We start from the raw sequence: 57,671 nt of genomic DNA on the forward strand, positions 1-57,671 counted from the left end.
ATCGACAGCCCGGGTCTGCTTCATCCGCTGAAAGTGGCGAGCGATGTCTCGATCGTGGACGGCGTGCCGGTCTCGGTGGCGCTGCGCCCGGAAAAAGTGATGCTGTGCGATGATATCCCGGCGGACGGCTGCAACTTTGCCGTGGGTGAAGTGGTGCACATTGCCTATCTTGGCGACCTGTCGATCTATCATGTCCGCCTGCACAGCGGCCAGATGATCAGCGCCCAGCTGCAGAATGCGCACCGTTTCCGCAAAGGTGCCCCGACCTGGGGTGACGAAGTGCGCCTCTGTTGGGAAGCCGACAGCTGCGTGGTTCTGACGGTTTAAGTGGGGGAGAGATGAGCCAATATTCTGAACGTACCACTGAGCCACCGAGCGGCCAGCAAACCGGCTTCAAAGGGCTGCTGACGCGCTTCCAGATGGCGCACGGTCGCAAGCTGGTGATTGCGCTGCCTTATCTCTGGCTGTCGCTGCTGTTCCTGCTGCCGTTCCTGATTGTGCTGAAAATCAGCTTTGCCGATATTGCGCGCGCTATTCCGCCCTATACCGAGCTGCTGAGCTGGGCCGACGGCCAGCTGAATATGGTGCTGAACTTCGGTAACTATATTACGCTGACCGATGATCCGCTGTATGTCGATGCTTATCTGCATTCACTGCAGGTGGCGGCGATCTCGACGCTGATCTGCCTGGCGATAGGTTATCCGCTGGCGTGGGCAATCGCCCATGCAGCCCCGTCGACGCGCAACATTCTGCTGCTGCTGGTGATCCTGCCGTCGTGGACCTCCTTCCTGGTACGCGTTTATGCCTGGATGGGGATCCTCAACGATAACGGCGTGCTGAACCGCTTTCTGATGTGGACCGGCATTACCGACCATCCGATCGCCATTCTTTACACTAACCTGGCGGTCTATATCGGCATTGTTTACTGCTATCTGCCGTTTATGGTGTTACCGATCTTCACGGCGCTGACGCGCATTGACTACTCGCTGGTGGAAGCTTCGCTCGATCTGGGCGCGCGCCCGCTGAAAACGTTCTTTAGCGTGATCGTCCCTCTGACCAAAGGCGGAATTATCGCCGGGTCGATGCTGGTGTTCATTCCGGCGGTCGGGGAGTACGTGATCCCGGAACTGCTCGGTGGCCCGGACAGTATTATGATTGGCCGCGTGCTGTGGCAGGAGTTCTTCAACAACCGCGACTGGCCGGTGGCTTCCGCGCTGGCGGTGATTATCCTGCTGATCCTGATCCTGCCGATTATCTGGTTCCACAAACATCAGAATAAAGAAGTGGGGGATGAGGGATGAGTAATCTGCCGACCATTAAATCCAAGTGGCGCACGGCGATCCTCTCCGTCTGCTTCTTCTTCCTGTATGCGCCGATGCTGCTGCTGGTGATCTACTCGTTTAACTCATCGCAGCTGGCGGCGTGGGAAAGCTTCTCCCTGCACTGGTACAGCGTGCTATTCCACGACGATGCGATGATTAGCGCGGTGACGCTTAGCCTGTCGATTGCCGCGCTGGCGGCCACGGCGGCGGTGATCCTCGGCACTATCGCGGCAGTAGTGATTGTGCGCTTTGGCCGTTTTAAGGGATCGACGGGGTTTGCCTTTATGCTGACCGCACCGCTGGTGATGCCGGACGTGATTACCGGGCTGTCGCTGCTGCTGCTGTTTGTTGCAATGGCCAATGCATTTGGCTGGCCCGCCGACCGCGGCATGCTGACTATCTGGCTGGCGCACGTGACGTTCTGTACCGCCTATGTCGCAGTGGTGATCAACTCGCGCCTGCGCGAGCTGGACCGCTCGATCGAGGAAGCGGCAATGGACCTCGGTGCTACGCCGCTGAAGGTGTTCTTCGTGATTACCGTGCCGATGATTGCCCCGGCAATTGTCACCGGCTGGCTGCTGGCGTTTACCCTGTCGCTGGATGACCTGGTGATATCCAGCTTTGTTACCGGGCCGGGCGCGACCACGCTGCCGATGCAGATCTTCGCCACCGTGCGCCGTGGGATTAACCCGGAGATTAACGCCCTGGCATCGCTGATCCTGATTGTGGTGGGGCTGGTCGGGTTTATCGCCTGGCGCTTTATGGCGCACGAAGAGAAACAGCGTTTGAAGGATATCCAGAAGGCGCGTGGCGGCCATTAAAAGGGACGGGCATGCCCGTCCCCTACGATATCTGTAGCGGCGAGGCATGCCTCGCCCGTGCCTTTTATCCCAGCACCTTCTTCACGCAGGCTTTGAAGATCTTGATGCCGACCGGCAGCGAGTTGAGATCAAAGTGCATATCCGGGTGATGCAGACCCGGCACCAGCCCCGTTCCTAATCCCCAAAAACCAGCCTTTAGCGATGGGCGCTGGACCGGATAGTGGAAGAAATCTTCGCTGCCCGGCGTGGAGCGCGGCTCCATCAGTGCGTCTTCGCCCAGCACTTCAACAATCGCGCCGGAGATAAGCGCGCTCATCTCGTCATCAATTTCTGCGGCGGGCATCGCTTTTAACGTCAGCACTTCAGCCGTTGCGCCAAAGGCGGCCACGCTGTGTTCGATAGCGCGCTGCACCCGGCTCTGCAACTCCACCATATCCTCGTTTTTCGCGGCGCGCAGGTCGAATACCACGCGTGCTTCATCCGGGATCGAGTTGGTGACGCCCGCGTCGCACAGGAAACGCGTGGCTTTGGCGCTCCAGACGCTGTTCGGGGCCATATGAATAGCGTTGACGGCGTTCACCGCGCTGACTGCGGCATCCAGCGCATTGACGCCGAGATGCGGGCGCGCGCCGTGGGCGGTCTGGCCGCGAACGATCGCCTCAACGGTGACGCAGGCGGAGTAGTAAACTGCCGGGATGGCGGTGCCAACCGCGCACTCTTCCGCCGGGCGCACGTGGAAGCCGAGGATCATATCGACATCGTCGATTGCTCCCCCGGCGATCATCGCCAGCGCGCCGGTGCCTAACTCTTCGGCCGGCTGGAAAATCAGCTTCAGGCGGCCTTTCTTCACCGCCTGCTCGGCGATCAGCTCCTGGGCTGCCGTCAGCACCACCGAGGAGTGTCCATCGTGGCCGCAGGTATGGCGGGCGCAGGGCACGCCGTTAATCACATGGCCGAGGGCATCCATATCGGCACGCAGCGCCAGCGTTGGGCCGGGTATGCCGCTGTCCAGCACCGCGACGATCCCCGTGGTGGCATTGAAATTGTCCTGCACGGCGTAACCGGCGGCCTTCAGCTGCTGGCTGATATACGCCGAGGTTTTGAATTCCTCGAAACCCAGCTCCGGGATTTCATGCAGGTAGTTGTAATGCTCCAAAACTTTTAACACGTTATGCACTCCATTCAGCTTTTATTACGCAACGACTCGCATCACCAGCATGGAAATTACCGCATTCATAATGCTGGTCAGCATTAACAGGGGCCAGTACTTTTTCGGCACGTCAGACACGCCCAGCAGGCGGCCCATATACTGTAACTGAGAACCCATCAAAAAGATCGCCGGGGTTAAAATGGTAATATCCGCGCCGCTCAGTACGCCCTTAGCCAGCAGGCTGATCGCCACGCCAGTGCCGGCAGAAGAGGAGAGCCAGGCAGTGAGCAGCACGGTGACCGCTTGCCCCGGCAGGCCAAACAGGCCCATTACCGGGGCGAAAACATCACCAATCAGCGTCATCACCCCGAGCAGATTCAGCACCTCAGCAATGACATACGCCATCACTACGTTAGGCATTAAGTTGTGGATGGCAATATGGAAGCCTTTACGCGCCCCCACCACAAAGATATCAAACGGATTATTAGAGACGTTAACCTGTGGGTTATTCTGCATGCTGGAAGTCTCGCTTATACAGGGTATTCAACATCAGGCGCACAAACGCGCCGCCGACAAATTTCAGTACAAACATCAGCACCAGCGGAACCAGTACCGGCGTTGCCAGCGAAGCAAATAGCGCTGAGCCAATTGAGAAGTAGTTATTAATCAGCCCGGCGCCGGAATATTGCCAGGCGCCCATAATCACCACATCTTTTTTACTCACCTGCTTGTTGTCGTAAAGCTCTTTGGTTAATGCTGCACCCGCGTCGGTACTTTGCAGATCGGTAATCAGCGCCAGCCCGGTACGGCCCGGGATGCCTAACAGCGGGCGCAGCAGCGGCGTCAGCAGTTTGTGGGCGGCGCGGATGGCGCCATAGTGGGTAAAGATCTCCAGCAGGCCGAGTGCCAGCATTACCGTGGGCACCAGCGACAGTGCGAACAGAAAGCCCGCTTTGGCGCTCAGGCCACCGGCGCCAACGAAGGTGTTATGCGCCGGATCTTTCATGGTGCCGAAGCTGCCGCCGAGGGTGGTGAAATCAAAGGCGCCCAGCCAGGCCATGCCCTCCACGTTAAAAAACAGGCCGGAGAAAAACAGGATGGCCAATATTAATGCCAGCCAGGCGCCTGTGCCGACTGACCACTTTTCAGCCGAAAGCGGTAATTTATCTTCAGACATCGATCTTGCGACTCCCTGATAGTTTCAAAAATAAACAAAATAGCTTTCTGGCAATTTTTGTTCCGTATAGTGGAATTAATTGCGCATTCAGGCTAAAAATAGAGGGGCCGTTGCCGATATTTAGCGAACCCCCTGATATCGATTGCAGGGATCGTGCCAGAAATAAGTGGCTTATTTTATTGCGGCAATAGATCGCGGCAGCAAGGGGCAATTTGGCTGCGCGGGCAGAGTTAAAAAAGTTAATTTATTTTCACTGGTGAAATAAAAGACGCTTTTTTTCTCATCCGGCCAGGGATATTCTTAGCGGGGCGGCAGTGAGACACCACCATGGATCAGTTGCACCAGCGTGGGGCAAACGTTCGGAAAAGTTGGAGAGAGCGATGTCAGAGGTGTTGAGAGAGGTCAAAGCGGTGTCGCACACGGCATCCGGCATTCCGGTGCCGGTGTGGATTGCCGGCAGTGCCATTATTGCCACCCGTTGCCTGGGCGTCGTGCTGCTGGCTAACGAACTGGGCGTTGAAGAGGTGATGAACTTTATTCATCGCAGCGCTCAGGCCTGGGATTCAACGCTGATCTTCATCGCCAGCCAGCTGATCTTCTTTATCGAACTGCGCTGTGCCATCGCCCTGATGCGCGGCCATAACTGGGGGCGCTGGGGTTACCTGCTGACGCAGGTGGTGGTGCTGTTGTATATGTTCGCTGCGTCGATGGGCTGGATCTATCCGGAGATTTTCAGCATCAGCGGTGACACTAATCGTCAGATTATTCAGGCGTTACTGGCGCACAAGTTTCCCGATTTTGTGGTACTGCTGCTGCTGTTTGTGCCGCTCAGTAGCCGCCACTTCTACCGTAAGCGTGGCTATCGCTAAACCAACACTGGTATCCGTCATGGATGTAAGCTCATCGGACTTGCCGCCTTGATGCAACCTCACCTATTTTGGGTATATACTTATCGGCTGCATTTCGCTTCCCTGATTAGGCTTTATCATGCATTGCGCGCTTTATGACGCGGGCCGCTGCCGCTCCTGCCAGTGGCTTGAGACCCCGTACCCCCAGCAACTCTCGCAAAAACAGTCGCACCTGCAGCAGCTGCTGGGCGCGTTTCCGGTCGGCCAATGGCTGCCGCCGGTGGTGTCTGCACAGCAGAAATTTCGTAATAAAGCCAAGATGGTGGTCAGCGGCAGCGTTGAGCGCCCTCTGCTGGGGATGCTGCATCGTGACGGCACACCGGTGGATCTGTGCGACTGCCCGCTCTATCCCGACAGCTTCGCGGCCGTCTTTGCCGAGCTGCGCCCGTTTATTGCCCGCGCCGGACTGACGCCCTATAACGTGGCGCGCCGCCGCGGTGAGCTGAAATATATTCTGCTGACGGAAAGTCAGCACAGCGGCGAGCTGATGCTGCGCTTTGTACTGCGCTCCACGACCAAGCTGGCAAAGCTGCGCGCGGCGCTGCCGCAGCTCCAGCAGGCGCTACCGCAGCTGGTGGCGATCTCAGCCAATATCCAGCCGGTGCCGATGGCGATTATGGAAGGGGAGGAGGAGATCCCGCTGACGGACAATCAGCAGCTGGCCGAACGCTTCAACGATGTGCCGCTCTCCATGCTGCCGAAAAGTTTCTTCCAGACCAACCCGCGCGTGGCCGCTGAGCTGTATGCGACGGCGCGCGAATGGGTACGCGATCTCAAGGTTAAAGCGATGTGGGATCTGTTCTGCGGCGTCGGCGGCTTTGGTCTGCACTGCGCCACGCCGGAGATGGCGCTGACGGGTATTGAGATTAGCAAAGAAGCGATAGCCTGCGCGCAGCAGTCCGCCCGGCAGATGGGATTAACTCAGGTGAGCTTTGCCGCGCTGGACTCCACCGCCTTTGCTACCGGCGAGGGCAGCGTGCCGGAACTGGTACTGGTCAACCCGCCGCGCCGGGGGATCGGCGCCGCGCTGTGCGACTATCTGGAGCAGATGGCACCGCCGTGGGTGCTCTATTCAAGCTGTAATGCCGTGACGATGGCGGCCGATATCGGGCGTCTGCCCGCTTATCGTGTGGTCAGGGTGCAGCTGTTTGATATGTTCCCGCACACCGCACATTACGAAGTGCTAACGCTGTTGCAGCGGGTTTAATGCGGTAAAAAGGGTCGACCGAAAAAAGGTCGACCCTGGACGTGACAGGATGGCATCTAAACGAAGGGGCGAGGCATGCTTCGCCCGCCGGTCGTTCACCCGGATGAGTTATTCCGGGAACCACTGCTTATTAAGTTTCGCGATTGTGCCATTCGCCTTCAGCACTTCGATCGCCGCATTGAGCTTTGCCAGCAGCGCATCGTTGTCTTTACGCACCGCGATACCAAGACCGGTGCCGAAATAGCTGCTGTCGGTAATATGCTCGCCGACCGGGGCCAGATTCGGGTTGGTTTTCAGCCATGCACCCACCACTGCGCTATCGCCTAGAATTCCATCGAGACGATTATTTTTCAGGTCGAGAATCGCGTTCTGGTAGCTGTCGTAGGAGACAGAGGTGACATCCGGGTATTTGTCCTGCAAATATTTCTGATGCGTAGTGCCATTCTCAATACCAATGCGCTTACCGTTAAACTGCGCCAGGCTGGTGAACTTGCCTTTAGGGGCGATCACAATGGCGGAGTTGGCATAGTACGGTTGGGTAAAGCTCACCTGCTTGCTGCGCTCCTCGGTAATATCCATACCGGAAATCACCGCATCATAGCGGCGGAACTTCAGTGCGGGCACCAGGCTGTCAAACGGGTTGTTGGTGAAGCTGCACTCGGCTTTCATCTCGGCACACAGCGCTTTTGCCAGGTCGATATCAAATCCCACGATCTGGTTGTCGCTATTGAGAGATTCAAATGGCGGGTAGGTTGCCGAAGAGGCAAAGCGGATCTTTTCTGCAGCCTGGGTTCCAAAGGCTACGCCGGCAAGCAGGGCTGCCAGAACGAGTTTTTTCATCTGTAAATTCCTTGCGATCTCAAAGTCCAACTCAGTATCAGCCCACCAGCAGGCGAGTCATTGAGTGATTAAGCTGCGGTGAAGGCGTTTTATTCGCCGATGCCAGCCGGAAAAAACCGTGCTGGCCGTCGGCATTAGTTTCGGTGCTCAAAACGCAATGCCCGGCGCTCAATCAGCCGCATCAGCAGCGTCAGCAGGCCGTTAACACACAGGTAAACCACGCCGGCAGCGGCAAACACCGTGACGTCATAGGTGCGCCCATACAGCAGCTGGCCGTGCCCCATCACTTCCATCAGCGTGATGGTGTAGGCCAGTGACGTGCTTTTAAATACCAGCACCACCTCATTGGAATAGGAGGAGAGGGCGCGTTTAAAGGCATAAGGCAGCAGAATGCGCAGCGTATCCTGGCGGTTCATCCCCAGCGCCGCGCAGGAGTGCCACTGTCCGGCAGGGATAGCCTTCACCGCGCCGTGAAACAGCAGGGTGGTATAGGCAGCACTGTTGAGCGACAGCGCCAGCAGCGCGCACAGCCACGGCTGGGAAAGCAGGTTCCATAGCCAGCCAATATTCTGGATGGCGGGGAACTGGCCCGGCCCGTAGTAAATCAGGAAGATCTGCACCAGCAGCGGGGTGCCGGTAAACAGCGTGATATAGCCGCGGGTAATCAGGCTGAGCACCGGCACCTTTAGCGCGAGGATCACGGTAAACGCCAGCGCCAGAACCAGCGCGAGGAGCAGTGAAGCCACAGTCAGCGTCAGGCTGGTGTGCAGCCCCTTTAACAGTTCGGGAAAATAGCTCAGCATCAGGAGTCTCCGCGCTCAAAACGGGTGGTGCGCAGTTCAATGCGTTTGAGCACCTGCTGGCTGAACAGGGTGATCAGCAGATAGATCGCCGCCGCAATCAGATACCAGGTGAAGGGCTCTTGGGTGCGGGTGGCAATACTTTTGGTCTGCAGCATGATGTCGTTGACGCTGATCAGCGAGACCAGCGCGGTATCTTTTAGCAGCACCAGCCACTGATTGCCCAGCCCCGGCAGCGCATGACGCCACATCTGCGGCATCACCAGACGGAAGAAGATCGCTGAGGTTTTCATCCCCAGCGCCTGACCGGACTCCCACTGACCAACCGGCACCGCTTGCAGCGCGCCGCGCAGGGTTTGTGATGCGTAGGAGGAGTAGAGCACGGCCAGGGCAATCACCCCGCAGAGGAACGGGCTGACGTCGAAGTTTTCAATGTTGACCTGCACCGGGATCTGGGTAAATCCGAGGTTAATGTTGAATCCGTCAGACAGCGTCAGCAGCAGCTGCGACGCGCCGAAGTAGACAAACAGCACCACGAGGATTTCCGGCAGGCCGCGAAACAGCGTCACCAGCCCGGTGCCGAGCCACGCCAGCGGGCGCCAGCGTGCCGATTCCCAGACGGCAAACACCATCGCCAGCACCAGGCCGGCGACCAGGGAACAGAGGGCCAGGCCGACGGTCATCCCGGCGGCGCTGACAAGAGGATAAAGTTCGTTCATTAATTACTGCTGAAACCACTTGCTGTAGATAGTTTTGTAGGTGCCGTCGGCTTTCACCTTGTCCAGCGCGGCGTTGAACTTGCCCTGCAGTTCGCTGTTACCCTGGCGAACGGCAATGCCGAGGCCGGTGCCAAAGTAGGCTTTATCCGTCACTTTCTCGCCGATTGGGGCCAGCGTGGTGTTCTGCTTCAGCCATTCGTTCACCACCGCGGTGTCACCGAAGACAGCATCAATACGGCCATTTTTCAGGTCAAGAATAGCGTTCTGGTAGCTGTCGTAAGGGACAACGTTGACACCTGGCAGCTTCTCACCGAGATATTTTTGGTGCGTGGTGCCGTTCTGTACGCCAACGCGTTTGCCCTTCAGCGCCGCCACGTCAGCCACTTTGCCTTTCTGGGTGATAAACAGGGCAGAGTTGTCGTAATAAGCTTTAGTGAACAGCACCTGCTTTTCACGCTCAGGAGTAATATCCATACCGGCCATCACCGCGTCGAAGCGGCGGAACTTCAGGCTGGGGATCAGGCTGTCGAAGGCCTGGTTAGTAAAGGTGCAAGTCGCGCCCATTTCGCGGCACAGCGCGTTCGCCAGATCGACGTCGAAGCCCTGAATTTTGTTATCGGAGTCAACAAACTCAAACGGAGGGTAAGACGCTTCAGTGGCAAAACGAATGGTCTGAGCAGCGCTGGCGCTCAGGCTGAAACCGGCTAACAGTGCGGCAATTACAACTTTTTTCATCATTATTTCCTGCAGTTAGTGCGAAAGATAATTGGCAAACGCGTCGGTTTGCGGCTGTGTAAAGCGGCTGGCATCACCCTGTTCGACGATATAACCGTTTTCCATATACACCACGCGGCTGGCCGTTTTACGCGCCACTTCCACTTCGTGGGTCACGATCACTTGAGTGATGTTGGTCTGCGCCAGCTCGCGGATAATGCTGACGACCTGGGCGGTGATCTCCGGATCCAGTGCGGCGGTGGGTTCGTCAAACAGCAGCACGGCTGGCTCCATCATCAGCGCACGGGCGATCGCCACGCGCTGCTGCTGTCCACCGGAAAGGTGCAGCGGGAAACGGTCGGCAAAGTCTTTCAGACGCAGGCGATCGAGCAATTTCGCCGCCCGCTGATGGGCCAGCTCTTTGCTTAAACCGAGCACGCGGCACGGCGCTTCGATCAGGTTCTGGGTGACGGTCAGATGCGGCCAGAGATTATACTGCTGGAACACCATGCCAACGTTCTGGCGCAGTTCGCGGATGGCGCTGTCGGACGGGGGCTTGCTGAAATCAAAGCGGCTACCGGCGATGTCGAGCGTACCGGAACGCGGCATCTCCAGCAGGTTTAAGACACGCAGGAGTGAGCTTTTCCCGGCACCGCTAGGCCCCAGCAGAACCAACGTCTCGCCCTGTGGGCACGTCAGCTGAATGTCAAATAGCGCCTGGTAGGCACCGTAGTAGCAGTTTATACCGTTTAGTTGAATACTCATGCGCAAAAACTGAATAGTAATTAGTGCCGCGAATCTTAACGTTGACAGCATAGTTATGCAATCATCGTGCGTTAAAATTTATTTTTGCGGGCAGGGTGGTTAAAGAGTAGCACAACATCGCGTGATGTTACGGCTTTCACCGCAATGCGCCACTGCGGTTATGCAAATGTGTGCGCGAGATCGTGCCGCCGGTTGGCGGCACGCATAATTTGCCTATTTTAGCAGCAGCTGGCTGAGCGAACCGCCAGCCAGATGCGGGGCTGCCCCAAGGTAGCGCACATCATCGACCGTCCAGCAGGTGCCTTCACGGACCATTAGCACCTCATCCTGCCATTCGCTGCTGCCACGCGATAAGTTGACGCGCAGCGGAATATTGCGCGCATCGGTGTTGGGGATGGTCGAGGCATCCGCCACGCTGGCCGCGGTTGCGCCGTCACGCTGGCTGGAGAACAGATCGCCGCTCAGCAGGCGCGCCTTCTGCGGTTCGCTGCGCTCTTTCAGCAAAGTCTGGTAGAGCTTATCGCTGAGATACGGCCGATATTTCGCCAGCTGTTGCGCATCGGGCACACCCTGACTGGGCTGTTGCAGGCGCATGTCGTAGAATTGCTGCGCCACGCTATCGGGGCCGCCGTCGACGCACGGCCCGATGCGGGTGCCGATATCCTTGTAGGCGGGCTCCACGCTGGTACAGGCGCTGAGTAACAGGGCCAGTGGAGCAATTGCAGCAAGTGCTTGGTATTTCATCCTGATTTCCTTATTGTTCTGCAAGAAAGGGTTTTTACCACTGAGTATAGCCGCTCTGCTTAACTGTACGGGCGCTGAGATCTATCAAGGAGAGAGTTATGCAATTTTCAACGACCCCAACGCTGGAAGGCCAGCCGATCACGGGTTACTGCGGTGTTGTGACGGGCGAGGCGATCCTCGGGGCGAATATCTTCCGCGATTTCTTCGCCGGCATTCGCGATATCGTCGGCGGTCGCTCCGGCGCCTATGAGAAAGAGCTGCGAAAAGCGCGACAGATAGCGTTTAAGGAGCTGGAAGAACAGGCGAAAGCGCTGGGCGCTGATGCCGTGGTCGGCATTGATATTGATTATGAAACCGTGGGCAAAGACAGCAGCATGCTGATGGTCAGCGTAACGGGTACCGCGGTCAAACTGAGCCGTTGATGAGCCCGATGTCGATTATACGCCCGCTGCTGGTGCTGCTGGCAGTGTGGCTCTACACCTCGATTACCCCGCAGGGACTGCATCCGCAGCAGGGTTACACGGTTGATACTCGCCAGGAGGCTTACGGCGCCCGCCCGCGCATTAAAGTGCTGGTGATCCACTATACCGCCGGGGATTTCTCTAACTCCCTCACTACGCTGACCGAGCGAGCCGTCAGCGCTCACTATCTGCTGCCCGCTACGCCGCCAAAATATGACGGTCAGCCGCTGGTGTGGCGCTTAGTGCCGGAGTCGATGCTCGCCTGGCATGCCGGGATCAGCTACTGGCGCGGCGCCACGCGGCTGAATGATACCTCGATAGGCATTGAGCTGGAGAACCCCGGCTGGCAGCGCACCGCCAATGGCATCAGCTGGACGCCGTTCCCCGCCGGGCAGATGGCGGCGCTGCTGCCGCTGGCGCGTGACATCATCAAACGCTACGGTATTCGTGCGCAGGACGTGGTGGCGCACAGTGATATTGCGCCGCTGCGCAAGCAGGATCCCGGCCCGCTGTTTCCCTGGCAGTGGTTTGCTCAGCAGGGCGTGGGGGCGTGGCCAGATGCCGCGCGCGTGACCTATTTCCTTGCCGGAAGGGCGCCGGGGCAGCGGGTAGATAAAGCGAAGCTGCTGGGTCTGCTGGCCAGCTATGGCTACGAGGTGACTAAAGAGATGGCGCCGTACCAGCAGCAGGCGCTGATTGCGGCGTTTCAGATGCACTTCCGTCCGGCGGATTATCGCGGCGTGGCCGATGCGGAAACCGAGGCCATCGCCGCTGCGCTGGTGGAAAAATATGGGACAGAGTAAGCGAGGTTAGTGTGCGGCGAGGAATGCCTGCCACTCGCTGACCAGCGTCTGCAGGGCGGCGCGATCAACGTCGAGGTGCGTCACGAGGCGCGTGACCGCGCCGGCGCTCACCAGGATACCGCGTGCTTTCATCCACGGTCCCAGCTGCGCGACCTGCGCCTGCGGCAGGCGCAGGAACACCATGTTGGTATCCTGACGCGTGACCTCGACGCCAATTTCACGCAGCGCCCCGGCAAGCCAGGCGGCGTTGTCGTGATCCTCTTTTAAGCGCTCAACATGATGCTCCAGCGCGTACAGCCCGGCCGCTGCCAGAATTCCCGCCTGGCGCATGCCGCCGCCGGTCATTTTACGCCAGCGGCGCGCGCGCGCGATAAACTCATGACTCCCGCACAGCATTGCACCCACGGGGCAGCCCAGCCCTTTTGACAGGCAGAGGGTCAGCGTGTCGCAGTAGCGGGCGAGGGCCTCCAGCGGCACATCCAGCGCCACGGCGGCGTTAAAAATACGTGCGCCGTCAACATGCAGCGCCAGTTTATGTTCGCGGGTAAAATCCCATGCCTGCTGCAGATAGGCGAGCGGCAGCACTTTACCGTTGTGAGTGTTTTCCAGACTGAGCAGGCGGGTGATGGCGAAGTGCACATCATCAGGTTTGATAAACTGCGCCACGACATCCAGCGGCAGCGTACCGTCAGCCGCCGCCAGAATCGGCTGTGGCTGGATGCTGCCCAAAACCGCTGCACCGCCCGCTTCGTATTTATAGTTGTGTGCCAGCTGGCCGACAATATACTCTTCGCCACGCTGGCAGTGGCACAGCAGCGCCACGAGATTGGCCTGTGTTGCGCTGGGGAGAAGCAGGGCGGCAGGCTTACCGCTCAGGCGTGCCACTTCAGCTTCCAGCTTATTGACGGTGGGATCATCGCCGTACACATCATCCCCGGTTTCAGCTGCCATCATGGCGGCCAGCATCGCCTGAGTGGGGCGGGTTACGGTATCACTACGTAAGTCGATCACGCTTGCTCTCCTGAAGTAAAAACGGACGCCGCAGCGTCCGTGAAAAGGCTTTAACTCTTTTACCGCAGCCAGTTGGTTTTTGCCAGATCAACCACCTCGTCGCCGCGACCGTTAATGATGGCGCGCAGCATATACAGGCTGAAGCCTTTGGCCTGCTCAAACTCAATCTGCGGCGGCATCGCCAGCTCCTCTTTGGCGGTCACCACATCAATCAGCGCCGGGCCATCGTGCGCCAGCGCCTGCTGGATCGCCTCATCCAGCTGCGAGGCCTGCTCAACGCGGATGCCTTTTACCCCGCAGGCATTGGCGATAGCGGCAAAGTTAGGATTCTCCAGTTCGGTACCGTCGGTGAGATAGCCGCCGGTTTTCATCTCCATCGCCACGAAGCCAAGCACGCTGTTGTTAAACACCACGATTTTGACCGGCAGTTTGAGCTGCGCCAATGAGAGAAAGTCGCCCATCAGCATACTAAAACCGCCATCGCCGCACATGGCAATCACCTGGCGCTGCTTATCAATGGCCTGTGCGCCAATCGCCTGCGGCATCGCGTTGGCCATTGAACCGTGGCTGAAGGAGCCGAGCAGGCGACGCTTACCGTTCATTTTCAGATAGCGCGCCGCCCAGACGGTTGGCGTGCCGACATCGCAGGTGAAAATGGCATCTTCACTGGCGTGCAGGCTGAGCTGCTGCGCCAGATACTGCGGATGGATCGGCTGCTTGTCATTGGCGGTAGCGAGGTCGTCCAGCTCTTTACGCGCTTTGGCATAGTGCTCCAGCGCCTTGTCCAGGAATCTGCGCTCTGACTTCACGCTCAGCTGCGGCAGCAGCGCGCTGAGGGTGGCTTTGATATCGCCGACCAGCGCCATCTCCACGTGGCAGTGGCTGCCGATACTGCCCGGATTGATATCGATCTGAATAATCCTGGCTTTCGGCGGATAGAAGGCGCGATACGGGAACTGGCTGCCCAGCACCAGCAGCGTGTCGGCATTCATCATGGCATGATAGCCGGAGGAGAAGCCGATCAGTCCCGTCATGCCGACATCGTAGGGATTGTCGTACTCGATATGCTCTTTACCGCGCAGGGCGTGAACCACCGGCGCTTTCAGCGTCTCCGCCAGCTTCACCACTTCGGCATGTGCGCCGGCGCAGCCGCTGCCGCACAGCAGTGTGATATCACCCGCCTGATTCAGCGCCTCCGCCAGCTTTGCCAGCTCGGCGGGGACCGGTTGCACCTGCGGCAGCTGCGGCGGATACCACTCGGATGATGCGCCTTCCGGGGCGGCACTCAGGGCGATGTCGCCGGGCAGCACCACCACTGAGACACCACGATTGAGAATCGCTTTGCGCATCGCAATCGCCAGCACCTGCGGCAGCTGCTCCGGGTTTGAGACCAGCTCACAGTAGTGGCTGCATTCGCGGAACAGCTCCTGCGGATGCGTTTCCTGAAAATAGTTGCTGCCAATTTCGGCAGAAGGAATATGGGCGGCAATCGCCAGCACCGGAACATGGTTGCGGTGGCAGTCGTACAGGCCGTTGATCAGATGCAGGTTGCCCGGCCCGCAGGAACCCGCGCACACCGCCAGCTCCCCGCTAAGATGCGCCTCTGCACCCGCGGCGAAGGCGGCCACCTCCTCATGACGGGTCGGCATCCACTGGATAGTGCCCATTTTATTCAGGCTGTCACTCAGGCCGTTTAACGAGTCGCCGGTGACGCCCCAGATACGTTTTACGCCCGCGCTCTCAAGGGTTTTAGCCAGCAGTGCGGCAATAGTTTGCTTCATTAAATTCTCCCAGGTCAGAAATCCATTCGAATTGGCGAACAGTGCAAAGCATAGACGACTCTGCCAGACGGGGAGGATGATGTGATGCGTTAGCTCACTTGACCACCAGCAAGCCTGCTACCATCCATACATCTGAATGCCGTTATCAGTGAGTTATGTGTAAAACTCAATTATTAATGAGTATTTACTTGCTATCTTTTTCTGTTTAATAGTTCTCGTAGGCTAAATCCAGTTAGCAAGTTATAGAGCCAATCCGATGAGAAGCATCTTCAAATAGATGAATGATCTGTCACCGTCTGTTTTGTACCAGGAGCGGTTGTTGTGCTAATCATTAACAAAGTGGTCGGGCTGGCGAATACGTTTAGCCAGTTTCTTTTGTAGTGCCATGACCATCAAGGGAAACCCAGTCGCAGCTAATGCACAGAGTGCAAGTAATCGGTCTAAGTTCTGTGCTGTTATGCTGTAGTCAGGCAGTAATAAAGACGACAAAAAGAATGCAAGAGTTGTTATCAGAGACATTATCGCAGTCTGTAACGAAGAAAAACTGGCGCGTTGTTGATCAGCTGGATACTGGATCGTAACCGAAGATGATGAAACCAGCCGACTATACGAAGCCCCCAGAAATAAAGTAATAACGCGCTGTGCAAGCCCATAGCAGGGATCAGTAAACTGACTACAAAAAGTAGTGTTGAGACTGTAGCCAGCTTCAGAGCGGAAAAGCGCGATGTCAGAACACCTGTTAATTTTGTGGAGAGATAACCTGCAATCCCTCCGCTTAAGAACAACAATGGCAGCTGGTCTTTTTGTGCACCCAAATGATGGGTCATCAATGGGATCAAAATGGGAATGATCAGCATTGGACTAAACTGTACCAGCGCGTTACTAGAGGCGAAAAGCAGGGTTTGAGCATCAATAGATAGCTTGTTCTTATGTCCTGCCAATATATGGGCCGAAATTCTCAATAAGGATATAACCATTTTCCTCGTAGAAATTTACAGCCCGATAGTTAATGTGTCGGGTTTTCAGCCTAAGTTCTGTATATCCCATCTCTTTGGCAGATTTTTCAAAAAAAGTGAGTAAGACACCGCCAACCCCTGACACACTTCGGTCTGAAAACATTCTTTTAAGCTCAGCTATATTTTGCGTTAATGGCCGCATAGCACCCGACAGCTTTGCCATTATCATCAGTAATAGCGGCAAGTTCTGCTGACAGCATTTCGATTAAGCGATGGGATTCTGAAGAAAATGGATCTGATTTCTTTACTGTTATCATGGTTATACCCTGCAGGATAAGTGTGATAAACATAATGCATCCTGCTAAGGAAAGCATCAGCCGAAATGGGGGGATGGGACATTAAGCTAACCGATCTGAACTGATGGATGTGATGAGGTTGGGGAAGAATTTGTCATAAATTATTGACGCCCAAGGTGCCGATGATATAGTAACCACATCATGGGTAGTTAAGTCATGCATGATTAGCATAATCAGTAACCCACTCACTATTTAATTTTCTTCAAACGAGTCAAAAGAGGTTCCCCGTGGCCACTATCTCCCAGAAAAACGCACGCGACTTACTCGGATCCCCTGAGAACTTCAAAGGCGGCGTGTTTGTGACCCGTAACGGTACTGCTGAGTTGTTCATCCAAACTGCGGCAGAAAGGGAAGCAGATCTCGCGGAGCGTGAAGCCGATAAACAAATCAACGCCATGCTCAAGCTCGTCGGTCTGTCGAAGCAGGATTTTGCGCAGAACGAAAGCGTGACCCCTGAAGAGTTACTTGCAGAACGTCGTCAAGTACGTAATTCATAGGGTTTGTGATGAAGGTACTGATTTCTAAAACAGGGCAGATTACCCTCCGGCTGGTTGAGCAGTATAAGGCTGTTTATCATGGATTGTCGGCCGCACAAGAGTTTGCTGATGATCTGTTGATGCGCGCAGCTACCGCAATAGGTGAGAGGCCGGGTATACATCATAAAAACATTGAGGCACTTGAGAAGGGCGTTGAGCTATACGAATGGCTTGATCTCGATAACCAATATCGTGTTCTATACACCATCGAGAGTGACATTGCCCACGTGCATATATTCTGCAGTACGAGGGAAGATTTTAACCGACTGCTCTATCTGGTGATGATGTCTTGACTCAAGGTCAGGGTCTTAGATTGCGCTTAAGGTCGTTCTACTCATCACCGCTGGCTTTTAAAGTTGTCAATAATGAAAGTCTGCTTTGTGCCAGAAGTGGACGTTGGTCACATCATTATCCATCAATCAATTGACACAGTGTCAGAGGATTAACATTAAATATCGGTAAGATATAGACGGTGGGTAACTTTATCGACATTTCTTAGCGGAATAAAGCCAGCACGTTCATAGAAGGTGAATGCTGATTGAGGCGCGTTAGTGTTGATAAAATCAAACCAGCGGCCAGAACCCTCCAGTATTGCCCTGAGCAAAGTAATGCCAACCTTGCTTCTTCTCCATTCGGTTCCTACATAGAGATGACGGAGTCGTCCACCCCGAACTGAAGGCATGTATGGTTCTTGGTTTAATCCACACACGCCAATGAGTAATCCGTCGCCATAAAAACCTAACAGATTCTCACCTGGCTTATCAAAGCGGTTTTGACCGTTCAGCCAGTTTTCTTCGAGTCTGTGTAGCATGTTAAATCCAGCAGCCATGCTCTCCATTTTTAACCCCAAAAAACCTTTGTTCTCCGGGGTAATGTTCGCGATGATATTAGTCATGAGCAGTCCCAATGTATTTACTAGTGCAAGTATCTCGCATAACCCGACCATTCGCTTTCAGAATTTCTTTGCAATATGCGAAGTCAATGTCCGCTTCTCGCTCATTAGGGACAATCATACTTAAATCTCCCACATTGCAGGAGGTTTTAGCATGAACACGTCACTGTGGAACAAAGACCGTATCATCGGACAAAAAAGACCGCTTCAGATATCTCACATCTGGGGGATTCGAATCAGACTTGAACTGGAAGGCAAAGCGCGCGATCTAGCCCTGTTCAACATGGCTTTAGACTGTAAACTTCGGGGCTGTGATTTGGTTAACTGCTTTCCCCTGCATAAGTCTGACAGTCACTCTTCACCGATAATGTCTGGGGTCATTGTTCACTTTGGTGGATGGTGATGTCATATAACGCATCTTGTTCTTCATGAGCATCTGACTATTCTGAGCGGAACGAAATACGTTTCATTGGTTCGGCAAGAGGACATCATCGGTTTGACGCTCTCCTGCGCAGCTCGCTGTCCATTCCGTAACTCATCAGACTATCAAGGAGTAATCATGAGTAAGACAGAGAATAAAGGCCTACGACTTATATTTCCGCTCTGGACGGGGGGAAATCTGCCCGAGTATCATTTTGGCGCAGAGATGCTTGCCTGGCTCGCCCCGGAAACGGTCATGCCAACCGAAAAGGTTGCCGTTACCACTCCCGACACCAAGACAGAGAACGAAAAGGGGATCCGGGGGCGTCATCATCTGATGAGCGATTTGGATAACGCGTCGGCACTTATCCGTAAACATAACCCCGACCGTATCGCAGTACTCGGAGGTGACTGTCTGATTGATCTCGAGCCATTTGCCTGGCTCAGCAAACGCTGGGGTGAAGGACTTGGCATTCTGTGGGTTGATACGCATCCTGATGTAATGACGCCTGCTCAATATGAAAATGCACATGCGTACGTTCTGGGGGCGCTCATGGGCAATGGCGATCCAGAATTAACCGCTCGAGTGTCTCACCCTGTTAGTGCCAGCCGGGTGATGATTGCCGGCATTCACAGCCCATCAGATTACGAGGCTGACTTCATCAAAAATAACGGTATTCAGACCTGCAGTCCGGATGAAATACGCACAGGCAGCAGTAAAATCACTGACTGGATACGTAAGGAGAACATTACACATCTTGCTATTCACTTTGATCTGGACGTGCTGGATGCCAATCAGTTTCGTGCCGTGATGTTTGCGCGCCCGGACGACGAGCCGGGAAAATGGGATGGCACAGCTAAAGGAAGATTGACCCTGAAAGAGGCTGCTGACGTTATCAGACAGGCTGAAAAGGCAGCTGACGTTGTTGGCCTTGGTATTGCTGAACACCTCCCCTGGGATGCCCTGAATCTGAAAAAAATGCTGTCCGACCTGCCTCTCTTCAGAAGATAAAAAAAGGTCTGACGGTAATTAGCGTCAGACCTGGTTTAAACAGCGTAGTCCGGACGCTGCGCTTACCGCGAAATATCCCTAACGCCGCGCGTTTTTGACTACCTGAGACTGCCACATATGCAGAATGAACACGCTGAATGCCATAAGGGTAGCTATGTGCTGGCTACGTCAGGCAGTAAGCCGACAGGCAAAAACTCTGTAGTAACGGATGCGAAGGATCCCAGGGCAAGTGAAATCACTGCCAGCCATACCCCTCCTTTTTTATCCGATGTTTCAACGGAGTTGTGGTGATGCGAACGCATTTTCCTGTTTCCCCTTATTCTTTCTTGTGTCTGAAGCGATGCAGACATCTGTTTTTTTCATCCCGCCATACACTCGTATATACGAGGTTCCTGTGCTGAACAGACAAGCATTACGGAAACGGTATGCAACGGATTATCAGGACCAGCGAATAAACGCCCCGGCAAGTAGCTAAATTCGATGTGCTAAATACCGGAACGGTGCAAAGCACAGGTAAACCCCACCTCTACAATAAGGCCTGTAATGCAGGGAAAAAGGGGGTAATACTGTCATCTCTGTCCATATGTATGGATAATGATTTTTTTCGGACTGAATGGAGATGAAGGGATGAATCAATTACTGGCTATGCGCGCCTATGTGCGGGTTGTGGAAGCATCCTCCTTCATCAGGGCATCCGATCAGCTCGGACTGCCCCGATCGACTGTCAGCAAGTTGATTACTGACCTGGAAAAACATCTCGGCATAAAGCTTATACATCGTACAACCCGCTCCGTTGCCGTGACGCCTGAAGGACTTGAGTATTACCATCAGGCCGTTCGCCTGGTAAGCGGAGTGGATGCTGCTGACAACGCCGTCAGAAGTAAAAAAAATAAGCCGCGTGGAAATCTTCGTATTGATGCGCCGGTTTCCCTCGCGCACAGCCTTCTGATCCCCGCACTACCGGAGTTTCATGAGGAATATCCGGATGTGACTGTATCCCTGGGGGTGAGTGACAAGACGGTGAGCATCGTCGGAGACGGCGTCGACTGTGCCATCCGCGGTGGAAAACTGCAGGATATGTCCATGATAGCGCGTAAGATTTTTGAACTGGACTATGTCACCTGTGCATCACCGTCCTACCTCGAAAAATACGGCACCCCAGCCTCACCTGATGACCTGAAGAAGGGCCATAAAATAGTCGGCTACTTCTTTGCTTCCACAGGTCGGATGGAGCCCCTTATTTTTACGAAAGGGGATAAGTCAGTTGAGATCCATGAGAGCCACTTTTCAGTTAACGAGGGGGATGGTCTTGCACAAATGATGGTGGCCGGGCTTGGCATCGGTCAGCATCTCCGCCGCTTTATGCAGCAGGATATTGATGCCGGACGACTCGTGCCCCTGCTCACGGACTGGGGGCATCCAAAACTTCCTTTTCACGTGATTTATCCGCCGAACCCGCATCAGAGCGCCAGACTTAGGGCCTTTATAAACTGGCTGTCGGCAAAGTTCCGGCTTACATAACGCCTGTCAGCTCATCGTATTGTCCATAAAATTGGATAGTGTTGCCATGGTTACCCTCTTTTTCTTCTCTCAGCGACAGCTATCGAAGTTTTGGCGTTAAGCTTAGATCATTAAGCAGGTACTGCATCAATGCCGGTCTATAAGACTTGCTATATGTCTGCTTATCGCTCATGGCAGACCTGGACCTAATGACTTGCAAAGCACGAAACTAACTAACACTTCTCACCACTCAGATCCTGATTAGAAACAACAGGAAAGCGCCCTATGATACTGCAACTGATTGAGATTAGCGGTTTTCGCGGTTTGAACCAGCTCTCACTACCGCTGGAGCAGGATAACGTGCTGATCGGGGAGAATGCCTGGGGGAAATCGAGCCTGCTGGATGCGCTGACCCTGCTGCTGGCACCCGGGGAACTCTACCAGTTTAGCCCCGCCGACTTTCACTGTTCGCCCTATGGCGCAGCAGCGCGGGCGCAGCAGATTGAGGTGCGCTTTACTTTTGCTGAGTATGAGGCCGGGCAGCATCAGGCGGCGCGCTATCAGCCGCTTAACGGGCTGTGGCAGCCCGCGCAGGGCGAGTTAAAACGGCTCTGTTACCGGGTTTGCGGCGAGCTGCAGCCAGAGAAGGCGGTGGTCACGCGCCATGAATTTGTTGATGCGAACGGCGCGGTGATCCCGGGGGATCAGACGGCGCGGGTGCAGACGCTAACGCGGCTCCATCCGGTTTTGCGCCTGCGCGATGCGCGCTTTAACCGGCGGCTGCATCTGGAAGCGGACGCCTCTGGCGACCCGCCGTCATTTAACCAGCTGGCCAGCCAGATTGAGACGCTGACGCGGGATTTACAGTCGCGGCCACAGAATCTCACCGATGGCGCACTGCGTCAGGGGCTGAGCACCATGCAGCAGCTGTTAGAGCACTACTTCTCGGTTCAGCTGCCGGCGGCCTCTTCCCAGAGCGGACGTGCTGCTCATCAGCAGGCATCGCGGCGTGGCTGGCGCTATCTCGACAACATTAATCAGCTGATTGCGGATGCCGACAGCCGCAGCCGTCGCCTGATCCTGCTGCGGATGTTTGCCCTGCTGGTACAGGCGCGCGGCGCGCATCATCTTGACCCGCAGGCCAGGCCACTGCTGCTGATTGAGGATCCGGAAACGCGCCTGCACCCGATTATGCTGGCGGTGGCCTGGGGACTGTTATCGCTGCTGCCGCTGCAAAAAATGGCCACCACCAACTCTGGCGAACTGCTCTCAATGGTACCAGTCGAGCAGGTGTGCCGCCTGGTGCGCGAGCCGCAGCGGGTCAAAGCCTGGCGTGTGGGGCCGCAGGGCATGAGTGCGGAAGAGAGCCGCCGCATTGCGTTCCACATCCGCTTTAACCGCCCCTCGGCGCTGTTTGCCCGCTGCTGGCTGCTGGTCGAAGGTGAGACGGAGGTGTGGGTAATGAACGAGCTGGCGCGCCAGTGCGGCTATCACTTTGCCGCGGAAGGGGTGAAAGTGATTGAGTTCGCGCAATCCGGGCTGCGCCCGCTGCTGAAATTTGCCCGCCGCATGGGCATCGAGTGGCATGTACTGACCGACGGCGATGAAGCGGGCAGGAAGTATTCTGCTACCGCCCGCAGCCAGCTGGAAGGGGACAGCCAGGCAGAACAGCAGCACCTGACGCAGTTACCCGCACTGGATATGGAGCATTTCCTGTACAGGCAGGGATTCGCAGAGGTATATCATCGGACGGCACGGTTGCCGCCCAATGCGCCAATGAACCTGCGGCGCGTCATCGCCAAAGCGATTCAGCACTCTTCTAAACCGGATTTAGCCATCGCGGTGGCGATGGATGCGGCACAGCGTGGTACGGAGTCCATTCCTCTGCTGTTACGCAACATGTTCGCCCAGGTACAGTGGCTGGCACGCGGCAAAGCGGATTAACGCGGTGGGCTTGAAAACGGCTTAACACAACCCATATCAGTTGAACGTCAGCGAGAAACAGAAAAATGCCAGCATCAGTGGCTGGCATTTTACCGTAGGGTTGTACAGAATGATTGTGAAGGGTCAGGCGCTAATTGCCATGGCCTCTTCCACAGGGACGATGAGGCTCGCATGATTGCCTTTTGGCCCTTCATGCACATCGAACTGGACTTGTTGCCCGGCTTTTAGCGTTCTGTATCCGTCCATCTTAATGGTCGAGTAGTGGGCGAAGATATCTTCGCCACCGCCCACAGGACAGATGAAACCGAAGCCTTTGGCGTTATTGAACCATTTAACAGTACCCGTCTCCATGCTTCTACATCCCTCGCAAGACATTCTAATTGAGTGGAGGTGTTCAGGTTTGTTGACCTGACGGCTGATTAAAAGATATTCAGCCTGTTGCTGTACTGTAGAGAAATGGTATCAAGGGTCAAGCAAACGGACGGTTATCGCAGGGACAAAATCATCAAAATTTGAAGCAGTTAACGCTATTGCAAATTTTGTGATGAAGGTCGCGAAAGACCAGTTCTGTAGACAATTTCCACCGCGCCGCTCAACATTTTCTTCATGTTATTCCTAACCTGAATGATGTTAGTCTGGCGTAATCAGGTAACGTTGATCACACTGGATATGTATGGGAAAGACTAACGACTGGCTTAACTTTGAACAGCTTGCTGATAACAAAGTGCGTGAAGAGCTCAAGCCACCATCGATGTATAAAGTTATTCTGAACAATGACGATTATACGCCTATGGAATTTGTTATTGACGTGCTGCAAAAGTTCTTTTCTTATGATGTTGAACGTGCAACGCAACTGATGCTTACGGTTCACTACCAGGGAAAGGCGATTTGTGGTGTTTTCACTGCCGAAGTGGCAGAGACCAAAGTCGCTCACGTGAACAAATATGCCAGGGAAAATGAGCATCCGTTGCTTTGTACGCTGGAAAAAGCCTGAATAAGGCGATCTATTGGGGGAGGTGCCTATGCTCAATCAAGAACTGGAACTCAGTTTAAATATGGCTTTCGCCAGAGCGCGTGAGCACCGACATGAGTTTATGACCGTCGAGCATTTGTTACTGGCTCTGCTCAGTAACCCGTCGGCCAGAGAGGCACTGGAAGCCTGTACGGTGGATATCGTGGCATTACGCCAGGAGCTTGAAGCCTTCATTGAACAAACCACCCCGGTCCTGCCGGTTAGTGAAGAAGAGCGCGACACACAGCCGACGCTCAGTTTCCAGCGCGTACTGCAGCGTGCAGTATTCCATGTCCAGTCTTCCGGCCGCAGTGAAGTGGCTGGGGCAAACGTCCTCGTGGCTATTTTTAGCGAGCAGGAATCACAGGCAGCTTATCTGCTGCGCAAGCATGAAGTCAGCCGCCTTGATGTGGTGAACTTTATCTCTCACGGCACGCGCAAAGATGAGCCAGGCCCGGCATCTGGCGCGGAAAATCCGGTTAACGAAGAGCAAGCAGGCGGGGAGGATCGTATGGAAAACTTCACCACCAACCTTAACCAGCTTGCCCGTGTTGGCGGTATCGATCCGCTGATCGGCCGCGATAAAGAGCTGGAGCGTGCTGTCCAGGTGCTGTGCCGTCGCCGCAAGAATAACCCGCTGCTGGTGGGGGAATCGGGCGTCGGTAAAACCGCGATTGCTGAGGGGCTGGCCTGGCGTATTGTGCAGGGCGACGTGCCGGAAGTGATGAAAGAGTGCACCATCTACTCGCTGGATATTGGCTCACTGCTGGCTGGTACTAAATATCGGGGTGACTTCGAGAAGCGTTTTAAAGCGCTGTTGAAGCAGCTCGAACAGGATAACAACAGCATTCTGTTTATCGATGAGATCCATACCATCATCGGTGCAGGTGCGGCCTCCGGTGGCCAGGTCGATGCGGCTAATCTGATCAAACCGCTGCTCTCGAGCGGCAAGATCCGCGTGATGGGTTCGACCACCTATCAGGAATTCAGCAATATCTTCGAAAAAGATCGTGCGCTGGCACGCCGCTTCCAGAAGATCGATATTACTGAACCATCAATTGATGAAACGGTGCAGATCCTTACCGGTTTGAAGCCGAAGTACGAAGCGCACCACGACGTGCGTTATACCGCGAAAGCGGTGCGTGCAGCGGTGGAGCTGGCGGTGAAATATATCAACGATCGTCATCTGCCGGACAAGGCGATCGACGTCATTGATGAAGCGGGTGCGCGTGCGCGCCTGATGCCAGTCAGCAAACGCAAGAAAACGGTGAATGTGTCTGACATCGAAACGGTGGTAGCGCGTATTGCGCGTATTCCGGAGAAGAGCGTATCGGCTTCCGATCGCGACTCCCTGAAAACCCTGGGCGATCGCCTGAAAATGCTGGTGTTCGGCCAGGACAATGCCATTGAAGTGCTGACTGAAGCCATCAAGATGAGCCGTGCAGGGCTGGGCCAGGATCGTAAACCGGTCGGTTCCTTCCTGTTTGCTGGCCCTACCGGCGTCGGTAAAACCGAGGTGACCGTTCAGCTGGCGAAAGCGCTGGGCATTGAGCTGCTGCGTTTTGATATGTCCGAATATATGGAGCGCCACACCGTCAGTCGCCTGATTGGTGCGCCTCCGGGCTATGTTGGTTTTGACCAGGGCGGCCTGTTAACCGATGCGGTAATTAAACATCCGCACGCGGTGGTGCTGCTGGACGAAATCGAGAAGGCTCACCCTGACGTATTCAACCTGCTGCTGCAGGTGATGGATAACGGGATGCTGACCGATAACAACGGCCGCAAAGCGGACTTCCGCAATGTGGTGGTGGTGATGACTACCAACGCCGGGGTAAGGGAAACGGAACGTAAATCTATCGGCCTGATCCAGCAGGACAACAGCACCGATGCGATGGAAGAGATCAAAAAGATCTTTACCCCAGAGTTCCGTAACCGTCTGGATAATATTATCTGGTTCAAGCATCTCGACCAGGCCGTTATTCATCAGGTGGTCGACAAGTTTATTGTCGAACTGCAGGCTCAGCTGGATGCCAAAGGCGTCTCGCTGGAAGTCAGTGATGATGCGCGTGACTGGCTGGCAGAGAAAGGTTACGACAAAGCGATGGGTGCGCGTCCGATGGCGCGTACCGTGCAGGAGAGCCTGAAGAAACCGCTGGCTAATGAACTGCTGTTTGGTTCGCTGGTTGACGGCGGCTCGGTGTCGGTGGCGCTGGATAAAGACAACAACCAGCTGACCTATCACTTCCTCAGTGCCGAGAAGCGTAAAGCGGAAGGTACCGTTCACTAACCGCTAACCGTGATGTGAATAACAAAGCCTGATGAATATCATCAGGCTTTTTTTTTACCTATCGACAGGTGGGTTGCAGCCGGAGTAACGACGGCCAGAGTGCGGCCCAGCCGCCGCCGTGCGTCATTCCCGCCACGCTGACAATACGCACGCAGGCGCTGTGGCTGGCTTGCGCGTAACTCTGCGTCACGCTTTCAGGTACTACCCGATCGTCGCTGCCGGAGAAGTGGATCTGCGGTAGCCGCGCCAGGGCAGGCGCGACGTCTTTAGCATTCAGCGAGCCGGGCATTGCGCTGGCCTGATGCAGCCGGTTCACTTCCTCACTGTCCAGGTTGCCCGCCACGGTGCGCAGTGACTGGATATCGTGGCGTCTTGCCGCTACCAGCGCGGCCACCGCACCGCCGCCGGAATACCCGGTCAGCACCACCGGCTGACCGGGCGTCTGGCGCACCAGCTGGCTGACGGCATCATTCATGGCGTCAATCACTGTGGGCGCGTAGCGCAGATCGGTCCACCAGCGGGGGGAACAGCTTGGGTTACGCGTCATCGCAATGAACTGGCAGGGGCGGGCCAGGTAGATCACATTGGCAGCGCGGTCTGCGGCAGCAAGCCTGAGCGCCACAGGGTTAAAAGGTGTCGGGTCATGGGAAGGCTGGCTGGGCGTGACCCAGGCAAAGCCATCGCCCTCAATGTAGAGATGCAGCGGCTGGCGCGGATCGCTTATTCGTCCCCACCAGCTGAGAATAAAGGGCGCGGCGTGAATTTCGCCGCGCTGGAATCCCGCCGACTGCGCAATGGCCTCGGCAGTTTCAGGACGATTGGCTGAGGTACAGCCGCCGCAAAGCAGGCTGCACCCCAGTAATCCTGCGCTTAAAAACGACAGTCGCATCGGCAGATTAGAACAGCTTGCGCACTTGCAGGCTGACGGTTTGCCCCTTAAAGTGCGGAGCGGCCTGCAGGTCATAGCGCGCTTCCAGGCTCAGATCATCAGCATGGGCCAGCGTGGCACCAATACTGGCTTCGGCACTGTCTTTAGCAGGGCTGGCACCCGAAGTGGTGAAGCGCGTCTCGCCAATACTGTCTGCACTGAAGCCGGAGGAGGTTTTCATCGGGCTGCGGTCATACTGATGCGTCCACATCAGCTGTACAAACGGCGACAGCTCTCCGGCACCGGTCGACCAGCTGTGCGCCAGCTTGCTGCCGAGGCTGCTTTCGAACGACTGGCTGTGCGCGCTGTCAACGGATAATGCACTGCCGCCATCGCTGCTCTCCTGATAGCTGCCCTGATGCAGATAGCTGTAGCTCAGGCTGGCCAGCGGGGTGAGCACGGTGGCATCGCCCAGCGCCAGCGGGTAGCCAAATTCACCTTTCACTGCGGCCTGCTGACCGTGGAAATGGCTGCTGGCGCTGTCGCTAAAGCCGCTGAAGTCAACGGCGCGCTGGCTTTCGTAAGACTGGCGGGTCAGGCTGGTGCTGAGGTTGACAAACCACGGTTCGCCGGTGTAGCTGGCGTAAGCGATACCGCCCCAGGCGTCGACATCGCTGCTGTTGCCCTTCAGGTTATCAGCACCTTTTACCGAGGTACGGCTGTAGCTCAGCGCCACGCCCGCGCGCCAGTTGCCGGGCAGCTGGCGGTCAAGACCCAGCACCAGGCCGCCGTAGTGGGCGCGGTAGCCGCTGACGTTATCAGTCATTCCCTGGCGAGCACTGCCGTAGAACGGTTTGCCCCACGCCGCCCAGTCGAGGCTGTCATCACCGGTGGCGATACCGCGAGCGCTGCCGCTTTGCGCAGTGCGCAGACCGTCCAGATGGCTGCCTACAACGCCCAGTGCATCCATTGATGCGGAGGAGGTTGCGGCGGAAGCCATGCTGTTCTGTGCCGGAGCCAGCTGTTCGCCAATACGGTTAGCCTCAGCCTGCGTGGTAAGGGTTTTAGAGGCGTTAAACAGGTCGAGCAGGCCAGCAGAAAAGCCGCTGTAGCTGGAGAGACCGCTGATCGATGCTATCGCATTACCGGTGGTGGGCAGCGGTTTGGCCGCTACCGGAGCGGTTGGCGTGGTCGGCGTCACCGGGATGACCGGAATGACTGGCGTTACCGGAATGACCGGGGTGACTGGCTCTGTCGGCGTGGTCGGGGGTGAAACCGGCACCGTTGGCGTGGTCGGGGTGACTGGCGTCACTGGTGTTGGTGGAGTTACTGGTGGTGTTACAGGTGGTGTTACAGGTGGTGCGGGTTCATCGAGATAGAGGGCCAGATCGCTGGTGCTACCGTTATCGATCACTTTCGCCGTAACCACACCGTTATAGTTATCCACCACGTAGTGCAGGGCGCTGGTATTGTAGGTCGCGCTGCCTGCACTGATTGCCAGATAGCGTTGGCCGCTGGCAAAGCCATAGCTGCTGCCGGTGCTGCTTAAACGGATGGTCGAGCCGGAATCAATCAGCGCGTTGCCGCTGACGGTCAGGCGGCCATAGCCGATATCAAGCGCGCTGCCCTGGGCATACGTGGTGTCAGAAACCCCGAGATTGAGGATAGCATCTTGGGTCTGATGGTAATTGCCGCGAATGGTGAGTGGCTGAGTGACCAGCACATCAGCACGGTTGGTGAGGGTATGGCTGCCACCCAGGTCCACATTATCATTCAGCAGCAGCATTCCCCCGCCAAAGCTGACATCGGCGCCGGTGGCGACAATCTGGCCTGTCGGGTTAGCCATTACTGGACCGATGATAAAATTGTTTGCGCCTGTCAGCTGGCCCCGTCGGTCACTGCCGCCGTTAATCACCAATTCATTGCTGGAAGTGTGGATAATATTGCCAGCAATGGTACCGCTGTTATTTATGGTGCCGATGGCACCATTAAAACTGTTGGTTATTGCATTGTTAGTGGATACGTTCAAACCTGGGTTAAAGGGACCGATAAAACCGTCGTTGTTCAGCGTGGTAATCTGCCCCTGGTTGAAAATCGCCGTTTGGGTACCGGAGATAATCCCGCTTGCGGTGTTGTTTAACGCGCTCAGGGTGCCGAAATTGGCGATGCCAATACCGCTATATCGCGAACCTGAAGAGCTGTTGGTGTTGATATAACCGCTGTTGATCAGTGAGCCAATATTATTGTCGTTTTCAAGCGCTATGCCGGTATCGGAGGTGATGAAACCGGAGTTTTTCAATGTTGCGAGATCGCCGCCGTTGTACAAGCCGATAGCTGTTTGATTGTAAATGGATCCCTGATTATCAATCAGCGTAGTGGTACTGGAGTTGCGCACGGCGAACTGCTGAGTATCAGCACTCACCATGCCGTTAGGGGTGATGGTTAAGGTGTCTGTGGAAACCACGTAAGGGGCAGCATACGAGGAGTCGTTAATCTCATTGCTGGGTACGGGCGTCGCGTGGGCCAGGGCTGAACTTTGCGCTGCTGTCAGGACAATGACCAGCGGTTTAAGCGGGAAAGCGTGAAGCGTTTTTTTCATTATTATTGCCACCATCAGAGTTATCAGAGCTGATTCATTCAGCTATTTTTAAGAATATTCTGATTTATCGGCACGGCCTGAAGGCACTTTAGCGGGGCTGGAAAATATATTTGGCGCATAAAAAAACCGGACTGAGAGCAGTCCGGTTTGGATTATCAGTGCGGCAAGCGTTAACGCGGCAGCACGGCAGAATGGGGCAAATTAGCGACTACGGAAGACAATGCGGCCTTTGCTCAGGTCGTACGGGGTCAGCTCTACAGTGACTTTGTCGCCCGTCAGGATGCGGATATAGTTTTTGCGCATTTTACCGGAGATATGAGCGGTAACCACGTGACCGTTTTCCAATTCAACGCGGAACATGGTGTTAGGTAACGTATCGAGTACGGTACCCTGCATTTCAATATTGTCTTCTTTGGCCATCGAATCCTCTAGGTGGACTACCTTAGTTTTGAACCGGCAAGATAATGCCGAATTTCACGTATTAAGTAAAGAATTGTGGATGAATTCACCCACATCAACCCCTCTAAAGCGCACACCTGCGCAGACGGGTTACGTTTAAATCTGGAGTAAATGGCGTCAGCGTGGGGGAACAGCGGGCTAAGAATCTGTTTAAATATGCTTTTGTCGCACGATTAAAACAGTTCTGACAAGGTGCGTTGAGATTCCCAGCCTGGTATTCCGCATCACCATCTTGTACCGGTGAAAGGCGGACGACATACCAAACGCGCATATTATATCACTGTTCTCATCGGCATGCCTGAAAAACATCGGGGAATTGCATTAAAAAAGCCGCTGCGGTTGCCAGCAGCCGGTGATAAGTGGCTGATGTGCGAGGGAATAGACGTATTGCAGATAGCGGGCGCGCGCGATCTCTTCTGCGCCGAGTGAGGCGGTGTGAGGGTTAAGCACTTGGCAGTCTATCAGCTTTCCGCCCTGGCGATGGAACCACTCGCTAAATACCAGCAGTGCCGTTTTGGAGGCATTCTCCCGCCGGCTGAACATCGACTCACCGCAAAAAATTTGCCCGAGCGCCAGCCCATACATGCCGCCCACCAGTTCATCGCCGAACCACACTTCAACCGACTGCGCATGCCCGAGTTCGAAAAGCTTGAGCCAGGCGCGCTTCACCTCAAAGGTGATCCAGGTACCTTCCTGGCGATCGCTGGCGCAGCCCTCGATCACTTGCTGAAAGTCCTGATTGATTGTCACCCGGTAGGGTGACCTGCTGTGAAAGCGTTTCATGCTGCGGCTGAGGTGAAAGGCTTCGGGTAACAGCACGGCGCGCGGATCGGGTGACCACCACAGGATAGGATCGCCAGGGGAAAACCACGGGAAGATCCCCTTATGGTAGGCATTTAGCAGACGAGCCGGGCTAAGGTCGCCGCCCATCGCCAGCAGGCCATTAGGTTCCCGCAGCGCCATTTCTGGCGGCGGGAAGTTTAACGATTCGCGTGAAAGCTGTATCAGGCGCATCCGCAGATTCTCAACAGGGCAGAGCTAATGACTATAGCGCAAAGCGCTGCAGAAAAGTCCAGTAGCGACCCTGTTTTGCGACTAATTCGGCATGATTTCCCTGTTCGATGATTTCGCCGCTGTCCATAACGCAAATCCGGTCAAAATGTGCCAGGCCGCGCAGGCGGTGGGTGACCATGATGAGGGTTTTGTTTTGTGCCACCTGGCGCAGCAGCGCGAGGATCTGCTGTTCGGTCTCCGCATCCAGCCCTTCGGTCGGCTCATCCAGCAGCATCAGATCGCCGCCGTGCAGCAGCGCACGCGCCAGTCCCAGGCGGCGCAGTTCGCCACCCGACAGCTGACGGCCGCCTTCACCAAGCCAGGCGTTGAGACCCTGATTGTTTTCCAGCAGTTTCTCCAGCCCGACCTGCTGCAGCGCGGCGCTCAGCTGTTCATCGCTCGCGTCGGGCGCGGCCAGCAGCAGGTTATCGCGCAGCGTGCTGCTGAACAGATGCACGCGCTGGGTGACGACGCTGGTGCGCGCGCGCAGGTCGGCTTCGCTGTACTGGTCAAGCGGCTGGCCATTGAGCTGAATAGTGCCGTGTTGAGGATCCCAGGCGCGCGTCAGCAGCTGCAGCAGCGTCGACTTGCCGCATCCAGTGCGACCCAGCAGCGCTATGTGTTCGCCTGGTGTGATATCCAGAGAGAGATCTCTGATCGCCAGCGGCGCGTTGTCAGCGTAGCCGAAGCTGATGTTGCTCAACGTGAGCGCAGCCTGTCCCGAGGCCTGCGTCGTAGCCTGGCGGAAGGTGACCGCCGGGCGCTGTTCGATAATCTGCGTTACGCGCTGCGCGGAGGCAATCACATGGCCAAGATGCTGGAAAGCGGTGCCCACCGGACCGAGTGCTTCGAACGCGGAGAGTGCACAGAAGACAAACAGCGCAATATACGCACCCGGATACGGGTCGCCACCAATGCCTGCGGCACTCAGCCACAGCATCAGCGTGACGGCAATTCCGCCCATCAGCATCACCAGCCCCTGTGACAGCCCTGTCAGGCTGGCCTGGCGCTGCTGTGCGCTGAGCCAGGCCTGTTCCGTGGCATCCATCGCGTCACGAAAGCGCTGTGCCGCACCGTACAGGCTCAGCTCTGCCTGGCCCTGGAGCCAGCGCGTCAGGCCGCTACGATACTCGCCGCGCAGGCGGGTAAGATCGGCGCCGACGGGCAGCCCGGCACGGTAAAACAGCGGTGGCAGTGCGACCAGTGTCAGCAGCATCAGGCCGCCGAGCGTCAGGGCCAGATAAGTATCAAGGAAGCTCAGGCCAAAAGTGACCACGACAATCACCACCAGCGCCCCGACCAGCGGTGAAATCACCCGCAGGTAGAGGTGATCGAGCGTGTCGACATCCGCCACCAGTCGGTTAAGCAGCTCTCCCTGGCGGAAGCGGGCAATGCCGGCAGGGGAGAGCGGCAACAGCTTACTGAAGGTAAACACCCGCAGATGCTGCAGCACGCGGAAGGTGCCGTCATGGCTCACCAGGCGCTCAAGATAACGCGCGACGGTGCGGCTGATGGCGGCACCGCGTACTCCGGCGGCGGGCAGCATATAGTTAAAGCTGTAAATCCCTGCGACACCGGCCAGTGAGGTAGCGGCGAGGAACCAGCCGGACAGCGTAATCAGGCCGATGCTGGCCAGCAGCGTCACCACCGCCAGCAGCATGCCGAACAGCAGGCGCAGAATGTGGCGACGATACAGTTTTAAAAACGGCAGCAGGGTTTTCATTCAAGCGATCCTCCGCGCTGAGCCAGCAGGTCAGCAAATGCGCCGGGCTGATTCGCCAGCGTCTGCCAACGGCCCTGTTGGACAATTTTACCGTCGCGCATCAGCCAGATTTCATCCCACTGTGACAGGCGGTCGAGCTGATGGGTGATTAACAGCGTGCTTTGCGCATGCGAAGCCGCCAGCAGCGCGTGATTGACGTGCTGCTCGCTGTGCGCATCAAGGCTGGCATCAGGTTCATCCAGCAGCAGCAGCTGGCAGGGCTTCATCAACGCGCGGGCAACGGCAACGCGCTGCGCCTGGCCAACCGACAGGCTGGCAGCCTGATCGCCGGTTTCACTGTCCAGCCCGGCAGGCAGGCGCGGCAGAAACTCATTGACCCCGGCAAGTTCCAGCACCTGCTGCAAACGGGCTTCATCGTGGTTGCCGCTTAGCAGAATATTCTGCCGCAGCGTGCTGGCGGGAAGATGCGGGTTTTGCCCCACCCACGCCAGCTGCTGCTGCCAGTGGGGCAGGGCAATATCGCGTAATTCGACGCCGTTAACCTGTAACGATCCCTGATAGGGCAGATAGCCGAGCAGCACGTTCATCAGCGAGGTTTTCCCGGCGCCGCTTTGCCCGACCAGCGCCACGCGCTGCCCTGGCTGCAGGGTGAAGCTAAGTGGCCCGGCGAGCTGACTGCCGTCAGCGGTGACGATCGTCAGATCGGTCGCGACCAGGCTTAAGCCATGGTGTAATTCAGGCGTGAGTTCACCACGCTGGAGCGCCGCGCCTTCACTCTCTTCAATAAAGGTTTGTAGTGCATCGGCAGCACCCACAGCCTGGGCCTTGGCATGATAGAACGCCCCCAGATCGCGCAGCGGCTGGTAAAACTCAGGCGCCAGGATCAGCACCAGGAAACCGGCAAACATCGTCACCGCACCGCTGTAGTGGCCGAAGTCGAACACGCCAAGATAGGAGAAACCGAAATAGACAGCGATCAGAGCAATTGAGATAGAGGCAAAGAACTCCAGCACCGCCGAGGAGAGGAAGGCCATGCGCAGCACTTCCATGGTGCGCTGGCGGAATTGCTCGGAAGCCTCGGCAATGTTTGCCGTTTCAGCCTCGGCACGGTGAAACAGGCGCAGCGTTTCCAGCCCGCGCAGGCGGTCAAGAAACTGCCCGCTCAGGCGCGCCAGTGCCTGGAAGTTGCGGCGGTTGGCATCTGCGGCGCCCATACCGACCATCGCCATAAACAGCGGGATCAGCGGCGCGGTGGCGAGCAGGATCAGCGAAGCCGCCCAGTTAACCGGGAATAGTAGGATAAGCACCAGCAGCGGGATAATCCCCGCCAGCATCATCTGCGGCAGATAGCGCGCGTAGTAATCCTGCATCTCTTCGATCTGCTCCAGCAGCAGGGTAGCCCAGCTGCCGGCAGGTTTGCCCTGAACCCAGGCGGGGCCGAGATCGGAGAGGCGGTTAAGCACCTGCTGGCGCAGCGCCTGGCGGATCGCCTGACCCGTTTTGAACCCCACCTTTTCCCGCAGCCACGCCAGCCAGGCGCGCGCCGCAAAGCAGGCCAGCAGCAGAATAAAATGCAGCAGTTGCGTATCGCGCGGTTGATGATCAACCAGCAGCGCCTGCAGCAGCGAGGCGAGGAACCAGGCCTGCGCGAGGATCAGGAGCGCACTTAACGTGCCCAGCATGTAGGAGAGACGCAGCCAGCGATGGCCGTGCACACTCTGACTTTTCAACCAGCGGGTGAGTTGTTGTTGCCGTGTTTTATTCATCTGTTGCCGTGTTGCCCTGACGTAAACAGTAGTGAGGCAAAGCCCCAGGAAGATCGGTGTCAAGCGCGGCAATGTTACAATGGGGAGGGTGAAAAGGCGACAATTGCTCGTCGCCTTGGGCAAGATTAGCTCAGAGTTTTAACAACTTACTGATTATTTTTAACCAAACCGTCAAGATAACGCTCGGCATCCAGCGCGGCCATACAGCCGGTACCGGCGGAAGTAATCGCCTGACGATAGATATGGTCCATGACATCTCCGGCGGCAAACACGCCCGGGATGCTGGTCTGAGTTGCGTTGCCATGGATGCCGGACTGCACCTTGATGTAGCCGTTTTCCAACTCCAGCTGACCGTTAAAGATTGCAGTGTTCGGGCTGTGGCCGATCGCGACAAACAGTCCGGCAACGTCCAGTGTCTTAGTCTGGTCATCTTTGGTCGAACGCAAGCGCAGGGAGCTGACGCCCATCTGGTCGCCCAGCACTTCGTCCAGAGTATGATCGGTATGCAGCACGATATTGCCGTTTCTCACCTTCTCATTCAGGCGGTCGATGAGGATTTTTTCTGCACGGAAGCTGTCGCGACGGTGAATCAGGTGCACCTCAGCCGCGATATTCGCCAGATAGAGCGCTTCTTCCACTGCGGTATTACCGCCGCCAATCACCGCGACTTTCTGATTGCGATAGAAGAAACCGTCACAGGTTGCGCAGGCGGAGACGCCGCGGCCTTTAAATGCCTCTTCTGACGGCAGGCCGAGGTAGCGAGCCGAGGCACCGGTAGCGATGATCAGGGCATCCGCCGTGTACTCACCTTCGTCGCCGGTCAGGCGGAAAGGGCGGTTCTGCAGGTCGACGCTGTGGATATGGTCGAAGATGATCTCGGTATTGAATTTCACCGCGTGCTCATGCATACGCTCCATCAGCAGGGGGCCGGTCAGTTCGTTAGCATCACCCGGCCAGTTTTCCACGTCGGTGGTGGTGGTCAGCTGGCCGCCTTTTTCCAGCCCGGTGATCAGCACCGGGTTGAGGTTGGCGCGTGCAGCATACACCGCTGCGGTGTAGCCCGCCGGGCCGGAACCCAGAATCAGTAATTTACTGTGTTTCGCCGTACTCATGAGACCCTCATTATTTAACTGGCAAACAGATGCAGCGATTGTAGGGAATTTGCCGGGGCAAAAAAAGCGTTCTGCAATTTTGTTAACAATTAATGAAAAAGGTTTAACCAATCGTGGGCCAGGCAAACGACTGCGCTGTCTGCAAAACAGACTATATGGCCCGGACTATGCCATTTTAAGTCAAAAATAGTCATTGAAAAACAGAGAGACAGCCACTGCTATGGCATGTTGTACTGATTTTATTTGTTTTGCTTTGACAATCGGCTGAGCTTTTGCGAAAACATTATGAGAAGCAGAGGGAATTCGGCCCGCTCTTCCAGGATTTCATCCCGGATTTTCTATTTATGGCCGGATAAACTCAGCCTGTTATGTGCAATGACTCATGGTGTGGACAGACAACATGCGTCAGGTAGATAAAGCGATTAGTCCCGCAACAGGCTCACTGTCTTCACTTAGATCAACCCTGTTACATTAATGGCGTTCAGGGTATGGCAGGTAGGGAAGGATTTTAAGAGAGACAATAATAATGGTAGACAATAAAAAACGACCTGGTAAAGACCTCGACAGAATCGACCGCAATATCCTGAATGAGCTGCAGAAGGACGGTCGTATTTCTAACGTCGAGCTTTCCAAACGCGTAGGGTTATCCCCAACGCCATGTCTGGAGCGCGTGCGCCGCCTGGAGCGTCAGGGCTTCATTCTCGGTTATACCGCACAGTTAAACCCGCACTACCTGGATGCTTCTCTGCTGGTATTCGTTGAGATTACTCTGAATCGTGGTGCGCCGGATGTGTTTGAGCAATTTAACGCCGCCGTGCAAAAACTTGAGGAAACTCAAGAGTGTCACCTGGTTTCCGGTGATTTCGACTACCTGTTGAAAACCCGCGTGCCAGACATGTCTGCATATCGTAAACTGCTCGGCGAAACCTTGCTGCGTCTGCCGGGCGTGAACGATACCCGTACCTATGTGGTCATGGAAGAAGTGAAACAAAGTAACCGGTTAGTGATTAAAACGCGGTAACACAGGGCAGGTGCAAAACCTGGTAGTTTTCGGTACACTCCTGTGAATTCATACAGGTTCAGCGTCGGGCATGCCCGGCGCTGTTGCCTTCATAGTTTACAGGCACCTGGAGAGTACTCTTGAGCCAGGAATACACAGAAGATAAAGAAGTTTCGTTACAACCGCTGAGCAGTGGGCGTCGCCTGCTGGAAGCGTTACTGATTATTGTTGCTCTTTTCGCCGTTTATCTGATGGTGGCGTTGATGAGCTTCAACCCTTCCGATCCCAGCTGGTCGCAAACCGCCTGGCATGAACCCATCCACAATTTAGGTGGGGGGGTAGGGGCCTGGCTTGCTGACACGCTGTTCTTTATTTTCGGCGTGATGGCGTACGCCCTTCCTCCGGTGATTTTAGGCCTGTGCTGGATCACCTTCCGTCAGCGTCATTCTCAGGATTACATCGACTACTTCGCGGTAGCACTACGTCTGATCGGCGTGCTGGCGCTGGTAGTGACCTCCTGTGGCCTGGCCGCGCTGAATGCCGATGATATTTGGTACTTTGCCTCTGGCGGCGTGATCGGCAGCCTGCTGAGTAACGCGATGGCCGCCTATTTCAGCGGTCCCGGCGGCACGTTGACGCTGCTGTGCATCTGGGCGGCGGGCCTGACGCTCTACACGGGCTGGTCCTGGCTGACGATTGCCGAGAAAATTGGCGGTGTAGTGATGGGGGTCTTAACCTTCGCCAGCAACCGCTCGCGCGCCGATGAAAAATGGCATGAAGAGGATGACGAAGCCTATCAGGAAGACGATCGTCCTGCGCGAGAGTCCACCGCGCCAATAATGAAACGCAGCGCGCAGGCGGACGATGCAGACGATGTGCTGCTGGCAAAACCGCAGCCAATTTATGCTGATGTTGAGGATGGCGAGCAGCACGATCCGCTGTTGGCGAAACCCGCTGTTGCTGCTGCCGGTGCTGCGGCGGCCAGCGAAGTGGCTGCGGCGCAGCCTGCCGCTCCACAAATCTCAGCGGCGCAGGTTGAAGCTCCTGCCGCAGCGCCAGCGGCACCCGTTCAGGTTTCAACCCCGGTTGAACCCGCTCAGCCGCCGTTATACCGCTTTGAAGTGCCTGCCGCAGCTGAGACCCCGGCACCTTCTGTTCCGGTTCAGCCGATGGAAGATGACGACGGTCCGCAGATGGGCAACTGGCGCGATACGGCAACCTCCTCGCCGTTTGATTTCTCGACGCAGCATGCCTCTCACCCCGCTTCCGTCGCTGCGGCGGCAACCGGTGTGGCCATTGGCGCCGTGGCGCAGTCTGCCACCTCCAATACGCCGTTTATGCCGGGCTTCACCGCCACCAGCGGTGATGAACTTAATCCGCAGGTGAAGCAGGGCATTGGTCCTGAACTGCCGCGCCCGAACCCGGTGAAACTGCCAACCCGTCGCGAGCTGGCTTCCTACGGCATTAAGCTGCCTTCGCAGCGCATGGCGGAAGAGAAAGCTAAACAGCAGGAGCAGAGTCAGGCTCAGCCTCAGGCCTCTTATCACGCTGAAGTCGATGACGAGCAGGATGCAGCGGAACAGGCACAGCTGCGCGAAGCGTTCTTCGCTCAGCAGCAGCAGCGCTACGGCGAAGAGTTTGCCGCTGAAGATGAGGAAGCTCTGGAGCAGGCTGCACTGGCTCGCCAGTTTGCCGACCAGCAACAGCAGCGTTATGCGGCCGAGCCGCAGAACAGCGCGCCAACCTTTAACCTTGATACTGCCGGTGCGTTTGATTTCTCACCAATGGACGATCTGGTTGATGACGGCCCAGCTGAGCCGCTGTTCACGATCGCTGCCGCGCCGGAAGTGGAGCCTGTAGCCCCGCAGCCAGCACAATGGCAGCAGCCGGAAAGCGCGCCGCAGCAACCTGCCGCCTGGCAACAGCCTGCTCAGGCCCCGGCCGCTCAACAGCCGGTTGCCCCTTCATGGCAGGCCAGTGCGCCTGCAGCGCCGCAGCCGGTTGCCGCTGAAGCACCTAAGCCGCAGGAGCCGGATATGGACAGCCTGATCCACCCGTTCCTGATGCGCCATGAACAGCCGACGTATAAACCGACGACGCCACTGCCTACGCTCGATCTGCTCTCGTCGCCTCCGGCGGAAACCGAGCCGGTCGATCAGTTTGCCCTGGAACAGACCTCGCGCCTGATTGAGGCACGTCTGGCTGACTACCGCGTTAAAGCGGAGGTTGTGGGTTCTTCACCTGGCCCGGTGATCACCCGTTTCGAGCTGGATCTGGCACCGGGTGTCAAAGCGGCGCGTATTTCCAACCTGTCGCGCGACCTGGCCCGTTCCCTCTCAGCCGTTGCGGTGCGTGTGGTGGAAGTGATCCCTGGCCGCCCCTATGTTGGCCTTGAGTTGCCAAACCTGCATCGCCAGACGGTTTACCTGCGTGAAGTGCTGGACTGCCCGGCGTTCCGTGATAATCCGTCGCCGCTATCTATCGTACTGGGTAAAGATATTTCCGGCGATCCGGTGGTGGCCGATCTTGGCAAAATGCCGCACCTGCTGGTTGCCGGTACGACCGGTTCCGGTAAGTCGGTCGGCGTAAACGCCATGATCCTCAGCATCCTGTATAAAGCCACGCCGAAAGAGGTGCGCTTTATCATGATCGACCCGAAAATGCTTGAGCTGTCGGTTTATGAAGGTATTCCGCATCTGTTAACTGACGTCGTTACCGACATGAAGGATGCAGCCAATGCACTGCGCTGGTGTGTGGTGGAGATGGAGCGCCGCTACAAGCTGATGTCGGCACTTGGCGTGCGTAATATTGCGGGCTACAACGAAAAAGTGGATATGGCTGATGCCATGGGCCGCCCAATTCCCGACCCGTTCTGGAAACCGACCGACAGCATGGATATGACGCCGCCAGTGCTGGAGAAAGAACCGTACATCGTGGTGATGGTCGACGAATTTGCCGACCTGATCATGACCGTCGGGAAAAAGGTGGAAGAGCTGATCGCTCGCCTGGCGCAGAAAGCGCGTGCAGCGGGTATTCACCTGGTGCTGGCAACGCAGCGTCCGTCAGTCGATGTCATTACCGGCCTGATTAAAGCTAACATCCCGACGCGTATCGCCTTTACCGTCTCCAGCAAAATTGACTCACGTACCATCCTCGATCAGGGCGGTGCCGAATCTCTGCTGGGAATGGGGGACATGCTTTATCTGGCGCCAAACTCATCGATTCCGGTGCGTGTTCACGGCGCGTTTGTGCGCGACCAGGAAGTCCACGCCGTAGTGGCTGACTGGAAGGCGCGCGAACGTCCTCAGTATAAAGAGGGCATTCTCAGCGGTGGTGAGGATAGCGAGGCCGGCGGCGGCGGTATCGACGGTGATGAAGAGCTGGACCAGCTGTTTGACCAGGCGGTGCAGTTCGTCGTTGATAAGCGTCGCGCGTCGATCTCCGGCGTCCAGCGTCAGTTCCGCATCGGCTACAACCGTGCGGCGCGCATTATCGAACAGATGGAAGCGCAGGGAATTGTCTCCTCTCCGGGCCATAATGGTAACCGCGAGGTGCTGGCACCACCGCCGCACGAAATGTAACAATCACTCCGGGCCGGCCACGTTGGCTGGCCCGTTGTTTTTTTGCCAGCAGTCCCCATATCTGCTCAGTGCCGCCGGGGAATTCAGTTTATTCTTCTGTCGTTCCTGCCAGCGCCTGGCTAAAGTTATCCACGTCACGCTTAACCCGCAACGGGATACAAAAGTTTTAATAAGGATGCCGTAATGAAAAAATTAATGATTTCCTGCTGTTTGCTGGCGGCCTTTACTTCTGCAAGCGTACTGGCAGATGCTGCCAGTGATTTGCAGCAGCGCCTGGATAAAGTGAAAAGCTTCCATGCGACCTTTAATCAAAAAGTGACCGACGGCAGCGGCCAGTCCGTGCAGGATGGTGAAGGTGAGATGTGGGTACAGCGCCCGAACCTGTTTAACTGGCACATGACCGCGCCGGATGAAAGCATCCTGATCTCTGATGGTAAAACCCTGTGGTTTTATAACCCGTTTGTTGAGCAGGTCAGCGCCAGCTGGCTGAAAGACGCCACCAGCAATACGCCGTTTATGCTGATTGCCCGCAACCAGTCGAGTGACTGGAAGCAGTACAACGTGGCGCAAAAAGGTAATGACTTCTCGCTGACGCCGAAAGCGGCGGATGGCAACCTGAAGCAGTTCACCATTAACGTTTCGCCGAACGGTACGATCAACCAGTTCAGCGCGATTGAGCAGGATGGCCAGCGCAGCAGCTACGCGTTGAAAAGCCAGCAAAACGGCTCCGTCAGCGCTGATAAGTTTAAGTTTACGCCGCCGCAGGGTGTGACCGTGGACGACCAGCGTCAGTGAGGTTTGCGTGAGTAATATGTCCCTCGATTTTTCCCGTAATGAATTTCAGCCTCTGGCCGCCCGTATGCGGCCACGCACGCTGGCCGAATATATCGGTCAGCAGCATCTGCTGGCGGCAGGCAAACCGCTGCCGCGCGCGATTGAGGCAGGTCATCTGCATTCGATGATCTTATGGGGACCACCAGGGACAGGGAAAACCACGCTGGCAGAAATTATCGGCCACTATGGCCAGGCCGACGTGGAGCGCATCTCAGCCGTGACCTCAGGGGTGAAAGAGATCCGTGAGGCAATCGAACGCGCCAGACAGAATCGCAATGCCGGGCGCCGCACCATTCTGTTTGTCGATGAGGTGCACCGCTTCAATAAAAGTCAGCAGGATGCTTTTCTGCCGCATATTGAAGACGGCACCATTACCTTTATCGGTGCCACCACTGAAAACCCCTCCTTTGAACTGAACTCCGCGCTGTTATCTCGTGCCCGCGTCTATCTGCTGAAATCTTTGACCGTTGAGGATATCTCAGCGGTGCTTGAGCAGGCGATGCAGGACAGCGAACGCGGTTACGGCAAAGAGAACATCGTGCTGCCGGAAAATACCCGCAACATGATTGCCGAGTTGGTTAACGGCGATGCGCGCCGGGCGCTTAACACGCTGGAGATGATGGCGGATATGGCGGAGGTCAACGCACAAGGCCAGCGCGAATTGACGCCGCAGTTGCTCAATGAAGTGTCAGGCGAGCGCAGTGCGCGTTTTGATAACAAAGGTGACCGCTTTTACGATCTGATCTCCGCGCTGCATAAGTCCGTGCGCGGTTCCGCCCCCGACGCGGCGCTTTACTGGTATGCGCGCATTATTACCGCCGGGGGTGACCCGCTGTATGTGGCGCGCCGCCTGCTGGCGATTGCATCCGAGGATGTTGGCAATGCCGACCCACGCGGAATGCAGGTGGCGATTGCTGCCTGGGACTGCTTTACCCGCGTTGGCCCGGCGGAAGGCGAGCGCGCCATTGCTCAGGCGATTGTTTACCTCGCCTGCGCACCCAAAAGCAATGCCGTTTACAGCGCGTTCAAGTCAGCGATGCGCGATGCGCGTGAAAGCCCGGATTACGACGTGCCGGAACATCTGCGTAATGCGCCAACGAAGCTGATGAAGGAGATGGGGCTGGGGGCAGAATATCGCTATGCCCACAATGAACCGAACGCCTATGCCGCCGGTGAAGAGTACTTCCCGGCGCAGATGGCGCAGACCCGTTATTATCAGCCAACCACACGCGGGCTGGAAGGCAAAATCGGCGAAAAGCTCGCCTGGCTTGCTGAACAGGATCAAAATAGCCCGACAAAACGCTACCGCTGACAGTGACGTTGCGGTAAGGTTAGCAATGAATTCAACGTATTCTGCATAAGAGTACGTCCCTTCCTTTGACACTCAAACAATAAGCACAGGACAAGCATGCTCGATCCCAATCTGCTGCGTAATGAGCCAGACGCAGTCGCTGAAAAACTGGCACGCCGGGGCTATAAGCTGGACGTTGATACGCTGCGCGCGCACGAAGAGCGTCGCAAAGTACTGCAGGTAGAAACTGAAAATCTGCAGGCTGAACGTAACTCGCGATCCAAATCCATCGGGCAGGCCAAAGCACGTGGGGAAGATATCGAGCCGTTGCGCCAGGAAGTGAGCGCACTGGGTGAACGTCTGGATGCCGCGAAAGCCGAGCTGGAAACACTACTGACCAGCATTAACGACTTCGCGATGGCTATCCCTAATATTCCTGCGGATGTGGTGCCACTGGGTAAAGACGACAGTGAAAACCAGGAAATCAGCCGCTGGGGTGAACCGCGTAAGTTCGATTTTGCCGTGCGCGATCACGTCGAACTCGGCGAAATGGCTGCCGGACTGGACTTCGCTGCTGCGGTTAAGCTGACCGGTTCACGCTTTATCGTGATGCGCGGTCAGATTGCCCTGATGCACCGTGCGCTGAGCCAGTTTATGCTCGACCTGCACACCGAGCAGCACGGCTACCAGGAAACCTATGTTCCTTACCTGGTCAACCATGCCAGCCTGTACGGTACCGGCCAGCTGCCAAAATTTGGCGAGGACCTGTTCCATACTCGTCCGCTGGAAGAAGAGGCATCAAGCAGCAACTATGCGCTGATCCCGACTTCGGAAGTGCCACTCACCAATCTGGTGCGCGACGAGATCCTTGAAGAAGAGTCACTGCCGATCAAAATGACCGCGCACACGCCGTGCTTCCGCTCTGAAGCGGGGGCTTATGGCCGCGATACGCGTGGTCTGATCCGCATGCACCAGTTCGATAAAGTGGAGATGGTGCACATCACCCGTCCGGAAGATTCGATGGACGCGCTGGAAGAGCTGGTCGGCCACGCTGAGAAAGTGCTGCAGCTGCTGAATCTGCCCTATCGTAAAGTGCTGTTGTGTACCGGCGACATGGGCTTCGGTTCGCACAAAACTTACGATTTGGAAGTCTGGCTGCCTGCACAGGATACTTACCGTGAAATCTCTTCCTGCTCAAATATGGGTGATTTCCAGGCGCGCCGCATGAAAGCACGCTGCCGTGCGCGTGGCGAAAAAGCCACCCGCCTGGTGCATACCCTGAATGGCTCCGGCCTGGCAGTAGGGCGTACACTGGTGGCGGTGCTGGAAAACTACCAGCAGGCTGATGGCCGTATTGAAGTGCCGGAAGTGCTGCGCCCGTACATGAAAGGACTTGAGTTTATCGGCTAATCACCTCGCCGATTGCAATGTTCAAAACCCGCCGCTGGCGGGTTTTTTTATGCCGGCGATCGAGCAAAATAAATGATGGAGAGTTTGGTTCGCCCTAAGCCAATTTAAAGAGAATTCAATGAGATAATTAGTGGCGAAAAGTTGTAACTCAGATCTCCCACTCGTTGTAGATAAGAAAATTAAATCGCTGTACTACAAATCGTGCTGTGGCTGATTTATTCCGCTTTTACAATTGCTTGCATGGTGGCATTATGCGCGCAAAATCCTCTCTCGCTGCGGTTCTTCACTACTATGTCCACCTGGTCACGCCCTGTTATCGTGCTGCTTTGCGGCTTGCTGCTGATGACGGTCTCAATTGCTGTGCTCAATACGCTGGTGCCACTGTGGCTGACCCATGATGCGTTGCCAACGTGGCAAGTGGGCATGGTCAGCTCCTCTTATTATTGCGGCAACCTGCTGGGCACGCTGATTGCCGGTTGGACGATCAAAAATTACGGTTTCAACCGCAGCTATTATTTTGCTTCCCTGCTGTTCGCCCTGGCAACCGTGGCTTTGGGGCTGGGCACTGGATTCTGGTCCTGGGCGCTCTGGCGCTTTATTGCCGGGGTCGGCTGTGCGTTGATCTGGGTGGTGGTTGAGAGTGCGCTGTTATGCAACGGTACGTTGCGCAACCGTGGCCGCCTGCTGGCTGCTTATATGATTATGTACTATATCGGCACCGTCTTCGGTCAGCTGCTGGTGAGTAAGGTCTCTACCGAACTGCTGCACGTGCTGCCGTGGGTAACCGGCGTGGTGCTGGCCGCTATCCTGCCGTTGGTATTCTGCCGTGTGACGGCAAACCAGATGGAAGAAGAGGCCACGCCAGGCCGACTCTGGCCGATGTTGCGCCGCCGCAGCGCGCGCCTGGGGATCAACGGCTGCATTATCTCCGGTATCGTTCTGGGCTCGCTGTATGGCCTGATGCCGCTCTACCTTTCCCATCAGGGAATGAGCGACTCGACGATTGGTTACTGGATGGCGCTGCTGGTCAGTGCGGGGATCATTGGCCAGTGGCCGATTGGCCGCCTGGCTGACCGCTTTGGCCGCCTGCTGGTGCTGCGCGTTCAGGTGTTTGTGGTGATCCTCGGTGCGCTGGCGATGCTCGGTAATGCGGCGATGGCTCCCGCCCTGTTTATCCTTGGCTGCGCCGGTTTTACGCTGTATCCGGTGGCGATGTCCTGGGCTTGTGAAAAGGTTGGGCACCACGAACTGGTGGCAATGAACCAGGCGCTGCTGCTGAGCTATACGGTGGGTAGCCTTGCCGGTCCGACGATGACGTCAATGCTGATGCAGAGCTACTCTGACCGCGTGCTGTTTGTGATGATTGCGGCGGTAGCGCTGGTTTATCTGGTGATGCTGCTGCGTAAAGCCGATCATCATGCGACGCCGGTGGCGCACGCATAAAAAAAGGTCGACCGGAACAAAGGGTCGACCTCTACAGAGTTCGTTCGAAATTTTTTGCAGGGGCGGGTCTTCTTTTGCGGCCCACCCTTTAATACATCACGTAGTGGCCGTAACCTTCCAGAATACCCTTCACCCGATCCATGGTTTCGGCTTTCGGTGGGTGAACGCCATCCAGCTTGTACTCCTCCCCCATCGCTATCCATTTATGCTTGCCGAGTTCGTGGTAGGGCAGCAGCTCAATCTTCTCAACGTTACCCATATCGCGGGTAAATTCACCCAGTCGATGCGCAGAATCATCATCATCTGAATAGCCAGGCACCACCACATAGCGGATCCAGGTGCGAATTTTACGCTTTGCCAGGTAGCGGGCAAAATCCAGCGTGCGGTGGTTAGACACGCCGACCAGCACCTGATGCACGTCGTCATTCATCTGCTTGAGGTCAAGCATCACCAGATCGGTCACGTCCAGCAGTTCATCAATCACCGGGTCGTAGCGGCGCACAAAACCGTTAGTGTCGAGGCAGGTATGAATACCTTCGGCATGGCAGGCGCGGAACCAGTCGCGCACGAACTCAGCCTGTAATATCGCCTCGCCGCCGGAAGCGGTCACGCCGCCGCCGGAAGCATTCATAAAGTGACGATAGGAAACCACATCCTTCATCAACTCTTCGACGGTAATCTCTTTGCCACCGTGCGTGTCCCAGGTGTCGCGGTTGTGACAGTACAGGCAGCGCATCAGGCAGCCCTGGAAGAAGGTGATAAATCGGATGCCGGGGCCGTCGACGGTCCCGCAGGATTCAAATGAGTGAATACGGCCGGTAACTGACATTGCGATGAGTTCTCCACGGTGACACAGTCTTTAGCTGTGTTTTAAGTCTGTTTTGGCAGTGGTCCGTGTGGGCGACTGACAAAACGGGCTGAGTGGTGATCTGGCCCCTTTGCAGGGGCCAGCGGTGCTTGTTACATGCTCTGGGTGAAGGTACGGGTGATCACATCCTGCTGCTGTTCTTTAGTCAGCGAGTTGAAACGTACCGCATAGCCCGACACGCGAATGGTTAACTGCGGATATTTTTCCGGGTCTTCCATCGCTTCCAGCAGCATTTCACGGTTCATCACGTTGACGTTGAGGTGCTGACCCCCTTCAATGCTGGCTTCATGATGGAAGTAGCCATCCATCAGACCGGCAAGGTTGGTTTTGCGCACGTCGTCGTTTTTACCCAGCGCGTTTGGCACGATAGAGAAGGTATAAGAGATACCGTCTTTGGCGTAGGCAAACGGCAGTTTCGCTACCGAAGTCAGTGAGGCTACAGCACCTTTCTGATCACGACCGTGCATTGGGTTGGCGCCTGGACCAAATGGCGCGCCTGCGCGACGGCCGTCCGGAGTATTCCCGGTTTTCTTACCATACACCACGTTAGAAGTAATGGTGAGGACCGACTGAGTTGGCACCGCATTGCGGTAGGTCTGCAGTTTCTGAATTTTCTTCATGAAACGTTCAACCAGGTCACAGGCAATATCATCAACGCGCGAGTCGTTGTTACCGAACTGTGGATACTCACCCTCGATTTTGAAGTCCACGGCCAGGCCATCTTCATCACGAATGGTTGAAACTTTGGCGTACTTAATCGCTGACAGGGAATCAGCCGCTACCGACAGACCGGCGATGCCGCAGGCCATGGTGCGGTAAACATCACGGTCATGCAGCGCCATCAGCGACGCTTCGTAGCTGTATTTGTCATGCATGTAGTGGATGACGTTCAGGGCAGTGACATACTGTTTTGCCAGCCAGTCCATAAAGTGATCCATGCGGTTCATCACTTTATCGTAGTCCAGCACTTCATCCATCATTGGCGCTTCTTTCGGGCCAACCTGCATTTTCATTTTTTCATCCACGCCGCCGTTAATCGCGTACAGCATGGTTTTTGCCAGGTTGGCACGGGCGCCGAAGAACTGCATCTGTTTACCGACGATCATCGGGCTGACGCAGCAGGCAATCGCATAGTCATCGTTATTGAAGTCCGGGCGCATCAGGTCATCGTTCTCATACTGCAGTGAAGAGGTATCGATGGAGACTTTCGCGGCGAATTTCTTAAAGTTCAGCGGCAGCTTTTCTGACCACAGGATGGTCATATTAGGTTCCGGTGAAGGGCCCATGGTGTAGAGCGTATTCAGGAAACGGAAGGTGTTTTTTGTCACCATAGTACGGCCGTCAACGCCCATACCTGCCAGTGATTCAGTTGCCCAGATTGGGTCGCCGGAGAACAACTCATCGTATTCCGGGGTGCGCAGGAAGCGAACCATACGCAGTTTCATCACCAGGTGGTCGATCAGCTCCTGGGCTTCCTCCTCGTTGATGACGCCTGCTTTCAGGTCGCGTTCAAAATAGATATCGAGGAAGGTAGAGACGCGGCCGAATGACATGGCTGCGCCATTCTGCGATTTCACTGCGGCCAGATAGCCGAAGTAGGTCCACTGGACGGCTTCTTTGGCGCTGGTTGCCGGGCCAGAGATATCGCAGCCGTATTTTGCCGCCATCTCTTTAATCTGCTGCAGCGCATGGTGCTGGTCAGCAATCTCTTCACGCAGGCGGATAGTGGCTTCGAGGTTTACGCCATTTTCCAGGTCGCTTTGCAGTGAAGTGAACTGGGCAAACTTGTCTTTCATCAGGGCATCGATGCCGTACAGCGCTACGCGGCGATAGTCACCAATGATACGGCCACGGCCATAGGCGTCAGGCAGGCCGGTCAGTACTCCAGATTTGCGGCAGCGCAGGATATCCGGCGTGTAAACGTCGAATACGCCCTGGTTGTGCGTCTTACGATATTCCGAGAAGATTTTTTTCACTGACGGATCAAGTTCGCGACCGTAAACTTTACACGAACCTTCCACCATTTTGATGCCGCCGAAGGGGATCAGGGCACGTTTCAGTGGAGCTTCAGTTTGTAACCCAACAATTTTTTCCAGGCTTTTGTTGATGTAACCCGCGTCATGGGAAGTGACGGTTGAGACCAGATCGGTATCAAAATCGACCGGGGCGTGGGTGCGGTTTTCCAGCTTGATGCCTTCCATCACCTGGTCCCACAGTGCGGTGGTGGCCTTAGTGGCACCGGCCAGGAACGTTTCATCGCCTTCATACGGAGTGTAGTTTTTCTGAATGAAGTCACGGACGTTGACGCTGGTCTGCCATTCACCTGGTGCAAAGCTTTCCCAGGCTGATGCCATTTTTTGATTAAGCTCGGTCATTTGATACCTACCTTATAACGTGAAGTTCGTTGTACGTTCCCGCCGGGTAGTGTCACGCCGACGGTTGCAAGATTCTTGAGCTGGGATAATCAGTGATGGTCGCCATCACGCAGATAAATTACCCAGTAGGTCAACCCGACCAGCAAACCACCGCCGATGATATTGCCCAGCGTGACCGGAATCAGGTTGTCGGTAATAAAGTGGCTAACGGTGAGATGCGAAAACTGTTCTGCTGTCGCGCCGGTGGCCTGCCAGAATTCAGGTGAAGCAAAATCTCTAATCACAATCGCCATCGGGATAAGGAACATGTTGGCGATGCTGTGCTCAAAGCCGCTGGCAACGAACATCGCTACCGGCAATACCATGGCAAACATCTTGTCCAGCAGGCTGCGGCCGGAGTAGCTCATCCATACCGCCATGCACACCATCAGGTTGGCGAGAATGCCGAGGCAGACGGCCTCAACAAAGGTATGGTGCATCTTGTGATCGGCGGTCTGCAGCACATTCAGCCCCCACGCGCCGTTCGCTGCCATGTACTGTCCGGCAAACCAAATCAGCGCAACAAAGAAGATAGCGCCAAGAAAGTTTCCGAAATAGACGATGATCCAGTTACGTGCCAGTTCCAGCCAGCTAATGCGTCCGCTGGCTTTCGCCACCACCGTTAAGACGGTCGAGGTGAACAGGTCAGCACCGCATACCACCACCAGCATCAGTCCGAGTGAGAAACAGATGCCGCCAACCAGCTTCGCCAAACCCCAGGGAACCGTGCCTGTCCCGGTGGTGGCCGTGATATAGAAAGCAAATGCGATAGAGATGAATACACCGGCAGTAATTGCCAGAAAAAAAGTCGTGAAGGGGTGTTTCGTTGCTTTATAGACGCCAGCGTCTTCGGCAACTTTCGCCATTTCGGACGGTAATAATAGATCAAAGGGGTTGCCAGCTTTCACACTAACGTTCTCCCAAAAGTAGTCAGCGAGGAAAGTCTAACAAAGGAGTATAGGAGAGAAGTTGATGTGGATCATATTGCGCGAGCAATTGCGCCTGTAAAGCCATGATGTTAAAAGGGTTAATTGGTTTATCTTGTTGTTTTGTATCGAATAAAACTTTTTTAATTATTAAAAATATATTTGAGTCTTAATGGGAAGCTGGCCCGACGTGGGTAAAATACTGGTAGTAAATTTAGCTATATTGTGACAATAAAAAAGGTAACAGCCTGAGCTGTTACCTTTTATTAACCTGGCGCTGAACTCGCGCCAGAAAAATAAAACGGCGGAAGAAATTTATTTTGAATTTTTACGCCGTTTTAAATGGACTTATTTCCAGTAACGGCGTTTGGCAGCCTGTAGCTTTTCATAGGCCCCTAACAGCGCCTGGTGTGCCGGGAAGGCTTTCAGCTCGCTATCAACACTCTGCAGGCCGTAGAACGGAGCTTCACCGCTAAGCGCAGCAGAAGCGGCGTCAACCGCATCCTGACCGTACATGCGAACAAATGCCGTATGGTACTGCAGCGGATCGCGCTCATCTTCCTGGCTCAGCAGCAGTAGCGTCTGCAGGCAGCGATAGTAGTTAGCGCGCTCCGGGCTGAAAATGGACTGGTTGAATTCCATGGTCCACTCTGTCCAGATCAGCGCCTGCTCCAGATCGCCACCGGCCAGCGCCAGCATAGCCTTCAGTTCGCCAATGCGCAGCGTGTACCAGCCGTTGTCTTTACCGGTAGCCAGGCCCAGCAGTTCACGCACGCGGGTAAAGTCGTCGTGGCCGTCTTCATCCAGCTGCTCCAGCAGTGCAAGGTAGTCCGCTTTCTCCCAGCTGCTTTCCGGCAGGGCGAGCAGCGTATCACGCAGATAGGCGCCCATGCTGTTATTGGCCAGAAGGAGATCTTCCGCCGGATAAATATCTGACATGCCAGGCACGATAATGCGGCAGGCGTAAACATCCAGATGCTCGTAATCGGCGATGTATACTTCCTGATCTTCGGCCTTGAAGATCGCCATCAGCGTCGCGAACTCTTCCTCAGTTGTGCCTTTGAAGCTCCAGTCCGCGAACGGGTAGTCAGCATCATCTTTGAACATATCCCAGGAGATCAGGCCGCTGGAGTCAATAAAGTGAGTTTCCAGGTTGGCGTGTTCCGCTACTTCTTCATCATCGAAGGTAGGTGGGGTGAAGACATCCAAATCCTTCAGCCCGCGGCCCTGCAGTAGCTCGGTCACGGTACGCTCGAGCGCCACGCCGAAGTCCGGGTGCGCGCCGAATGAGGCGAAGCAGGTGCCATTAGCCGGGTTGAACAGCACCACGCAGATCACCGGGTAATTGCCGCCCAGTGAGGCATCGTAAGAGAAGATAGGGAAGCCTTCTGCTTCCAACGTGGCAATCGCTTCCACCACGCCCGGATAGCGGTCCAGAACATCCTGCGGGATCAGCGGCAGGCTGATGGATTCCGCAATAATACGATTTTTAATATGTCGCTCAAACACCTCAGACAGACCCTGAACGCGGGCTTCATTAGCGGTGTTACCGGCCGACATCCCGTTCGACACATACAGGTTGCCGATGATGTTCATCGGAATATAAACGGTCTGCTGGTCAGACTGACGGGTGAACGGCAGGCTGCAGATCCCGCGCGCGGCATTGCCTGACTGCAGATCGATCAGGTCGCTGGCGCTGACTTCATTTTCCGGGTCGTAGAATTTACGCAGACGGGCATCCAGAATGCCCTCAGGCAGCTGGTCATCATCCGGCAGCGGGAACCATTTCTCGTTAGGATAATGAACAAAATCGCCGTTGGCGATCTGCTCGCCTAACCAGAAGTCAGCGAAGAAATAGTTGGTCGACAGGCGTTCAAAATACTCGCCCAAAGCCGAGGCGAGCGCCGCTTTCTCACTGGCACCTTTACCATTGGTAAAACACAGCGGGCAGTCGCGGTCGCGAATATGAACTGACCAGACATTTGGCACCGGATTCAGCCAGGATGCTTCTTCAATGTTGAAGCCCAGATCCTGTAGTTTTTGCTGAAAGCGTGCGATGGAGACTTCCAACGCGGCGTCTTTGCCTGGGATATAAGTTTGAGTCATTTTGCCCACTCGTTTTGAATTGTGCGGAGATTGTGCGGAAAGCGCGCAATGATACGGGTTTTCCTCGGCAATCGCTATCTGACAACGTTAATTTCATTGTCGGAAGAGTGCCATTTTACAGTGAAAAGTTAACCGGTCTGTTTATGAAACAGGAAAATGCCTCACAAAATATCGTTTCCGCTTTCATACGCCCTACAAGCTGTTGCGGCGCGCCTCGGGAAACTGGTCGGCTGACCGGATAAATTATTGCAGCAATGGGGTGGCAATGATAAAACCGATAGAGGAATCAAAACCGATCGATCTGAAAGTGGTGAGGGGAAATGAGTCAGGTTTTCAATTTTAGCTCTGGTCCGGCTATGTTGCCGGTAGAAGTGCTCCGTCGCGCTGAGCAGGAACTCTGCAACTGGCAGGGCTTAGGGACCTCCGTGATGGAGATCAGCCACCGCAGTAAGGAATTTATTCAGGTTGCTGAAGAGGCAGAAAAAGATTTTCGCGATCTGCTGAAAATCCCCTCCAACTACAAAGTATTATTCTGCCACGGCGGTGCGCGTGCGCAGTTTGCTGCTGTGCCAATGAATCTGCTGGGACAGCATTCGACAGCCGATTATATCGACGGCGGCTATTGGGCTGCCAGTGCGGTGAAAGAGGCGCAGAAATACTGCACCCCTAATGTCATCGATGCCAAAACTACCGTGGCCGGTTTGCGTGGCATTAAGCCTATGAGCGAGTGGGCGCTGTCCGATAACTCGGCCTATGTGCACTTCTGCCCGAACGAAACTATCGATGGTATCGCCATCCATGAAACGCCAGATTTTGGCGATAAAGTGGTTGTAGCCGATCTCTCTTCGACCATCCTCTCTACGCCGCTGGATGTCAGCCGCTACGGTGTGATCTACGCCGGTGCGCAGAAAAATATCGGCCCGGCGGGCTTAACCCTGGTGGTGGTGCGTGAAGATCTGCTGGGTCAGGCGCGTAAAGAGCTGCCTTCGATCCTCGATTACAAAGTGCTGGCGGAAAATGAGTCGATGTTTAACACTCCGCCAACTTTCGCCTGGTATCTCTCTGGCCTGGTATTTAAATGGCTGAAAGAGCAGGGCGGTGTGCACGAGCTGGACAAGCGTAATCAGGCCAAAGCCGATCTGCTGTACGGCACTATCGACAGCAGCGATTTTTACCGCAACGATGTGGCCGTAGCGAACCGTTCGCGCATGAACGTGCCATTCCAGCTGGCAGACTCTGCCTTGGACAAGCTGTTTATTGACGAATCGTTTGCAGCCGGCCTGCATGCACTGAAAGGGCACCGCGTTGTCGGTGGAATGCGCGCGTCGATTTACAATGCGATGCCGCTGGAAGGCGTGAAAGCGCTGACTGACTTTATGGTCGACTTCGAGCGTCGCCACGGCTAAGGTGCCCCTGCATTCGCAGTGAGTTTTAAATCTGAAACCTCGCAGCCCTGCGGGGTTTCATTGCAATTATTTTGGAGAATACGTTTCACATGCAGGATTCCCTGACGTTACAACCTATCGCCCTGGTCGACGGCACCGTTAACCTTCCCGGTTCTAAAAGCGTGTCTAACCGCGCGCTGTTACTGGCTGCGCTGGCAAACGGTACTACCCGCTTGACCAATCTGCTCGACAGTGATGATGTGCGCCATATGCTGACCGCGCTGCAGGCCCTGGGCGTGCAGTTCACACTGTCTGCCGATCGCACCGTGTGCCGGGTAGTGGGTCAGGGTGGTGCGCTGAAAGCTGAGGGCGCCCTGGAACTTTTCCTCGGCAATGCCGGAACGGCGATGCGTCCGCTGGCTGCCGCGCTGTGCCTGGGCAGTAACGATATCGTCCTGACCGGTGAGCCGCGCATGAAAGAGCGCCCGATTGGTCACCTGGTAGATGCACTGCGCCAGGGTGGCGCAGACATTGAATATCTTGAGCAGGAAAATTATCCGCCGCTGCGCCTGAAAGGCGGATTCAGCGGGGGGGAGGTAGCCGTCGATGGCAGCGTTTCCAGCCAGTTCCTGACCGCGTTGCTGATGACAGCTCCGCTGGCGACAAACGACACCCGCATTGCGATTAAGGGTGAGCTGGTTTCTAAACCTTACATCGATATCACTCTGAATCTGATGAAGACCTTTGGCGTTGAAGTAGAGAACGATAACTACCGTTCATTCACCGTGCGGGGTCAGCAGCAGTATCAGGCACCGGGAGATTACCTGGTCGAAGGCGATGCTTCCTCTGCCTCTTATTTCCTTGCTGCGGCAGCGATTAAAGGTGGAACGGTGAAAGTGACCGGTATTGGTCGCAACAGCATGCAGGGAGATATTCGCTTTGCTGACGTGCTGGAAAAAATGGGTGCCCGCATTGAGTGGGGCGATGACTTTATTGCCTGTACCCGTGGCGATCTCAACGCTATCGATCTCGATATGAATCATATTCCTGACGCGGCGATGACCATTGCAACGGCGGCACTGTTCGCTAAAGGCACCACCGTGATGCGCAATATTTACAACTGGCGCGTCAAAGAGACCGATCGCCTGGCGGCGATGGCCACTGAACTGCGCAAAGTTGGCGCAGAAGTGGAAGAGGGCAATGACTACATTCGCATTACCCCTCCCGCCCAGATTCAGTTTGCTGAAATCGGCACCTATAACGATCACCGTATGGCAATGTGCTTCTCGCTGGTGGCGCTTTCGGCCACCCCGGTCACCATTCTCGATCCAAAATGCACCGCCAAAACCTTCCCTGACTACTTTGAGCAGCTAGCCCGCATTAGCCAGCTGGCATAAGGGCTCTGCTGACGCGGTTGCAGCTTCAGCTTTGCAGGGTATAATGCGCGTCGATATTTACCGGGGTACAGTTTGCCCCGGTATCCCACCGACAGGAGAACGACATGACGGCAATAGCCCCAGTGATCACCATTGATGGCCCTAGCGGTGCCGGGAAAGGAACGTTGTGTAAAGCAATGGCCGAGGCATTGCAGTGGCACCTGTTGGATTCCGGCGCAATTTATCGCGTGCTGGCCCTGGCTGCATTACACCATCAGGTCGATATCACCTCAGAAGAAGCGCTGGTGCCTATCGCTGCCCATCTCGACGTGCGTTTTGTCTCTAACGGCGGCGAAATGGAAGTGATCCTCGAAGGGGAAGATGTCTCCTCCGAGATCCGGACTCAGGATGTCAGCAATACCGCCTCGAAAGTCGCTGCCTTCCCGCGCGTGCGTGAAGCGCTGTTGCGGCGCCAGCGCGGTTTCCGCGAGCTGCCGGGCCTGATTGCCGACGGGCGTGATATGGGTACCGTCGTTTTTCCTGATGCTCCGGTGAAAATCTTCCTGGATGCCAGCTCCGAAGAACGTGCTAACCGCCGTATGCTGCAGTTGCAGGAGAAAGGCTTTAGTGTTAACTTTGAGCGCCTTTTATCTGAGATAAAAGAGCGTGACGAGCGTGACCGTAATCGTGCTATTGCACCTTTGGTGCCGGCCGATGACGCCTTAGTGCTTGATTCGACTACAATGTCGATTGAGCAGGTGATTGAGATTGCGCTAAAATATGCGCGCGAAAAACTCGCTCTGGCCTAAAGTCAGCTACGCTTAATGACCTCTGTCTGAGCCCTTGCTCGCAGAATGATTTATCTAACCCTGTGATATGGACGTCATGGGGCATGTGAAACAACCCCACCCGTCAGGATGTCAGGTGGACGTTAAATTGAAGAATCCTGAAGATTATCAATATGACTGAATCTTTTGCTGAACTATTTGAAGAATCCTTAAAAACAATCGAAACCCGTCCGGGTTCCATCGTTCGTGGCGTTGTTGTCTCTATCGACAAAGACGTCGTTCTGGTTGATGCGGGTCTGAAATCTGAGTCTGCAATTCCTGCAGAGCAGTTCAAGAACGCAGCCGGCGAACTGGAAATTCAGGTTGGCGACGAAGTAGACGTTGCTCTGGATGCAGTAGAAGACGGCTTCGGTGAAACCCTGCTGTCTCGTGAAAAAGCTAAACGTCACGAAGCATGGATCACGCTGGAAAAAGCCTACGAAGAAGCTGAGACTGTTACCGGTGTTATCAACGGTAAAGTTAAAGGCGGCTTCACTGTAGAGCTGAACGGTATTCGTGCGTTCCTGCCAGGTTCACTGGTAGATGTACGTCCAGTGCGCGATACGCTGCACCTGGAAGGCAAAGAGCTTGAGTTCAAAGTCATCAAGCTGGATCAGAAGCGTAACAACGTTGTTGTTTCACGTCGTGCGGTAATCGAATCCGAAAACAGCGCAGAGCGCGATCAGCTGCTGGAAAACCTGCAGGAAGGCATGGAAGTTAAAGGTATCGTTAAGAACCTGACTGACTACGGTGCATTCGTTGATCTGGGCGGCGTTGACGGCCTGCTGCACATCACTGATATGGCATGGAAACGCGTTAAGCATCCAAGCGAAATCGTGAATGTTGGCGACGAAATCACTGTTAAAGTGCTGAAGTTCGACCGCGAGCGTACCCGTGTTTCTCTGGGTCTGAAGCAGCTGGGCGAAGATCCATGGGTTGCTATCGCGAAACGTTACCCAGAAGGCACCAAGCTGACTGGTCGTGTAACTAACCTGACCGACTACGGCTGCTTCGTTGAAATCGAAGAAGGCGTTGAAGGCCTGGTACACGTTTCTGAAATGGACTGGACCAACAAGAACATTCACCCATCTAAAGTTGTTAACGTTGGTGATGTTGTTGAAGTTATGGTTCTGGACATCGACGAAGAACGTCGTCGTATCTCCCTGGGTCTGAAGCAGTGCAAAAACAACCCATGGCAGCAGTTTGCAGAAACCCACAACAAGGGCGACCGTGTTGAAGGTAAAATCAAGTCAATCACTGACTTCGGTATCTTCATCGGCCTGGACGGCGGCATCGACGGCCTGGTTCACCTGTCTGACATCTCCTGGAACGCTACCGGAGAAGAAGCAGTACGTGAATATAAGAAAGGCGACGAAATCGCAGCTGTGGTTCTGCAGGTTGACGCAGAGCGCGAGCGTATCTCCCTGGGCGTTAAGCAGCTGGCAGAAGATCCGTTCAACAACTACATCTCTCTGAACAAGAAAGGTGCAATTGTTAACGGTAAAGTGACTGCAGTTGACGCTAAAGGTGCTACAGTTGAATTAGCTGACGGCGTTGAAGGTTACCTGCGTGCTTCTGAAGCATCGCTGGACCGCGTAGAAGACGCAACTCTGGTTCTGAATGTTGGCGACGATGTTGAAGCTAAATTCACCGGTGTTGATCGTAAGAACCGCGTTGTTAGCCTGTCTGTTCGTGCGAAAGACCAGGCTGATGAGAAAGAAGCTATCAATACGGTTAACACTAACAAACCGGAAGAAGGCAACTTCTCTAACGCTATGGCTGAAGCATTCAAAGCAGCTAAAGGCGAGTAATTGCTTTAAGGGCAGCGCAAGCTGCCCTGTAGCGTCGTTAACTGTCAGAACTTTCCCCTAAAGGGATTAACCGGAGGTTTTATGACCAAGTCAGAACTGATTGAAAGACTTGCTGGCCAGCACTCTCATATTCCGGCGAAAGTCGTTGAGGATGCGGTAAAAGAGATGCTGGAGCACATGGCAACGACGTTGTCACAGGGCGAACGCATCGAAATCCGGGGATTTGGCAGCTTTTCTTTGCACTATCGTGCACCTCGCACTGGCCGTAACCCGAAAACGGGTGACAAAGTGGAGTTGGAAGGTAAATACGTTCCACACTTCAAGCCAGGTAAAGAGCTGCGCGACCGTGCCAATATCTACGGCGACTAAAAGCAGTTATGCATAAAAAACGACACTTCGGTGTCGTTTTTTTTTGCCTGAAATTCAGCGCAAGTGGAAGCCGATACGCAAAATCGCTGGCAAACGCGGCAACTTAAAACGATTGTTTGCGAGACGCCCCCAGCATCGGACAGCCTCTGGCTGACCGCCAATCTTTGCTGCGAGAAACTGGGTAAAGGAAACTCAGGGAGCCGCAATGTTGTTAACCGTAAACCAGCTGGCGTGGGGTGTTATCGCCGCGACGCTACCGCTGAATTTTTTATCGCAGCTGCCTGGTCGATGGGCCAGCGCCGCGCTGCTTTG

The 57,671-nt window shown here is 55.5% G+C and carries 50 protein-coding genes and 3 pseudogenes (2 of these 53 cut by a window edge); 27 read left to right on the forward strand and 26 right to left on the reverse strand.

The genetic code is table 11. The features are described from left to right. The 3 genes in view from potG to potI are tightly spaced (at most 11 nt apart) and all read left to right on the forward strand, a layout consistent with a single transcriptional unit that may run on beyond the window. A protein-coding gene (potG, locus tag ID864_RS00260; protein ID WP_048916574.1) for a putrescine ABC transporter ATP-binding subunit PotG crosses the window boundary here: on the forward strand, positions 1-327 show its end. Its footprint begins 813 nt before the window's first position; only the last 327 of its 1,140 coding nucleotides appear in the window; the start codon falls outside the window, past its left edge; the stop codon is at positions 325-327. Between the two features lie 11 nt (positions 328-338). Beyond that, positions 339-1,301 carry a putrescine ABC transporter permease PotH gene (potH, locus tag ID864_RS00265; RefSeq protein WP_191149239.1) on the forward strand — a complete coding sequence of 321 codons (963 nt, stop codon included), beginning with the start codon at positions 339-341 and terminating at the stop codon, positions 1,299-1,301. Continuing rightward, entirely contained in the window at positions 1,298-2,143 is an 846-nt protein-coding gene (potI, locus tag ID864_RS00270) for a putrescine ABC transporter permease PotI (protein ID WP_048916572.1), read from the forward strand. Before potH ends, potI begins: the two co-directional genes overlap by 4 nt. A 64-nt stretch (positions 2,144-2,207) precedes the next feature. Here the strand turns inward: potI and ID864_RS00275 are convergent, their stop codons facing one another. From ID864_RS00275 to ID864_RS00285, 3 genes are read right to left on the reverse strand one after another with little or no spacing between them, the layout of a single operon-like run. Further along, the gene (locus ID864_RS00275; RefSeq protein WP_048916571.1) at positions 2,208-3,311 is read right to left on the reverse strand and encodes an amidohydrolase; all 1,104 of its coding nucleotides are present in this window, start codon (positions 3,309-3,311) and stop codon (positions 2,208-2,210) included. Positions 3,312-3,335: 24 nt separating this feature from the next. Continuing rightward, positions 3,336-3,809: a YjiG family protein gene (locus ID864_RS00280; RefSeq protein WP_099754074.1), complete on the reverse strand. Its 474-nt coding sequence runs from the start codon at positions 3,807-3,809 to the stop codon at positions 3,336-3,338. After that, the gene (locus ID864_RS00285; protein ID WP_048916569.1) at positions 3,799-4,470 is read right to left on the reverse strand and encodes a nucleoside recognition domain-containing protein; all 672 of its coding nucleotides are present in this window, start codon (positions 4,468-4,470) and stop codon (positions 3,799-3,801) included. Before ID864_RS00285 ends, ID864_RS00280 begins: the two co-directional genes overlap by 11 nt. A gap of 380 nt (positions 4,471-4,850) precedes the next feature. Between ID864_RS00285 and ID864_RS00290 the strand changes: the two genes are divergently transcribed. Together ID864_RS00290 and rlmC are read left to right on the forward strand one after the other, a co-directional pair. Further along, positions 4,851-5,339, forward strand: a complete 489-nt coding sequence (locus ID864_RS00290) for a YbjO family protein (RefSeq protein ID WP_048916568.1) — start codon at positions 4,851-4,853, stop codon at positions 5,337-5,339. 118 nt (positions 5,340-5,457) lie between these two features. Continuing rightward, complete coding sequence (gene rlmC / locus ID864_RS00295; protein ID WP_191149240.1) at positions 5,458-6,585, forward strand: 23S rRNA (uracil(747)-C(5))-methyltransferase RlmC; 1,128 nt, start codon at positions 5,458-5,460, stop codon at positions 6,583-6,585. Between the two features lie 108 nt (positions 6,586-6,693). Here rlmC and ID864_RS00300 read toward each other — a convergent pair whose 3' ends face one another. From ID864_RS00300 to ID864_RS00325, 6 genes are all read right to left on the reverse strand, one after another. Continuing rightward, complete coding sequence (locus ID864_RS00300; protein WP_099754072.1) at positions 6,694-7,425, reverse strand: arginine ABC transporter substrate-binding protein; 732 nt, start codon at positions 7,423-7,425, stop codon at positions 6,694-6,696. A gap of 134 nt (positions 7,426-7,559) precedes the next feature. Further along, positions 7,560-8,228, reverse strand: coding sequence for an arginine ABC transporter permease ArtM (gene artM / locus ID864_RS00305; RefSeq protein ID WP_048916565.1), 669 nt, complete (start codon positions 8,226-8,228; stop codon positions 7,560-7,562). Continuing rightward, positions 8,228-8,944 (reverse strand): arginine ABC transporter permease ArtQ, encoded by a 717-nt coding sequence (artQ, locus tag ID864_RS00310; RefSeq protein ID WP_062818333.1) that lies wholly within the window; start codon positions 8,942-8,944, stop codon positions 8,228-8,230. Before artQ ends, artM begins: the two co-directional genes overlap by 1 nt. A 3-nt stretch (positions 8,945-8,947) precedes the next feature. Then, positions 8,948-9,679 carry an arginine ABC transporter substrate-binding protein gene (gene artJ / locus ID864_RS00315; protein WP_048916563.1) on the reverse strand — a complete coding sequence of 244 codons (732 nt, stop codon included), beginning with the start codon at positions 9,677-9,679 and terminating at the stop codon, positions 8,948-8,950. Between the two features lie 15 nt (positions 9,680-9,694). Further along, on the reverse strand, positions 9,695-10,423 hold the full coding sequence (gene artP, locus ID864_RS00320; protein ID WP_099754071.1) for an arginine ABC transporter ATP-binding protein ArtP: 729 nt from the start codon (positions 10,421-10,423) through the stop codon (positions 9,695-9,697). Between the two features lie 213 nt (positions 10,424-10,636). Continuing rightward, positions 10,637-11,167, reverse strand: a complete 531-nt coding sequence (locus ID864_RS00325) for a lipoprotein (RefSeq protein WP_048916561.1) — start codon at positions 11,165-11,167, stop codon at positions 10,637-10,639. 98 nt (positions 11,168-11,265) lie between these two features. On the opposite strand from ID864_RS00325, the gene ID864_RS00330 reads away from it, so the two are divergent. Both ID864_RS00330 and ID864_RS00335 read left to right on the forward strand, forming a co-directional pair. Continuing rightward, positions 11,266-11,589: a heavy metal-binding domain-containing protein gene (locus ID864_RS00330; protein ID WP_048916560.1), complete on the forward strand. Its 324-nt coding sequence runs from the start codon at positions 11,266-11,268 to the stop codon at positions 11,587-11,589. Continuing rightward, the gene (locus tag ID864_RS00335) at positions 11,589-12,431 is read left to right on the forward strand and encodes an N-acetylmuramoyl-L-alanine amidase (protein ID WP_048916559.1); all 843 of its coding nucleotides are present in this window, start codon (positions 11,589-11,591) and stop codon (positions 12,429-12,431) included. Before ID864_RS00330 ends, ID864_RS00335 begins: the two co-directional genes overlap by 1 nt. Before the next feature lie 6 nt (positions 12,432-12,437). Here ID864_RS00335 and ltaE read toward each other — a convergent pair whose 3' ends face one another. From ltaE to ID864_RS00355, 4 genes and pseudogenes are all read right to left on the reverse strand, one after another. Further along, entirely contained in the window at positions 12,438-13,442 is a 1,005-nt protein-coding gene (gene ltaE / locus ID864_RS00340) for a low-specificity L-threonine aldolase (RefSeq protein WP_191149241.1), read from the reverse strand. A 59-nt stretch (positions 13,443-13,501) separates the two neighbouring features. Continuing rightward, positions 13,502-15,223, reverse strand: coding sequence for a ubiquinone-dependent pyruvate dehydrogenase (poxB, locus tag ID864_RS00345; protein WP_048916557.1), 1,722 nt, complete (start codon positions 15,221-15,223; stop codon positions 13,502-13,504). 324 nt (positions 15,224-15,547) lie between these two features. After that, positions 15,548-16,143, reverse strand: a pseudogene (locus ID864_RS00350) (MFS transporter); the annotation flags it as partial. Positions 16,144-16,150: 7 nt separating this feature from the next. Next, positions 16,151-16,529 (reverse strand): annotated as a pseudogene (locus ID864_RS00355) (GNAT family N-acetyltransferase). A gap of 233 nt (positions 16,530-16,762) precedes the next feature. On the opposite strand from ID864_RS00355, the gene ID864_RS00360 reads away from it, so the two are divergent. Beyond that, positions 16,763-17,032 carry a hypothetical protein gene (locus ID864_RS00360; RefSeq protein ID WP_191149242.1) on the forward strand — a complete coding sequence of 90 codons (270 nt, stop codon included), beginning with the start codon at positions 16,763-16,765 and terminating at the stop codon, positions 17,030-17,032. Between the two features lie 8 nt (positions 17,033-17,040). After that, entirely contained in the window at positions 17,041-17,364 is a 324-nt protein-coding gene (locus ID864_RS00365) for a hypothetical protein (RefSeq protein WP_191149243.1), read from the forward strand. A gap of 155 nt (positions 17,365-17,519) precedes the next feature. Here the strand turns inward: ID864_RS00365 and ID864_RS00370 are convergent, their stop codons facing one another. Then, positions 17,520-17,966 (reverse strand): GNAT family N-acetyltransferase, encoded by a 447-nt coding sequence (locus ID864_RS00370; RefSeq protein ID WP_191149244.1) that lies wholly within the window; start codon positions 17,964-17,966, stop codon positions 17,520-17,522. 151 nt (positions 17,967-18,117) lie between these two features. Here ID864_RS00370 and ID864_RS23865 point away from each other — a divergent pair. The 4 genes and pseudogenes from ID864_RS23865 to ID864_RS00385 form a co-directional block, all read left to right on the forward strand. Continuing rightward, positions 18,118-18,285, forward strand: a pseudogene (locus ID864_RS23865) (integrase); the annotation flags it as partial. A gap of 237 nt (positions 18,286-18,522) precedes the next feature. Beyond that, positions 18,523-19,395: an arginase family protein gene (locus ID864_RS00375; protein ID WP_191149245.1), complete on the forward strand. Its 873-nt coding sequence runs from the start codon at positions 18,523-18,525 to the stop codon at positions 19,393-19,395. A gap of 627 nt (positions 19,396-20,022) precedes the next feature. Beyond that, the gene (locus tag ID864_RS00380) at positions 20,023-20,916 is read left to right on the forward strand and encodes a LysR family transcriptional regulator (RefSeq protein WP_191149246.1); all 894 of its coding nucleotides are present in this window, start codon (positions 20,023-20,025) and stop codon (positions 20,914-20,916) included. Positions 20,917-21,180: 264 nt separating this feature from the next. Beyond that, a complete protein-coding gene (locus ID864_RS00385; protein ID WP_191149247.1) occupies positions 21,181-22,839 on the forward strand; it encodes an ATP-dependent nuclease in 1,659 nt (552 codons plus the stop codon). A gap of 123 nt (positions 22,840-22,962) precedes the next feature. Here the strand turns inward: ID864_RS00385 and cspD are convergent, their stop codons facing one another. After that, complete coding sequence (gene cspD, locus ID864_RS00390) at positions 22,963-23,190, reverse strand: cold shock-like protein CspD (RefSeq protein ID WP_048916555.1); 228 nt, start codon at positions 23,188-23,190, stop codon at positions 22,963-22,965. 322 nt (positions 23,191-23,512) lie between these two features. Here cspD and clpS point away from each other — a divergent pair, with 322 nt between their 5' ends. Further along, positions 23,513-23,833, forward strand: coding sequence for an ATP-dependent Clp protease adapter ClpS (gene clpS / locus ID864_RS00395; RefSeq protein ID WP_048916554.1), 321 nt, complete (start codon positions 23,513-23,515; stop codon positions 23,831-23,833). A 28-nt stretch (positions 23,834-23,861) separates the two neighbouring features. Beyond that, positions 23,862-26,138 (forward strand): ATP-dependent Clp protease ATP-binding subunit ClpA, encoded by a 2,277-nt coding sequence (clpA, locus tag ID864_RS00400; RefSeq protein ID WP_048916553.1) that lies wholly within the window; start codon positions 23,862-23,864, stop codon positions 26,136-26,138. Between the two features lie 58 nt (positions 26,139-26,196). On the opposite strand, the gene ID864_RS00405 is transcribed toward clpA, so the two are convergent. The 7 genes from ID864_RS00405 to trxB all read right to left on the reverse strand — a co-directional run bounded on the left by ID864_RS00405 (position 26,197) and on the right by trxB (position 35,718). After that, a complete protein-coding gene (locus ID864_RS00405) occupies positions 26,197-27,027 on the reverse strand; it encodes a lipase family protein (protein ID WP_048916552.1) in 831 nt (276 codons plus the stop codon). Positions 27,028-27,034: 7 nt separating this feature from the next. After that, positions 27,035-29,605, reverse strand: a complete 2,571-nt coding sequence (locus ID864_RS00410) for an autotransporter family protein (protein WP_191149248.1) — start codon at positions 29,603-29,605, stop codon at positions 27,035-27,037. Between the two features lie 201 nt (positions 29,606-29,806). Next, entirely contained in the window at positions 29,807-30,025 is a 219-nt protein-coding gene (infA, locus tag ID864_RS00415; protein ID WP_002211347.1) for a translation initiation factor IF-1, read from the reverse strand. A 360-nt stretch (positions 30,026-30,385) separates the two neighbouring features. Then, a complete protein-coding gene (gene aat / locus ID864_RS00420) occupies positions 30,386-31,078 on the reverse strand; it encodes a leucyl/phenylalanyl-tRNA--protein transferase (RefSeq protein WP_048916550.1) in 693 nt (230 codons plus the stop codon). A 31-nt stretch (positions 31,079-31,109) separates the two neighbouring features. Beyond that, positions 31,110-32,840, reverse strand: coding sequence for a heme ABC transporter ATP-binding protein/permease CydC (cydC, locus tag ID864_RS00425; protein WP_048916549.1), 1,731 nt, complete (start codon positions 32,838-32,840; stop codon positions 31,110-31,112). Next, positions 32,837-34,606, reverse strand: a complete 1,770-nt coding sequence (gene cydD, locus ID864_RS00430; protein WP_048916548.1) for a heme ABC transporter permease/ATP-binding protein CydD — start codon at positions 34,604-34,606, stop codon at positions 32,837-32,839. Before cydD ends, cydC begins: the two co-directional genes overlap by 4 nt. Before the next feature lie 146 nt (positions 34,607-34,752). Beyond that, a complete protein-coding gene (gene trxB, locus ID864_RS00435) occupies positions 34,753-35,718 on the reverse strand; it encodes a thioredoxin-disulfide reductase (RefSeq protein WP_048916547.1) in 966 nt (321 codons plus the stop codon). 526 nt (positions 35,719-36,244) lie between these two features. Between trxB and lrp the strand changes: the two genes are divergently transcribed. The 6 genes from lrp (at position 36,245) to ID864_RS00465 (ending at position 45,277) form a co-directional block, all read left to right on the forward strand. After that, entirely contained in the window at positions 36,245-36,739 is a 495-nt protein-coding gene (lrp, locus tag ID864_RS00440) for a leucine-responsive transcriptional regulator Lrp (protein WP_006118610.1), read from the forward strand. Between the two features lie 119 nt (positions 36,740-36,858). Further along, positions 36,859-40,299: a DNA translocase FtsK 4TM domain-containing protein gene (locus ID864_RS00445; protein ID WP_191149249.1), complete on the forward strand. Its 3,441-nt coding sequence runs from the start codon at positions 36,859-36,861 to the stop codon at positions 40,297-40,299. Between the two features lie 183 nt (positions 40,300-40,482). Further along, positions 40,483-41,094, forward strand: a complete 612-nt coding sequence (gene lolA, locus ID864_RS00450) for an outer membrane lipoprotein chaperone LolA (RefSeq protein ID WP_048916545.1) — start codon at positions 40,483-40,485, stop codon at positions 41,092-41,094. Between the two features lie 7 nt (positions 41,095-41,101). Beyond that, on the forward strand, positions 41,102-42,445 hold the full coding sequence (locus ID864_RS00455; protein WP_048916544.1) for a replication-associated recombination protein A: 1,344 nt from the start codon (positions 41,102-41,104) through the stop codon (positions 42,443-42,445). A gap of 96 nt (positions 42,446-42,541) precedes the next feature. Next, positions 42,542-43,834: a serine--tRNA ligase gene (gene serS / locus ID864_RS00460; RefSeq protein WP_099754065.1), complete on the forward strand. Its 1,293-nt coding sequence runs from the start codon at positions 42,542-42,544 to the stop codon at positions 43,832-43,834. 291 nt (positions 43,835-44,125) lie between these two features. Then, positions 44,126-45,277, forward strand: coding sequence for an MFS transporter (locus tag ID864_RS00465; protein ID WP_048916542.1), 1,152 nt, complete (start codon positions 44,126-44,128; stop codon positions 45,275-45,277). An 88-nt stretch (positions 45,278-45,365) separates the two neighbouring features. On the opposite strand, the gene pflA is transcribed toward ID864_RS00465, so the two are convergent. The 4 genes from pflA to ycaO all read right to left on the reverse strand — a co-directional run bounded on the left by pflA (position 45,366) and on the right by ycaO (position 51,591). Continuing rightward, positions 45,366-46,106, reverse strand: coding sequence for a pyruvate formate lyase 1-activating protein (pflA, locus tag ID864_RS00470; protein ID WP_048916541.1), 741 nt, complete (start codon positions 46,104-46,106; stop codon positions 45,366-45,368). A 131-nt stretch (positions 46,107-46,237) separates the two neighbouring features. Next, positions 46,238-48,520, reverse strand: coding sequence for a formate C-acetyltransferase (gene pflB, locus ID864_RS00475; RefSeq protein ID WP_048916540.1), 2,283 nt, complete (start codon positions 48,518-48,520; stop codon positions 46,238-46,240). 89 nt (positions 48,521-48,609) lie between these two features. After that, a complete protein-coding gene (focA, locus tag ID864_RS00480) occupies positions 48,610-49,467 on the reverse strand; it encodes a formate transporter FocA (RefSeq protein WP_048916539.1) in 858 nt (285 codons plus the stop codon). A 366-nt stretch (positions 49,468-49,833) separates the two neighbouring features. Continuing rightward, positions 49,834-51,591, reverse strand: coding sequence for a 30S ribosomal protein S12 methylthiotransferase accessory factor YcaO (gene ycaO / locus ID864_RS00485; protein ID WP_191149250.1), 1,758 nt, complete (start codon positions 51,589-51,591; stop codon positions 49,834-49,836). A gap of 320 nt (positions 51,592-51,911) precedes the next feature. Between ycaO and serC the strand changes: the two genes are divergently transcribed. The 6 genes from serC to ID864_RS00515 all read left to right on the forward strand — a co-directional run. Beyond that, positions 51,912-52,997 carry a 3-phosphoserine/phosphohydroxythreonine transaminase gene (gene serC / locus ID864_RS00490; RefSeq protein WP_048916537.1) on the forward strand — a complete coding sequence of 362 codons (1,086 nt, stop codon included), beginning with the start codon at positions 51,912-51,914 and terminating at the stop codon, positions 52,995-52,997. A gap of 89 nt (positions 52,998-53,086) precedes the next feature. Further along, complete coding sequence (aroA, locus tag ID864_RS00495) at positions 53,087-54,373, forward strand: 3-phosphoshikimate 1-carboxyvinyltransferase (RefSeq protein ID WP_048916536.1); 1,287 nt, start codon at positions 53,087-53,089, stop codon at positions 54,371-54,373. A 104-nt stretch (positions 54,374-54,477) separates the two neighbouring features. Further along, positions 54,478-55,161, forward strand: coding sequence for a (d)CMP kinase (gene cmk, locus ID864_RS00500; RefSeq protein WP_048916535.1), 684 nt, complete (start codon positions 54,478-54,480; stop codon positions 55,159-55,161). Between the two features lie 152 nt (positions 55,162-55,313). Beyond that, a complete protein-coding gene (rpsA, locus tag ID864_RS00505; protein WP_048916534.1) occupies positions 55,314-56,990 on the forward strand; it encodes a 30S ribosomal protein S1 in 1,677 nt (558 codons plus the stop codon). 81 nt (positions 56,991-57,071) lie between these two features. Continuing rightward, positions 57,072-57,359 (forward strand): integration host factor subunit beta, encoded by a 288-nt coding sequence (gene ihfB, locus ID864_RS00510; protein ID WP_048916533.1) that lies wholly within the window; start codon positions 57,072-57,074, stop codon positions 57,357-57,359. A gap of 205 nt (positions 57,360-57,564) precedes the next feature. Beyond that, a protein-coding gene (locus tag ID864_RS00515) for a ComEC family protein (RefSeq protein ID WP_191149251.1) crosses the window boundary here: on the forward strand, positions 57,565-57,671 show its 5' portion. The gene runs 2,158 nt beyond the window's last position; only the first 107 of its 2,265 coding nucleotides appear in the window; the start codon lies at positions 57,565-57,567; the stop codon falls past the right edge of the window.

Source organism: Erwinia aphidicola, from assembly GCF_014773485.1.
GTDB classification, from domain to species: Bacteria; Pseudomonadota; Gammaproteobacteria; order Enterobacterales; family Enterobacteriaceae; genus Erwinia; species Erwinia aphidicola.

What these genes read in the sequence shown, in the direction of transcription:
- potH (WP_191149239.1), top strand. Translation starts at nt 339, where the DNA reads ATGAGCCAATATTCTGAACGTACCACTGAGCCACCGAGCGGCCAGCAA.
- potI (WP_048916572.1), top strand. Translation starts at nt 1,298, where the DNA reads ATGAGTAATCTGCCGACCATTAAATCCAAGTGGCGCACGGCGATCCTC.
- ID864_RS00280 (WP_099754074.1), bottom strand. Translation starts at nt 3,809, where the DNA reads ATGCAGAATAACCCACAGGTTAACGTCTCTAATAATCCGTTTGATATC.
- ID864_RS00285 (WP_048916569.1), bottom strand. Translation starts at nt 4,470, where the DNA reads ATGTCTGAAGATAAATTACCGCTTTCGGCTGAAAAGTGGTCAGTCGGC.
- ID864_RS00290 (WP_048916568.1), top strand. Translation starts at nt 4,851, where the DNA reads ATGTCAGAGGTGTTGAGAGAGGTCAAAGCGGTGTCGCACACGGCATCC.
- rlmC (WP_191149240.1), top strand. Translation starts at nt 5,458, where the DNA reads ATGCATTGCGCGCTTTATGACGCGGGCCGCTGCCGCTCCTGCCAGTGG.
- ID864_RS00300 (WP_099754072.1), bottom strand. Translation starts at nt 7,425, where the DNA reads ATGAAAAAACTCGTTCTGGCAGCCCTGCTTGCCGGCGTAGCCTTTGGA.
- artM (WP_048916565.1), bottom strand. Translation starts at nt 8,228, where the DNA reads ATGCTGAGCTATTTTCCCGAACTGTTAAAGGGGCTGCACACCAGCCTG.
- artQ (WP_062818333.1), bottom strand. Translation starts at nt 8,944, where the DNA reads ATGAACGAACTTTATCCTCTTGTCAGCGCCGCCGGGATGACCGTCGGC.
- artJ (WP_048916563.1), bottom strand. Translation starts at nt 9,679, where the DNA reads ATGAAAAAAGTTGTAATTGCCGCACTGTTAGCCGGTTTCAGCCTGAGC.
- artP (WP_099754071.1), bottom strand. Translation starts at nt 10,423, where the DNA reads ATGAGTATTCAACTAAACGGTATAAACTGCTACTACGGTGCCTACCAG.
- ID864_RS00325 (WP_048916561.1), bottom strand. Translation starts at nt 11,167, where the DNA reads ATGAAATACCAAGCACTTGCTGCAATTGCTCCACTGGCCCTGTTACTC.
- ID864_RS00330 (WP_048916560.1), top strand. Translation starts at nt 11,266, where the DNA reads ATGCAATTTTCAACGACCCCAACGCTGGAAGGCCAGCCGATCACGGGT.
- ID864_RS00335 (WP_048916559.1), top strand. Translation starts at nt 11,589, where the DNA reads ATGAGCCCGATGTCGATTATACGCCCGCTGCTGGTGCTGCTGGCAGTG.
- poxB (WP_048916557.1), bottom strand. Translation starts at nt 15,223, where the DNA reads ATGAAGCAAACTATTGCCGCACTGCTGGCTAAAACCCTTGAGAGCGCG.
- ID864_RS00365 (WP_191149243.1), top strand. Translation starts at nt 17,041, where the DNA reads ATGAAGGTACTGATTTCTAAAACAGGGCAGATTACCCTCCGGCTGGTT.
- ID864_RS00370 (WP_191149244.1), bottom strand. Translation starts at nt 17,966, where the DNA reads ATGACTAATATCATCGCGAACATTACCCCGGAGAACAAAGGTTTTTTG.
- ID864_RS00375 (WP_191149245.1), top strand. Translation starts at nt 18,523, where the DNA reads ATGAGTAAGACAGAGAATAAAGGCCTACGACTTATATTTCCGCTCTGG.
- ID864_RS00380 (WP_191149246.1), top strand. Translation starts at nt 20,023, where the DNA reads ATGAATCAATTACTGGCTATGCGCGCCTATGTGCGGGTTGTGGAAGCA.
- ID864_RS00385 (WP_191149247.1), top strand. Translation starts at nt 21,181, where the DNA reads ATGATACTGCAACTGATTGAGATTAGCGGTTTTCGCGGTTTGAACCAG.
- cspD (WP_048916555.1), bottom strand. Translation starts at nt 23,190, where the DNA reads ATGGAGACGGGTACTGTTAAATGGTTCAATAACGCCAAAGGCTTCGGT.
- clpS (WP_048916554.1), top strand. Translation starts at nt 23,513, where the DNA reads ATGGGAAAGACTAACGACTGGCTTAACTTTGAACAGCTTGCTGATAAC.
- clpA (WP_048916553.1), top strand. Translation starts at nt 23,862, where the DNA reads ATGCTCAATCAAGAACTGGAACTCAGTTTAAATATGGCTTTCGCCAGA.
- ID864_RS00405 (WP_048916552.1), bottom strand. Translation starts at nt 27,027, where the DNA reads ATGCGACTGTCGTTTTTAAGCGCAGGATTACTGGGGTGCAGCCTGCTT.
- ID864_RS00410 (WP_191149248.1), bottom strand. Translation starts at nt 29,605, where the DNA reads ATGAAAAAAACGCTTCACGCTTTCCCGCTTAAACCGCTGGTCATTGTC.
- infA (WP_002211347.1), bottom strand. Translation starts at nt 30,025, where the DNA reads ATGGCCAAAGAAGACAATATTGAAATGCAGGGTACCGTACTCGATACG.
- aat (WP_048916550.1), bottom strand. Translation starts at nt 31,078, where the DNA reads ATGCGCCTGATACAGCTTTCACGCGAATCGTTAAACTTCCCGCCGCCA.
- cydC (WP_048916549.1), bottom strand. Translation starts at nt 32,840, where the DNA reads ATGAAAACCCTGCTGCCGTTTTTAAAACTGTATCGTCGCCACATTCTG.
- cydD (WP_048916548.1), bottom strand. Translation starts at nt 34,606, where the DNA reads ATGAATAAAACACGGCAACAACAACTCACCCGCTGGTTGAAAAGTCAG.
- trxB (WP_048916547.1), bottom strand. Translation starts at nt 35,718, where the DNA reads ATGAGTACGGCGAAACACAGTAAATTACTGATTCTGGGTTCCGGCCCG.
- lrp (WP_006118610.1), top strand. Translation starts at nt 36,245, where the DNA reads ATGGTAGACAATAAAAAACGACCTGGTAAAGACCTCGACAGAATCGAC.
- lolA (WP_048916545.1), top strand. Translation starts at nt 40,483, where the DNA reads ATGAAAAAATTAATGATTTCCTGCTGTTTGCTGGCGGCCTTTACTTCT.
- serS (WP_099754065.1), top strand. Translation starts at nt 42,542, where the DNA reads ATGCTCGATCCCAATCTGCTGCGTAATGAGCCAGACGCAGTCGCTGAA.
- ID864_RS00465 (WP_048916542.1), top strand. Translation starts at nt 44,126, where the DNA reads ATGTCCACCTGGTCACGCCCTGTTATCGTGCTGCTTTGCGGCTTGCTG.
- pflA (WP_048916541.1), bottom strand. Translation starts at nt 46,106, where the DNA reads ATGTCAGTTACCGGCCGTATTCACTCATTTGAATCCTGCGGGACCGTC.
- pflB (WP_048916540.1), bottom strand. Translation starts at nt 48,520, where the DNA reads ATGACCGAGCTTAATCAAAAAATGGCATCAGCCTGGGAAAGCTTTGCA.
- ycaO (WP_191149250.1), bottom strand. Translation starts at nt 51,591, where the DNA reads ATGACTCAAACTTATATCCCAGGCAAAGACGCCGCGTTGGAAGTCTCC.
- serC (WP_048916537.1), top strand. Translation starts at nt 51,912, where the DNA reads ATGAGTCAGGTTTTCAATTTTAGCTCTGGTCCGGCTATGTTGCCGGTA.
- aroA (WP_048916536.1), top strand. Translation starts at nt 53,087, where the DNA reads ATGCAGGATTCCCTGACGTTACAACCTATCGCCCTGGTCGACGGCACC.
- cmk (WP_048916535.1), top strand. Translation starts at nt 54,478, where the DNA reads ATGACGGCAATAGCCCCAGTGATCACCATTGATGGCCCTAGCGGTGCC.
- rpsA (WP_048916534.1), top strand. Translation starts at nt 55,314, where the DNA reads ATGACTGAATCTTTTGCTGAACTATTTGAAGAATCCTTAAAAACAATC.
- ihfB (WP_048916533.1), top strand. Translation starts at nt 57,072, where the DNA reads ATGACCAAGTCAGAACTGATTGAAAGACTTGCTGGCCAGCACTCTCAT.